44 protein-coding genes and 1 pseudogene (1 of these 45 running past the window's edge) are annotated in these 57,671 nt (G+C 66.8%); 22 read left to right on the forward strand and 23 right to left on the reverse strand.

Annotated elements, in window-relative coordinates:
- Positions 1-137: 137 nt before the first annotated feature.
- Positions 138-548 (reverse strand): GIY-YIG nuclease family protein, encoded by a 411-nt coding sequence (locus EU513_RS11275; protein WP_129626003.1) that lies wholly within the window; start codon positions 546-548, stop codon positions 138-140.
- A gap of 654 nt (positions 549-1,202) precedes the next feature.
- On the opposite strand from EU513_RS11275, the gene EU513_RS11280 reads away from it, so the two are divergent.
- Positions 1,203-4,661, forward strand: a complete 3,459-nt coding sequence (locus tag EU513_RS11280) for an ATP-binding cassette domain-containing protein (RefSeq protein WP_370447359.1) — start codon at positions 1,203-1,205, stop codon at positions 4,659-4,661.
- Between the two features lie 119 nt (positions 4,662-4,780).
- On the opposite strand, the gene EU513_RS11285 is transcribed toward EU513_RS11280, so the two are convergent.
- Both EU513_RS11285 and EU513_RS11290 read right to left on the reverse strand, forming a co-directional pair.
- Positions 4,781-6,121, reverse strand: a complete 1,341-nt coding sequence (locus EU513_RS11285; protein WP_129626005.1) for a hypothetical protein — start codon at positions 6,119-6,121, stop codon at positions 4,781-4,783.
- A 22-nt stretch (positions 6,122-6,143) separates the two neighbouring features.
- Positions 6,144-7,244, reverse strand: a complete 1,101-nt coding sequence (locus EU513_RS11290; RefSeq protein ID WP_205744759.1) for a peptidoglycan-binding domain-containing protein — start codon at positions 7,242-7,244, stop codon at positions 6,144-6,146.
- A 523-nt stretch (positions 7,245-7,767) separates the two neighbouring features.
- On the opposite strand from EU513_RS11290, the gene rpoB reads away from it, so the two are divergent.
- Positions 7,768-11,253, forward strand: a complete 3,486-nt coding sequence (gene rpoB / locus EU513_RS11295; RefSeq protein WP_129626007.1) for a DNA-directed RNA polymerase subunit beta — start codon at positions 7,768-7,770, stop codon at positions 11,251-11,253.
- A gap of 87 nt (positions 11,254-11,340) precedes the next feature.
- Positions 11,341-15,249, forward strand: a complete 3,909-nt coding sequence (locus EU513_RS11300) for a DNA-directed RNA polymerase subunit beta' (RefSeq protein ID WP_129626008.1) — start codon at positions 11,341-11,343, stop codon at positions 15,247-15,249.
- 127 nt (positions 15,250-15,376) lie between these two features.
- On the opposite strand, the gene EU513_RS11305 is transcribed toward EU513_RS11300, so the two are convergent.
- A complete protein-coding gene (locus tag EU513_RS11305) occupies positions 15,377-16,273 on the reverse strand; it encodes a hypothetical protein (RefSeq protein WP_129626009.1) in 897 nt (298 codons plus the stop codon).
- Positions 16,274-16,443: 170 nt separating this feature from the next.
- On the opposite strand from EU513_RS11305, the gene EU513_RS11310 reads away from it, so the two are divergent.
- On the forward strand, positions 16,444-17,025 hold the full coding sequence (locus EU513_RS11310; protein WP_129626010.1) for a hypothetical protein: 582 nt from the start codon (positions 16,444-16,446) through the stop codon (positions 17,023-17,025).
- A 164-nt stretch (positions 17,026-17,189) separates the two neighbouring features.
- Here the strand turns inward: EU513_RS11310 and EU513_RS11315 are convergent, their stop codons facing one another.
- A complete protein-coding gene (locus EU513_RS11315) occupies positions 17,190-18,125 on the reverse strand; it encodes a sulfite exporter TauE/SafE family protein (protein WP_239702350.1) in 936 nt (311 codons plus the stop codon).
- Positions 18,122-18,841 (reverse strand): adenylyl-sulfate kinase, encoded by a 720-nt coding sequence (gene cysC / locus EU513_RS16420; RefSeq protein WP_240796030.1) that lies wholly within the window; start codon positions 18,839-18,841, stop codon positions 18,122-18,124. Before cysC ends, EU513_RS11315 begins: the two co-directional genes overlap by 4 nt.
- A gap of 591 nt (positions 18,842-19,432) precedes the next feature.
- Between cysC and cysD the strand changes: the two genes are divergently transcribed.
- Together cysD and EU513_RS11330 are read left to right on the forward strand one after the other, a co-directional pair.
- Positions 19,433-20,371: a sulfate adenylyltransferase subunit CysD gene (gene cysD / locus EU513_RS11325; protein WP_129626012.1), complete on the forward strand. Its 939-nt coding sequence runs from the start codon at positions 19,433-19,435 to the stop codon at positions 20,369-20,371.
- Positions 20,371-21,609 carry a sulfate adenylyltransferase subunit 1 gene (locus EU513_RS11330; RefSeq protein WP_129626013.1) on the forward strand — a complete coding sequence of 413 codons (1,239 nt, stop codon included), beginning with the start codon at positions 20,371-20,373 and terminating at the stop codon, positions 21,607-21,609. The genes cysD and EU513_RS11330 overlap by 1 nt, the downstream gene beginning before the upstream one ends.
- A 753-nt stretch (positions 21,610-22,362) precedes the next feature.
- On the opposite strand, the gene EU513_RS11340 is transcribed toward EU513_RS11330, so the two are convergent.
- From EU513_RS11340 to EU513_RS11365, 6 genes are all read right to left on the reverse strand, one after another.
- Complete coding sequence (locus EU513_RS11340; RefSeq protein WP_129626014.1) at positions 22,363-23,172, reverse strand: M23 family metallopeptidase; 810 nt, start codon at positions 23,170-23,172, stop codon at positions 22,363-22,365.
- Positions 23,173-23,261: 89 nt separating this feature from the next.
- Positions 23,262-23,945: a response regulator transcription factor gene (locus EU513_RS11345; RefSeq protein ID WP_129626015.1), complete on the reverse strand. Its 684-nt coding sequence runs from the start codon at positions 23,943-23,945 to the stop codon at positions 23,262-23,264.
- Positions 23,946-23,954: 9 nt separating this feature from the next.
- Positions 23,955-26,363, reverse strand: a complete 2,409-nt coding sequence (locus EU513_RS11350) for an ATP-binding protein (protein WP_129626016.1) — start codon at positions 26,361-26,363, stop codon at positions 23,955-23,957.
- Between the two features lie 82 nt (positions 26,364-26,445).
- Entirely contained in the window at positions 26,446-26,715 is a 270-nt protein-coding gene (locus EU513_RS11355) for a hypothetical protein (RefSeq protein WP_129626017.1), read from the reverse strand.
- 284 nt (positions 26,716-26,999) lie between these two features.
- Entirely contained in the window at positions 27,000-27,965 is a 966-nt protein-coding gene (locus EU513_RS11360) for a glycosyltransferase family 2 protein (protein ID WP_129626019.1), read from the reverse strand.
- Positions 27,962-30,178, reverse strand: coding sequence for a hypothetical protein (locus EU513_RS11365; protein WP_129626021.1), 2,217 nt, complete (start codon positions 30,176-30,178; stop codon positions 27,962-27,964). The genes EU513_RS11360 and EU513_RS11365 overlap by 4 nt, the downstream gene beginning before the upstream one ends.
- A 119-nt stretch (positions 30,179-30,297) precedes the next feature.
- Here EU513_RS11365 and EU513_RS11370 point away from each other — a divergent pair, with 119 nt between their 5' ends.
- The gene (locus EU513_RS11370; protein WP_240796031.1) at positions 30,298-30,990 is read left to right on the forward strand and encodes a class I SAM-dependent methyltransferase; all 693 of its coding nucleotides are present in this window, start codon (positions 30,298-30,300) and stop codon (positions 30,988-30,990) included.
- Here the strand turns inward: EU513_RS11370 and EU513_RS11375 are convergent.
- Both EU513_RS11375 and EU513_RS11380 read right to left on the reverse strand, forming a co-directional pair.
- Complete coding sequence (locus EU513_RS11375; RefSeq protein WP_129626025.1) at positions 30,959-31,537, reverse strand: GtrA family protein; 579 nt, start codon at positions 31,535-31,537, stop codon at positions 30,959-30,961. The two genes, EU513_RS11370 and EU513_RS11375, sit on opposite strands and share 32 nt — an antisense overlap.
- Complete coding sequence (locus EU513_RS11380) at positions 31,534-33,765, reverse strand: hypothetical protein (protein WP_129626027.1); 2,232 nt, start codon at positions 33,763-33,765, stop codon at positions 31,534-31,536. Before EU513_RS11380 ends, EU513_RS11375 begins: the two co-directional genes overlap by 4 nt.
- Before the next feature lie 203 nt (positions 33,766-33,968).
- On the opposite strand from EU513_RS11380, the gene EU513_RS11385 reads away from it, so the two are divergent.
- Together EU513_RS11385 and EU513_RS11390 are read left to right on the forward strand one after the other, a co-directional pair.
- Positions 33,969-34,643, forward strand: a complete 675-nt coding sequence (locus tag EU513_RS11385; RefSeq protein ID WP_129626029.1) for a class I SAM-dependent methyltransferase — start codon at positions 33,969-33,971, stop codon at positions 34,641-34,643.
- Positions 34,644-34,669: 26 nt separating this feature from the next.
- Positions 34,670-35,404 (forward strand): glycosyltransferase family 2 protein, encoded by a 735-nt coding sequence (locus EU513_RS11390; RefSeq protein ID WP_240796032.1) that lies wholly within the window; start codon positions 34,670-34,672, stop codon positions 35,402-35,404.
- A 47-nt stretch (positions 35,405-35,451) separates the two neighbouring features.
- Here the strand turns inward: EU513_RS11390 and EU513_RS11395 are convergent, their stop codons facing one another.
- Complete coding sequence (locus EU513_RS11395) at positions 35,452-35,916, reverse strand: GtrA family protein (protein ID WP_239702335.1); 465 nt, start codon at positions 35,914-35,916, stop codon at positions 35,452-35,454.
- Positions 35,917-36,159: 243 nt separating this feature from the next.
- On the opposite strand from EU513_RS11395, the gene EU513_RS11400 reads away from it, so the two are divergent.
- The 6 genes from EU513_RS11400 to tuf all read left to right on the forward strand — a co-directional run bounded on the left by EU513_RS11400 (position 36,160) and on the right by tuf (position 43,642).
- Complete coding sequence (locus EU513_RS11400; RefSeq protein ID WP_129626031.1) at positions 36,160-37,551, forward strand: hypothetical protein; 1,392 nt, start codon at positions 36,160-36,162, stop codon at positions 37,549-37,551.
- 32 nt (positions 37,552-37,583) lie between these two features.
- Positions 37,584-38,912 (forward strand): hypothetical protein, encoded by a 1,329-nt coding sequence (locus EU513_RS11405; protein ID WP_129626033.1) that lies wholly within the window; start codon positions 37,584-37,586, stop codon positions 38,910-38,912.
- Positions 38,913-39,248: 336 nt separating this feature from the next.
- Positions 39,249-39,623, forward strand: a complete 375-nt coding sequence (gene rpsL, locus EU513_RS11410; protein ID WP_129626036.1) for a 30S ribosomal protein S12 — start codon at positions 39,249-39,251, stop codon at positions 39,621-39,623.
- Positions 39,623-40,093 (forward strand): 30S ribosomal protein S7, encoded by a 471-nt coding sequence (rpsG, locus tag EU513_RS11415; RefSeq protein ID WP_129626038.1) that lies wholly within the window; start codon positions 39,623-39,625, stop codon positions 40,091-40,093. The genes rpsL and rpsG overlap by 1 nt, the downstream gene beginning before the upstream one ends.
- Positions 40,094-40,225: 132 nt before the next feature.
- Positions 40,226-42,340: an elongation factor G gene (gene fusA, locus EU513_RS11420; RefSeq protein WP_129626040.1), complete on the forward strand. Its 2,115-nt coding sequence runs from the start codon at positions 40,226-40,228 to the stop codon at positions 42,338-42,340.
- A 105-nt stretch (positions 42,341-42,445) separates the two neighbouring features.
- Complete coding sequence (gene tuf / locus EU513_RS11425; protein WP_129626042.1) at positions 42,446-43,642, forward strand: elongation factor Tu; 1,197 nt, start codon at positions 42,446-42,448, stop codon at positions 43,640-43,642.
- A 99-nt stretch (positions 43,643-43,741) separates the two neighbouring features.
- On the opposite strand, the pseudogene EU513_RS11430 reads toward tuf, so the two are convergent.
- The 3 genes and pseudogenes from EU513_RS11430 to EU513_RS11440 all read right to left on the reverse strand — a co-directional run.
- Positions 43,742-43,897: pseudogene (locus tag EU513_RS11430) on the reverse strand (DUF485 domain-containing protein); the annotation flags it as partial.
- Between the two features lie 51 nt (positions 43,898-43,948).
- Positions 43,949-44,839: an endonuclease domain-containing protein gene (locus tag EU513_RS11435; RefSeq protein ID WP_129626044.1), complete on the reverse strand. Its 891-nt coding sequence runs from the start codon at positions 44,837-44,839 to the stop codon at positions 43,949-43,951.
- 142 nt (positions 44,840-44,981) lie between these two features.
- Positions 44,982-45,821: a hypothetical protein gene (locus EU513_RS11440; protein ID WP_129626046.1), complete on the reverse strand. Its 840-nt coding sequence runs from the start codon at positions 45,819-45,821 to the stop codon at positions 44,982-44,984.
- Positions 45,822-46,023: 202 nt separating this feature from the next.
- Between EU513_RS11440 and EU513_RS11445 the strand changes: the two genes are divergently transcribed.
- The 3 genes from EU513_RS11445 to ppsA all read left to right on the forward strand — a co-directional run bounded on the left by EU513_RS11445 (position 46,024) and on the right by ppsA (position 50,730).
- Positions 46,024-47,295: an aminotransferase class I/II-fold pyridoxal phosphate-dependent enzyme gene (locus EU513_RS11445; protein WP_305037034.1), complete on the forward strand. Its 1,272-nt coding sequence runs from the start codon at positions 46,024-46,026 to the stop codon at positions 47,293-47,295.
- A 190-nt stretch (positions 47,296-47,485) separates the two neighbouring features.
- A complete protein-coding gene (locus EU513_RS11450; protein ID WP_240796033.1) occupies positions 47,486-48,319 on the forward strand; it encodes a pyruvate, water dikinase regulatory protein in 834 nt (277 codons plus the stop codon).
- A gap of 35 nt (positions 48,320-48,354) precedes the next feature.
- Complete coding sequence (gene ppsA, locus EU513_RS11455) at positions 48,355-50,730, forward strand: phosphoenolpyruvate synthase (RefSeq protein WP_129626050.1); 2,376 nt, start codon at positions 48,355-48,357, stop codon at positions 50,728-50,730.
- 61 nt (positions 50,731-50,791) lie between these two features.
- Here the strand turns inward: ppsA and EU513_RS11460 are convergent, their stop codons facing one another.
- The 5 genes from EU513_RS11460 to EU513_RS11480 all read right to left on the reverse strand — a co-directional run bounded on the left by EU513_RS11460 (position 50,792) and on the right by EU513_RS11480 (position 55,095).
- The gene (locus tag EU513_RS11460; protein ID WP_129626052.1) at positions 50,792-51,511 is read right to left on the reverse strand and encodes an ABC transporter permease; all 720 of its coding nucleotides are present in this window, start codon (positions 51,509-51,511) and stop codon (positions 50,792-50,794) included.
- The gene (locus tag EU513_RS11465; RefSeq protein WP_129626054.1) at positions 51,508-52,422 is read right to left on the reverse strand and encodes an ABC transporter ATP-binding protein; all 915 of its coding nucleotides are present in this window, start codon (positions 52,420-52,422) and stop codon (positions 51,508-51,510) included. Before EU513_RS11465 ends, EU513_RS11460 begins: the two co-directional genes overlap by 4 nt.
- A complete protein-coding gene (locus EU513_RS11470) occupies positions 52,419-53,336 on the reverse strand; it encodes an ABC transporter permease subunit (protein ID WP_129626057.1) in 918 nt (305 codons plus the stop codon). Before EU513_RS11470 ends, EU513_RS11465 begins: the two co-directional genes overlap by 4 nt.
- Positions 53,333-54,262: an ABC transporter ATP-binding protein gene (locus tag EU513_RS11475; RefSeq protein WP_240796034.1), complete on the reverse strand. Its 930-nt coding sequence runs from the start codon at positions 54,260-54,262 to the stop codon at positions 53,333-53,335. The genes EU513_RS11470 and EU513_RS11475 overlap by 4 nt, the downstream gene beginning before the upstream one ends.
- Positions 54,263-54,339: 77 nt before the next feature.
- Positions 54,340-55,095, reverse strand: a complete 756-nt coding sequence (locus EU513_RS11480) for an NAD-dependent deacylase (RefSeq protein ID WP_129626061.1) — start codon at positions 55,093-55,095, stop codon at positions 54,340-54,342.
- A gap of 64 nt (positions 55,096-55,159) precedes the next feature.
- Between EU513_RS11480 and EU513_RS11485 the strand changes: the two genes are divergently transcribed.
- The 4 genes from EU513_RS11485 to rplD all read left to right on the forward strand — a co-directional run.
- Positions 55,160-55,693 carry a type IV toxin-antitoxin system AbiEi family antitoxin domain-containing protein gene (locus tag EU513_RS11485; RefSeq protein ID WP_129626063.1) on the forward strand — a complete coding sequence of 178 codons (534 nt, stop codon included), beginning with the start codon at positions 55,160-55,162 and terminating at the stop codon, positions 55,691-55,693.
- A 595-nt stretch (positions 55,694-56,288) separates the two neighbouring features.
- A complete protein-coding gene (rpsJ, locus tag EU513_RS11490) occupies positions 56,289-56,597 on the forward strand; it encodes a 30S ribosomal protein S10 (RefSeq protein WP_006946210.1) in 309 nt (102 codons plus the stop codon).
- 15 nt (positions 56,598-56,612) lie between these two features.
- On the forward strand, positions 56,613-57,281 hold the full coding sequence (rplC, locus tag EU513_RS11495; RefSeq protein WP_129626065.1) for a 50S ribosomal protein L3: 669 nt from the start codon (positions 56,613-56,615) through the stop codon (positions 57,279-57,281).
- On the forward strand, positions 57,278-57,671 hold the start of the coding sequence (rplD, locus tag EU513_RS11500) for a 50S ribosomal protein L4 (RefSeq protein ID WP_239702902.1). 617 nt of this gene lie beyond the right edge of the window; 394 of the gene's 1,011 nt are visible here — the first part of the coding sequence; its start codon is at positions 57,278-57,280; its stop codon lies beyond the right edge, outside the window. Before rplC ends, rplD begins: the two co-directional genes overlap by 4 nt.

Below are 57,671 nucleotides of genomic sequence, written 5' to 3' on the forward strand. Positions count from 1 at the left end.
ACGGTGGTCGAGTAGGTGCGGATCACGGTGGTCGAGTAGGTGCGGATCACGGTGATCGAGTAGGTGCGGATCACGGTGGTCGAGTAGGTGCGGAGCGTTAGCGGAGTGCCGCGATCGAGACCACTCCGCGGTGAGGGTCAACGTTCCCGCGGACGCCGCGGACGCCGTGGTCTCTTGAGCGGGTATGCCCACGGGTCGTCTGGCTCCGGCGGACGCTCGACGCGACCTTTCACCGGTCGGCCCGGATCGCCGTCCGGCCGCGGTCGACGATCGGTCCGACGCGCGAGCTGCGGCAGCACCTCGTACTCGCCCCTGATCAAGGCCTCGCGTTTTGCGCGTCCCCAGTTCTGCACCTGCTTCTCGAACTCGAACGCCGCCGCGATGCTGTCGAACTCGACGGCCCACACAAGCTGCACCGGACGGCGATGGCGAGTGTAGGCAGCACCGTTCGGGGAATGGTTGTGTTCCCAGATGCGCCGGTCCAGCTGCCACGTGCTTCCGCAGTAGTAGGAGCCGTCAGAGCACTCCACAATGTATGTGTACGGCATGGGGACAACTGTGCGGCTGGGGCTCCTGCGGGGCCAGCTTCGTTTACGCAGTTGTGGATGACGCGCTGGTGAGGGAGGCGCTGTGGACAGCCGTCGTGGGATGTGGTCTCGATCGCGGCACTCCGCTAACGCTCCGCACCTACTCGACCACCGTTGGGGATGTGGTCTCGATCGCGGCACTCCGCTAACGCTCCGCACCTACTCGACCACCGTTGGGTGTGTGGTCTCGATCGCGGCACTCCGCTAACGCTCCGCACCTACTCGACCACCGTTGGGTGTGTGGTCTCGATGGCGGCACTCCGCTAACGCTCCGCACCTACTCGACCACCGTTGGGGATGTGATCTCGATCGCGCGCGGTCGCTGGCGCTCCGCACCTACTCGACCACCGTTGGGTGTGTGATCTCGATCGCGCGCGGTCGCTAGCGCTCCGCACCTACTCGACCACCGTTGGGTGTGCGATTTCCGTCCCTTCGACACGACGCTCGTACCTCGCATCGGCTCAGACAAGGCGCGAGAGTCCGCTGACGCTCCGCACCTACTCGACGGGGCCGAAAATGATTCGCTCCTTGACAGTGGTCGGGCATAGCCTGAACCACGCCATGACGACAACCCTGACGCCGACGAAGATCCAAGAGTCTGCCGCTGCCGAGACGATGAAATCACCGGAGCGACAGGTGAATTGGCGTCGCCTGAAGCACCCGCTGACCGTGGTGGCAATCATTGCGCTCACGATCGCAGCGCTGGGAGCGACCGCCGGCACGGTCGTCGCTGGGCGATTGGCGCAAAGCCCGACCGCATCCCTGGTCTGGTGGCTTGCTGCATGCGTCATCGGCGGGGCGGTTCTCGACACCGCCGGACGCATCCTGTGGGCGACCGTCGTCGACCGCGCCGAGGGCAAACTGCGTGACGACCTGCTGGACGCAGCCCTCCACCAACCGCTGGAGGCACTGTCCGAGCAGGCGGTGGGCGAGGTGCTCGACCGCGTCGACGACGACACCCACGAGGTCGGCTCACTCGTCCGGATGCAGGTCTGGATGGTGCTGCGCGCGGTGCTCTCGCTCATCCCGATGTGGCTGGTGGCCGGTTTCACCTGGTGGCCGGCCTGGCTGCTGTTCCCGGTCTTCGCCGGGCTGACGCTGCTGGTGATGCGTCCGCTGATGGGCCAGATCGCCGAGCGCAAGGTGGTCGAGGAAGCCGCCTGGACCGACCACGCCGCCGCCCTCGAGGAGGGCATCGCCGGACGCGACGACCTGCGCACCAGCCTCGGCCAGTCGTTCGCGATCCGCCGGCTCGCGCAGCTGTCGTCCAGGGTCCACGAACTCTTCTACAACGTCATCCTGCTCGAACGTCGCATCACGCTGCGCGCCGTCCTGCTGTTGCACGGTTTGCTGGCGATCATCGCGGTCGCCGGTGTCTTGCTCGCCGACCGCGGATCTTTGTCGGTCGCGCAGATCGTGACGCTGTTCCTGATCACCAGCACCTTCGTGGGCGTCATCGGCAACGTCGCTCAGCAACTTCCCGACCTGCAGGCGGGCATGGGTGCCGTGATCCGTCTGCGTCAGATGCTCGCCGTCGCGCCCGAACCGACCGGCGGTCTGCACCTCGGCGACCAGACCCCCGACCTCGACTTCCGCGACCTGCACTTCTCCTACACCGAGGGCAAGTTCGCGCTCGAGGGCATCGACATCCACGTTCCCGCCGGCCAGACGCTCGCGCTCGTCGGACGCACCGGATCGGGCAAGTCGACGCTCGCGTCTCTGGTCTCCCGTGCCGTCGAACCCGAACGTGGCTCGGTGCTCATCGGGGGAATCGACGTGCTCGACCTCGACCTGCATGCATTGCGCCGCCAGGTCGGCGTCGTCACCCAACGCACCGAGATCATCGCCGGCACTCTGGCCGAGAACATCACGCTCTTCGCCGACAACCCGCGCACCCAGGTCGAGGCCGTCGTCGACGAACTCGGCCTCACCGACTGGGTCGCCGGTCTGGACGACGGACTCGACACGCTCCTCGGTCCGGGCGGCACGCTGCTCTCGGCCGGTGAGGAACAGCTGGTTGCGTTCGCACGACTGCTGATCCGCGACGTCCACGTCGTCGTGCTCGACGAGGCCACCGCTCGCATGGACCCGCTCACCGAGTCCCGGGTCGTCGCCGCGTCCGATCGCCTGTTGCACGGACGTACCGGAATCCTTGTCGCACACCGCCTTTCGACGATCGAGCGCGCCGACCTCGTGGCGGTCCTCGACCGTGGACGGGTCGCGCAGTTCGGCAGTCGCAGCGAGTTGGCGTCGTCCGAGGGACGCTTCCGCGACCTGCTCACGGCGGCCGACCTCGGGGACGGTGAGGCAGAGCCTGAGATCGTCGACGAAGTGACCACGGTGGGCGGTCAGCGCCGTCGCACCGACCCGCCGGTGCGTCCCGACACCGGCAACGGCCCGAGCCTGGCGAAGGGCATCTGGTCGGCACTATGGGTGCGTCCGCGCTGGGGCATGCTCTCGGTCGGACTCTTCCTGATCTTCTCCCTGACCGGCGCGGTCGGCGCGGTCACCGGATACACCTGGGGCCAGACGATCGAGCGGCTGCAGGACGGTTCGCTGTCCTGGCCGTGGTTGGTCGCAGTGGTCGCCAGCGTGATGATCGGGCCGATCATGCTCGCCGAGGCGATTTCGCGGTACCCGCGCTGGTGGGTCGAGGTGCTGCTGCGGGTGCGGATGGCCGTGCTCGTCGGCCAGACCGCGCAGCGCCGACTGCACAAGGACCCCGCCGGCGAGGTCGTGGCCCGTGCGATGGACGCCGACCGCTACGCGCGCTACGCCGACCGCTGGGTCGACTTCTGCAACGGCTTGGCGATCGCGCTGTTCACCGCGGTTGCCGCAAGTACCCCGTTGGCCGGACTCGTCCTCGCCGCCGTGATGCTCTCGGCCGCGCTCGCGTCGGCAGTGGGACGCCCGATCGCCGGACGCTCGGCGACCCAGGCGTCCGCCGCCCGAGCCCGTTTCGGCCGTGCGCTGGTATCGACGCTGGAGTCGGCGCGCACTGTCAAACTCGCCGGCCGCACCCCCGAACTGCACCGCCACCTGCGCAAGGTCGACGCCGGACGGGTGGATGCTGCCGTCCGCGAACACCGAGTGCAGTCCTTCCTGGACGGCGTCCCGATGGTGATGGTGCAGACCGGTGCCGTCGTCGCGTGGGCCGCAGTGCTCTGGGACGTCTGGGGTCTGGCGACGGCGCTGCTCGTGGTCAACGCGGTCAACGGTTTCGACTGGTTCGGACGCGTCGCCGGTGCCGTGGTCACCGAGGCGCCGGGCACGCGTTCATGGCAGACCGCCACCAGTCGGATGGCAGGCGGCCAGGACCTGATGCGCCTTCCCGACGGCGTCGACCTGCTTACAGGTGAGGCGCCGCAGGCTCCGGTTGCTCCGCGAACTGCGTTGCAGGAGCTGGGGGTTCACGGCCTCACCGCGATTCACGAGGACGGCACGGTCGGCGTCGAGGATGTGCAGCTCGACATCCGACGCGGCGAACTGGTGCTGCTGCTCGGCCAGGTCGGTTCGGGCAAGTCGAGTCTGCTGCGTGCGCTCGCCGGCCTGATCGACTACGACGGCTCGCTCACCTGGAACGGCGAGGAGATCGACGACGCCGAGGTGTTCATGCGTCCGGGGCAGGTGGCGTACGTCGCGCAGGTGCCGCGCGTCCTGTCGGGCACCTTCGCCGACAACGTCCAGCTCGGATTCACCCGGGCGTTCGATCAGCCGGTCGCCGACGCCCGTCTGACTCCTGACGTCGAGACCGCCGGTGGACCGACCGCATTGGTCGGGCACCGCGGAGTTCGCCTGTCCGGTGGGCAGGTTCAGCGCCTCGCACTGGCCCGGGCGCTCGCCGCGGACGCCGAACTGCTGCTGGCCGACGACGTCTCCAGCGCGCTCGACGCCACCACCGAGATCGAGTTGTGGAAGGCGCTGCGTGATCGTTCGGCGACCGTCGTAGGAGCCACTTCGAAGCGGGCCGCGTTGGCCCAGGCCGACCGCGTCGTGGTCCTGGTCGACGGGCGCGTCGCCGCCGACGGTCGGTGGCGCGACCTCGCGGACGACTGGGGCCACCTGGCCGGCTGACCACAACTGGCGATCCAGCTCGCTTCTTGACCTCCAGATCGCAACTGGTGCCGCCGGCGCTGCCAGTTGCGATTTGGGTGTCCAGTTGCGGTCCGGATGGCCAGTCGTCGTCGGGACCGCTAGCGCGAACCGACGTACCTCCACGAACGCTTCGCCATGGCGGCACCCGCAGCGGGGGAGGCCTCGAAGCGGCCGGAGATGTCGAACAGCACATGGGCCGCGGCGCCCGACCCGTTGTAGACACCCAGCCGGTTGTTCTGCGCGGTTGTCGGGTCGTACCCGAGGACGACGGCAGCACCGGAGGCACGGTTCTGCCCGGCCATGGTGTTGGTGGTCGAAGCGATCGGTCGCGGAATCCCCCCGCTCCAGAACAACGAGTGCCCCGAGGACGATCCGGCGATCATCGTCGCGTTGCCGACCATCGCCCAGGTGTTCGCGGTGCGCGCGTTCGCCGCTGACGGCACGGCGATCGAAAGCGTCGACCGCGCCTTCAACGCGCTGGTTCTGCGGGTGTCGAGGAATCGCCACGGCGTGATCGGACGGTAGGTGGCGGCGTTGAATCGTCCCGCGTCCCCGACCGAATCGATGACGATGTGGGTCGGGCCACCGGTGGCACGGACGGTGAACTCGAAGACGCCGGCCGCGACCTTGCGTACCGGCACGGCGACGAACGAGGCGATGTTCTCGCCCCGACGGAAGTTCAGCACGGATGTGGGCGGCGGCGTGGTCGTCCGGCCGTCCCAGGCCTGCAGGTAGCCGTTGCCGGTGGGCGAGGCTGCGGTCATCTGCACGAGGGCGGTGTTGATGTCGGCGTCCGAGAACGGCGTCTCGAAGCGAATCGCTCGTGTCCTGTCGCCGCCGAGCGGCCCGTCACCGTTGAAACGGGAGTCGTAGAACCGCGCCGGGTCGGTGATGTCGACCTGGGAGGTGACCACATCGGCCGGCAATGTGGCGCCGCTGGTGAACCAGCCGACGACGTCCAGGATCACGTTGCTCGACCCGGCACCCTCGGTGACGTCGAGCGTTCCGTCGGCTGCAACGGGCACGATCGTCGTGTTCGCCAGTTGATGGTTGCCGGCGGGGAAGTTCACCGTCGACACCGCAGGAGACCGACCGGTGTTCTTCTGCTGCGTCGTGACGTAACCGGCAGCCGAGGTGTTGGCGACGGTCGTCGTGACCATCACGGCCGACACCTGGTCGGGCGCCACGGTGGCGCCGGACGCGGTTCGAAGGCGGGAGACGACGTCGACGGTGCGCGATTCGTCGGTCCGCATCGGTCGCGCCTCACCGGCCGCCAACGTCGGGGAACGGGTGTCGAACACACGGGTCGGGGAGGGCAGGGGGACGTACTCACCCGGTGTGGCAGCCGCCAGAGCGGCAGGGGCGGCAACGCCACCCGACAGGGCGAGGGCAGCGGTGCAGGCGACGGCGGGGCAGAACCGAACGGGGCTGAGCTTCATGGCAATCCTGACGTGGTGTCGATCAGTTGATGACGACGCTGTTGCGGTCCGGCGGCTGCACACGGGGGTGCCCCACCCGGTATCCGGGGTTGGTGGATGCGTACAGCCGAAGACCGGCCTCGGTGATGCGTCGCGCGTAGGCGTTGGTGCCGGACAGGTAGGGGTCGACGACGACGAACTCGCCGTTCGATGCGGTGCCGAGCACAGCGATCCAGTGCGATGCGTCGCCGGAGAAGGTCGTTCTCCACCACGGCAGCTGCCTGATGTTCCCGCCGCATATCGTCGCGCGTCCGGCCCGGCCGAGGGAGATGGTGTCGGCGATCCCGCCTTGGCGCCCGGTGAGGCCGTAGGTGGCGAAGCCTCTGAGCAGTTCCCAGTATTCGGTGCCGATCGTGTTCCGGTCGGTGACCCCGTCCACGGCGTCCAGAGCGCAGGAGCGCCGGAAATCATCGATCGCGGCGCCGGCACCGGCAGTCGTGTAAGCCCAATTGCGCGGAAGTTTTCCACGGGACGCCAGAATCGCGACCGCGCTCGCGGGCCCGCAGTTGGTGCCTTTCACCGACGAGGAAAATTGACTCACCGGGTACAGCCCCCCGATTCTCGGGGCGCCGAAGAGTCTGGTCCAGATGACGGCATCAGGGTTGGACTGTGTGTGGCCGTACCCGGCCGAGACGCGGAAGTTGCCGAGATCGAGCATCGTCTGCGCGAACGCGAGCGACGATCCGGTCAGGTAGGGCGTCGCGTCCGCGCCGGTGGAGAAGACGTACCCGTGCTTGTGCAACAGCACCTTGAGGGCGCCGGCGTGCCACGAGGTGGTGTCGGCCGCGACCGTGCGTCGTGATGCGAGGAAACGGATGGTTGCTTCGTCGCCGAGGCCGGTGACAGGCAAGCCGTTCCGCCGCTGGAATGTGCGGACGAAGTCATAGAAGGTGCGTGTGTACGTGGTGTCCACCGCGGTGCGCCAACCCAGCCCGTTCAGCAGCAACTTGAACGCCCGGATGTTCCTGGGATCAGACGTGGAGGTGACAGCGGCGAACGTGGCGGCCGACGAAGCCTGCACCGAGGTGCCGAACAGGATGCCGGCGCCGGCGGAACCGAGTACGAAGCGACGAGAAACGGTCATGACAATCCCTTGGACGTGAGACCCCTTGGACGTGACGACGCACCTACCGCCTGCGCGGACCCCGCGGTGCTCCGGCCAACGCAAGGGTAGTCGAACGGTTGTCATGGTCGAGCCCGCTTCTGGCATCCGGATCGCAACTGGTGCCGCCGGCGCTGCCAGTTGCGAGCTCGAAGGCAGCCGCGGTCCGCACACCGCCAGAAGCGACCACCTGCGACACGCGCATCGAAAGCTCTTGACCCCGGCACCCACCCCGGTGCACCCTTTTCGCAGTTGATGTCGCCCGGGGTAGGGGGTCTTGTGCCCGCGGCTGGACATTTCCGCATCGCGTGTCTATAGTTGACCTTTGCGCTGCCCTCTTCAGCAACCCATTTTCGATCCGGCGACAACATTCGGCCGATCTCCGCTCCACGGCGGGACGATCTCCGATTTGCGAAGCCGCGGTTGTCCTGCCCACCGGTAGGGATGGATTCGCCGCTTGAGTGTGGCCACAAACCGCCCGTCCCGGCCTGTGGAAGGACCCTCCTTGGCTGCCTCGCGTACTGCGACCCAATCTCTGTCCTCGGCGAAGACGGCTTCGGGCCGTCTCTCGTTCGCGAAAATTCGCGAACCCCTGGAAATGCCCGACCTGCTCGCTCCTCAGACGGAGAGCTTCGACTGGCTGCTCGGCAACGAGCGCTGGCAGGAGCGTGTCGCCGAGGCGAAGGCTGCCGGGCGCGACGACCTGAACGAGCGCTCCGGCCTGGAGGAGATCTTCGAGGAGATCTCCCCGATCGAGGACTTCGCGGAGACCATGAGCCTCTCCTTCCGCGATCACCGCTTCGAAGAGGTCAAGTACTCCATCGAGGAGTGCAAAGAGCGCGACATGACCTACTCGGCGCCGTTGTTCGTCACGGCCGAGTTCATGAACCACAACACCGGTGAGATCAAGAGCCAGACCGTGTTCATGGGCGACTTCCCGCTCATGACCGACCGCGGCACCTTCGTCATCAACGGCACCGAGCGCGTCGTCGTCTCCCAGCTCGTCCGTAGCCCGGGTGTCTACTTCGAGCGTTCGATCGACAAGACGTCCGACAAGGACATCTACACCGCGAAGATCATCCCCAGCCGCGGCGCGTGGCTGGAGTTCGAGATCGACAAGCGCGACATGGTGGGCGTTCGCGTCGACCGCAAGCGCAAGCAGTCGGTCACCGTGCTGCTGAAGGCCCTGGGCCTTTCCGAGGCGCAGATCCTCGAGCACTTCGGCGAGTACGACTCGATCCGCCAGACCCTGGAGAAGGACAACACCACCACCCAGGACGAAGCGCTGATCGACATCTACCGCAAGCTGCGTCCGGGCGAACCGCCCACCAAGGAAGCCGCGCAGAACCTGCTGAACGGTCTGTACTTCAACGGCAAGCGCTACGACATGGCCAAGGTCGGTCGGTACAAGGTCAACAAGAAGCTGGGCCTGGAGGCTCCGCTGTCGGACTCGACCCTTGCCGTCGACGACATCGTCGCGACGATCAAGTACCTGGTCGCGCTGCACGCCGGCCAGACCACGCTGCCGGGTCGTCGTGACGGGCAGGACGTGTCGATCCGCGTCGAGACCGACGACATCGACCACTTCGGAAACCGTCGCCTGCGCAACGTGGGTGAGCTGATCCAGAACCAGGTCCGCACCGGTCTGTCCCGTATGGAACGTGTCGTTCGTGAGCGCATGACCACCCAGGACGTCGAAGCCATCACGCCGCAGACGCTGATCAACATCCGGCCGGTCGTCGCCTCCATCAAGGAGTTCTTCGGCACCAGCCAGCTGTCGCAGTTCATGGACCAGAACAACCCGCTCGCCGGCCTGACGCACAAGCGTCGTCTGTCGGCGCTCGGCCCGGGTGGTCTGTCCCGTGACCGCGCCGGCATGGAGGTCCGTGACGTCCACCCCTCGCACTACGGACGTATGTGCCCGATCGAGACGCCGGAAGGCCCGAACATCGGTCTGATCGGTTCGCTCGCGAGCTTCGGACGCATCAACCCGTTCGGTTTCGTCGAGACGCCCTACCGCAAGGTCGAGAACGGCCTGGTCAGCGACGAGGTGCACTACCTCTCTGCTGACGAGGAGGACGAGTTCGTCATCGCGCAGGCCAACGCGCCGCTGACCGACGACAACCACTTCGTCGAGGACCGCGTCCTGGTGCGCGCCAAGGGCGGAGAGGCCACCGACGTCCCGCGTGAAGACGTGGACTACATGGACGTCTCCCCGCGCCAGATGGTGTCGGCGTCCACCGCGCTGATCCCGTTCCTGGAGCATGACGACGCATCGCGCGCGCTGATGGGTGCCGCCATGCAGCGTCAGGCCGTGCCGCTGGTGCGCGCCGAGGCTCCGCTGGTCGGTACCGGCATGGAGTACCGCGCCGCCCTCGACTCGGGCGACGTCGTCCGCGCCGAGAAGGCCGGTGTGGTGCAGGAGGTCTCGGCCGACCTGGTCACCGTCGCCAACGACGACGCGACCTACACCACCTACCGCGTCGCCAAGTTCGACCGCTCGAACGCCGGCACCTGTTACAACCAGCGTGTGCTGGTCGACACCGGTGACCGCGTCGAGGTCGGCGGCGTGCTGGCCGACGGACCGTCGACCGACGGTGGCGAGATGGCCCTCGGAAAGAACCTGCTCGTGGCATTCATGCCATGGGAGGGCTACAACTTCGAGGACGCCATCATCCTGAGCCAGCGTCTGGTGCAGGACGACGTTCTCTCCTCGATCCACATCGAGGAGCACGAGATCGACGCCCGCGACACCAAGCTGGGTCCGGAGGAGATCACCCGCGACATCCCGAACGTGTCCGAGGAGGTGCTGGCCGACCTCGACGAGCGCGGAATCATCCGTATCGGTGCCGAGGTTCGCGACGGCGACCTGCTCGTCGGCAAGGTCACGCCCAAGGGTGAGACCGAGCTGACCCCGGAGGAGCGCCTGCTGCGCGCCATCTTCGGTGAGAAGGCGCGTGAGGTCCGCGACACCTCGATGAAGGTGCCGCACGGTGAGACCGGCACGGTCATCGGCGTCAAGGTGTTCGACCGCGAAGAAGGCGACGAACTTCCCCCGGGCGTCAACCAGTTGGTGCGTGTCTACGTGGCCAACAAGCGCAAGATCACCGACGGTGACAAGCTCGCCGGCCGCCACGGAAACAAGGGTGTCATCGCCCGCATCCTGCCGATCGAGGACATGCCGTTCCTCGAGGACGGGACGCCGGTCGACGTCATCCTGAACCCGCACGGTGTGCCGCGTCGTATGAACCTGGGTCAGATCCTGGAGTTGCACCTGGGCTGGGCAGCCAGCCGCGGGTGGAACATCGAGGGCGAGCCGGAGTGGGCCGCGCAGCTGCCGAAGGACGCCCACGAGGCGCCTGCCGGCTCGCGCGTCGCGACCCCCGTGTTCGACGGTGCGTCCGAGGCCGCCATCACCGGTCTGCTCGAGTCGACCAACAAGACCCGCGACGGTCAGCAGTTGGTCGAGAGCAGCGGTAAGGCGCGTCTGTTCGACGGTCGCTCGGGTGAGCCGTTCCCGGAGCCGATCTCGGTCGGGTACATGTACATCCTGAAGCTGCACCACCTGGTCGACGACAAGATCCACGCCCGTTCGACCGGTCCGTACTCGATGATCACCCAGCAGCCGCTCGGTGGTAAGGCGCAGTTCGGTGGTCAGCGATTCGGTGAGATGGAGGTGTGGGCCCTGGAGGCGTACGGCGCCGCCTACGCACTGCAGGAGCTGCTCACCATCAAGTCCGACGACGTCACCGGCCGCGTGAAGGTCTACGAGGCGATCGTCAAGGGCGAGAACATCCCCGAGCCGGGTATTCCGGAGTCGTTCAAGGTGCTCATCAAGGAGATGCAGTCCCTCTGCCTGAACGTCGAGGTGCTGTCCAGCGACGGCCAGACCATCGACCTTCGGGACGCGGACCAGGAAGTCTTCCGGGCCGCCGAGGAACTCGGCATCGACCTGTCCCGTCGCGAGCCGAGCTCGGTCGACGAAGTCTGATCCGGACGCGGGGGCGCACCACGCGCCCCCGCACTCCGCGATCACTGAGACAAAACTTCCAGAAAGAACGAAAGAAGGAAGCACCAAGTGCTGGACGTCAACTTCTTCGACGAGCTTCGCATCGGCCAGGCAACGGCCGAAGACATCCGCCAGTGGAGCCACGGCGAGGTCAAGAAGCCCGAGACCATCAACTACCGCACCCTCAAGCCCGAGAAGGACGGCCTCTTCTGCGAGAAGATCTTCGGCCCGACTCGCGACTGGGAGTGCTACTGCGGCAAGTACAAGCGGGTCCGCTTCAAGGGCATCATCTGTGAGCGCTGCGGCGTCGAGGTGACCCGTTCGGCCGTGCGTCGTGAGCGCATGGGCCACATCGAGCTCGCCGCCCCGGTGACGCACATCTGGTACTTCAAGGGTGTTCCGTCGCGTCTGGGCTACCTGCTCGACCTCGCCCCGAAGGACCTGGAGAAGGTCATCTACTTCGCGGCCTACATGATCACCTCCGTCGACACCGACCAGCGCCACAAGGACCTTCCGTCCTTGGAGGCTCAGATCGAGGTCGAGAAGAAGGAGATCGAGAACCGCCGCGACGGCGACATCAACACCCGCGCCACCAAGCTCGAGGGCGACCTCGCGGAGCTGGAGAAGGAAGGCGCGAAGGCTGACGTCCGTCGCAAGACCCGTGAGTCCGCCGAGCGTGAGATGACGCAGATCCGCAAGCGTGCGGACCAGCAGGTCGAGCGCCTCGACCAGGTCTGGGACCGTTTCAAGAACCTCAAGGTCCAGGACCTCGAGGGTGACGAGACGCTGTACCGCGAGATGCGTGACCGTTTCGGTCTGTACTTCGAGGGCGGCATGGGTGCGGCTGCACTGCAGAAGCGCCTGGAGTCCTTCGACCTCGAGGCCGAGGCCGAGTCGTTGCGCGAGACCATCGCCACCGGCAAGGGTCAGCGCAAGACCCGTGCGCTGAAGCGTCTGCGCGTCGTCACCGCTTTCCAGCAGACGACCAACAGCCCCGCGTCGATGGTGTTGGACGCCGTCCCGGTCATCCCGCCGGACCTGCGTCCGATGGTGCAGTTGGACGGTGGCCGTTTCGCGACCTCCGACCTCAACGACCTGTACCGCCGCGTGATCAACCGCAACAACCGACTCAAGCGTCTGCTCGACCTCGGTGCGCCGGAGATCATCGTCAACAACGAGAAGCGGATGCTTCAGGAGGCCGTCGACAGCCTCTTCGACAACGGCCGTCGTGGTCGCCCGGTCACGGGCCCCGGCAACCGTCCGCTGAAGTCGCTGTCCGACATGCTCAAGGGCAAGCAGGGTCGCTTCCGTCAGAACCTGCTCGGTAAGCGCGTCGACTACTCCGGCCGTTCGGTCATCGTGGTCGGTCCGCAGCTGAAGCTGCACCAGTGCGGTCTGCCCAAGCAGATGGCGCTGGAGCTGTTCAAGCCGTTCGTGATGAAGCGTCTGGTCGACCTCGACCTCGCGCAGAACATCAAGTCGGCCAAGCGCATGGTGGAGCGTCAGCGTCCGCAGGTGTGGGACGTCCTCGAAGAGGTCATCACCGAGCACCCGGTGCTGCTGAACCGCGCACCCACCCTGCACCGTCTGGGCATCCAGGCCTTCGAGCCGCAGCTGGTCGAGGGCAAGGCCGTCCAGATCCACCCGCTGGTCTGCACCGCGTTCAACGCCGACTTCGACGGTGACCAGATGGCCGTTCACGTGCCGCTGTCCGCCGAGGCGCAGGCCGAGGCACGCATCCTGATGCTGTCGAGCAACAACGTCCTGAAGCCGGCCGACGGCCGCCCGGTCACCATGCCGAGCCAGGACATGATCACCGGCATCTACTTCCTGACGTCCGAGGACGGCGAAGTCGCCGCCGAGGGTGGGGAAGCCGGTGAGCTGCGCACGTTCTCGACCGCTGCCGAGGCCCGCATGGCCTACGACCTGGGCGAGATCAAGCTCGGTTCGCTCGTCAGCATCCGCCTGTTCGACCAGGTGCCGCCGGAAGGTTTCGACCTGCCGGAGGGCTTCGAGGTCGACGAGCTGGGCCGCGCGTCCGGTTACAAGCTGGCCACGACCCTCGGCCGTGTGCTCTTCAACGAGACGCTTCCGGAGGACTACCCCTTCCTGAACCGTGCGATCGACAAGAAGGGCCTCGGTGCGGTCATCAACGACCTCGCCGAGCGTTACCCCAAGGGTCAGGTCGCCGCGTCGCTGGACGCACTCAAGGATGCCGGGTTCTACTTCGCGACCCGCTCGGGTTGCACCGTCGCCATCGGTGACGTGCAGACCCCGAGCAACAAGAAGGAGATCCTGGCCGGCTACGACGTGCGCGCGGCGAAGATCCAGGGTCAGTACGACCGTGGTCTGATCACCGACCAGGAGCGTCGTGACGAGCTGACCGACATCTGGCGCCAGGGTGCCGATGAGGTCGCGCAGGAGATGCAGGCCAACTTCGACCCGAAGAACCCGATCTACCGCATGGTGGCCTCGGGTGCGGGTGGTAACTGGTTCCAGATCCGTCAGATCGCCGGTGCGCGAGGCCTGATGGTGAGCCCGCGTGGTGACATCATCCCGCGTCCGATCAAGTCCAACTTCCGTGAGGGCTTGTCGGTGCTGGAGTTCTTCATCTCCACGCACGGTACGCGTAAGGGTCTGGCCGACACCGCGCTTCGTACGGCCGACTCGGGTTACCTGACCCGTCGTCTGGTCGACGTGTCGCAGGACGTCATCATCCGCGAGTCCGACTGTGGCACCGACCGCGGTCTGGTCATGCCGATCGCCCAGCGCAACGCGTCCGGCGAGCTCGTCGAGCACGACCACGTGGAGTCCTCGGTCTACGCCCGCAACCTCGCGGTCGACGTCGAGGTGGGCGGAGATGTCCTGGCGAAGGCCGGCTCCGACCTCGGAGACGTCAACCTCGACAAGTTGATCGCGGCCGGCATCGAAGAGGTCAAGGTCCGCTCGGTGCTCACCTGTGAGTCCCGTGTCGGCACCTGCGCCATGTGCTACGGACGTTCGCTGGCGACCGGCAAGCTGGTCGACATCGGTGAGGCTGTCGGCATCATCGCCGCCCAGTCCATCGGTGAGCCGGGTACGCAGCTGACGATGCGTACCTTCCACACCGGTGGTGCGGCTGCGGCCGACGACATCACGCAGGGTCTGCCCCGTGTGGTCGAGCTGTTCGAGGCGCGCACCCCCAAGGGTGTCGCCCCGATCGCCGAGGCCGCCGGACGCGTCGAGATCAAGGACGACGACAAGTCCCGCACGATCGTGCTCACCCCGGACGACGGTGGCGAGGAGCAGACCTACCCGGTCAGCAAGCGCGCCCAGTTGCTCATCGAGGACGGTCAGCACGTCGAGGTCGGCGCGCTGCTGGTCAAGGGTGCGATCGACCCCAAGCAGGTGCTGCGTATCCAGGGCGCGCGCGAGGTGCAGAAGCACCTCGTCGACGAGGTCCAGGGTGTGTACCGCCAGCAGGGTGTGTCGATCCACGACAAGCACATCGAGGTCATCGTGCGCCAGATGCTGCGTCGCGTGACGATCATCGAGGCCGGGGACACCGACCTGCTCCCGGGTGAGCTGGCCGAGCGTGGTCGCTTCGAGGACTCCTCGCGCAAGGCAGTCGCCGAAGGCGGACGTCCGGCGTCGGGTCGTCCCGAGCTCATGGGTATCACCAAGGCGTCGCTGGCCACCGAGTCGTGGCTGTCGGCGGCGTCCTTCCAGGAGACCACCCGCGTGCTCACCGAGGCCGCCATGCACGGTCGTCGCGACCCGCTGCTGGGCCTGAAGGAGAACGTCATCCTCGGTAAGCTCATCCCGGCCGGAACGGGCCTGCCCCGTTACCGCAACCTGTCGGTCGAGCCCACCGAAGAGGCCAAGGCTGCGCTGTACGCCCTGCCGGACTACCAGCCGTACGACTACCCGGTCTTCGGCCCGGGCAGTGGCGAGGCCATCCGCCTCGACGACGAAGCCCTGGGCTTCTCCGACAGCTGACCCACGGTGCTCGTAAGGCCCCGGTTCCGCGTGGACCGGGGCCTTTCGGCGTCCCTCGACGCTGAGGTCACTCCAAATGCACGAGGGCATTCCGTATACGGAGTGCCCTCGTGCACTTGGAGTGCCCTCACGCGATCCACTGCTGACCCGGACGCGGACGTACGCCCTTGTCGGCCAGGATCCGCAGCATCGGACCCTCCGCGTACGCGTCGTCCCAGCACCATCTGGCCAGGTCTGCCACTCGGCGGATCCGGTCCTCACGCTGCTTCTCGCGCCAGACGGCCGTGGACGGATCGTCGGTCAGGTCCGCGCCGTACTTCATCTTCCCGTCGCACTCGCCCAGCAGACCGTCCCAGCCGAAGTCACAGCGTCCGATGAACCCGCGGCCGTCGCGCACGATGACCTGGAGCTCGGGACGGGGGAGCCTGGCCTGGAACATCACCGCTCGGCTCATCGACTCCAGCGGGGACTCCGCCCGTTCGTCGGCGAGCTCGGCGACGAGCAGCGCGGTCTGCCTGCCTCGGACGCCGGTCGGGAGTTCGCTCACTGCCTGCCGCAGTTCGTCGAGGGCGAACATCTCCTTCCGCAGCGCTGCGTCCGCGGTGGCGAGCGCACTGCGCAGCGATGTGCACCGGGCCAGGTCGACGACGGTACGCAACGGGGCGGTCACGCGAATACCGTTGATCTGCACAGGGATCGGAAGTTCGTTGACCCGGTGAAAGCGCTGGACGTGCTGAGAGGTGCGGCCGCGCCCGGCGACGGTCAGGGCGACGCGGTTCGGCCACCTGCCGATGGTCGGCAGGCCGTGCAGTGCGGCTGCCGACCAGTGTGAGACGAGTCGATCGTCCGCCCATTTCGGGACGCTCGCGTGTACCAGCAGCGCGTGCCGCTCACCGGCGTCCAGCGCTTCCCACTCGGATGCCGGGTAGAACGCCCCGTGGCGCACTTGCGTCCATGCGTCCTGGTCGAGCGCCTCAGCGCGCAGCGTGCGGGGACCGGTGAACAGCAGACGTTCCGGTTTCATGGGATGGAGCGTGCTGCATCGTGAGCGAACGTGCAGACGGCCGTGTGGATAATCCGGACGATCTTCCCCAGGGCACTCCATATGCACGAGGGCACTCCGACTACGGAGTCACTTCGTGCACTTCGAGTGCCCTGGGCACGGACGGTGCTTGACTGGTTAGTCTCTCCTGCGTGAGCAACGCGCGGATCCTGGTCGTCTGCACCGGCAACATCTGCCGGTCGCCCTACATCGAGCGGGTGCTGGCGACCCATCTCGCCGGACGCGGGTACGACGTCGAGAGCGCGGGCACCCGGGCCCTGATCAACCACCCGATCGAGCCGCAGAGCCTGGCCCACCTGCAGGCACTCGGGATCGACGACGGCGGGTTTCGGTCGCGTCAGCTCACCCCGCAGATCGCGGCGGACGCCGACCTCATCCTGACCGCGACGCGTGACCACCGCGCGGACGTCGTGACGTTGCAGCCGAAGGCGCTGAAGTACACGTTCGCGTTGGCCGACTTCAGCCACATGGTCGACGGCATCGCCGCGGTGCCGCCGGCGGAACGGGGGTTCTTCGGTCCCGCGGACGACTCGTTCGTCGGCCGGTTGGTCGACCACGTCGGCAAGCGCCGCACCGACATCCACCCGATCTCGGAGCAGGAGTCGGTGATCGTCGACCCCTTCCGCCGCGACCCCGAGGTGTTCGCCCAGATGGCGGCTCACATCAACCGCGCGATGCCCCCGGTCATCCGCGCCCTCACCCTCGAAAGCTGACCGTCCGCGCCGGCCGAGGCCACACCCACCGCCGGTTGGGCCCTCGTCCCAAAGCTGCGCAGGGCCTCATCCCGCCGCTGGTTGAGCCCTGCGGATGAGGAACGAATCCGCAGGCGCCGAAACCACGGAGACGGCGACGAAGAGCCAACCACACGCCGCACGGCTCAGATCGTGTAGCTGTGCTCGGTCTCCAGCGCCGACCTCGCTCGCCGCTCATGCCGCTGCTTGAGCAGCGCCCACACGAGCGGACACAGAATGACGGCCGCGCACCCGAGGATCCCGACGACGACCGGCGGCACCTTCAGCATGGTGAGTCCAGTGAGGCTGAGGACGATGACGATCCCGCCGCGCAGCACGGACGGCGCGACCCGGCGGGCGAGCTTGGCGCCGAGGTAGGTGCCGGGCGTCCCACCGATGATCAACGGGATCAGCACGCTCCAGTCGATGCCCTGAGCGATGACGTGACTGATCGCCGCGGCCAGCACCAGCGGGACGGCCTGGACGAGGTCGGTGCCGACCAGCTTGCGGGCTGACAGCGTCGGGTAGAGCAGGACGAGCGCGACCATGATCAGCGAACCGCTGCCGACGCTGGTGATGCCGACGAGCAGTCCACCGAACGCGCCGACCGCGATCGTGGGTAGTGGACGGATGACGGTCTCGGCGCCGAGGCGGCGTCCGATGTGGCCGGTCATGTCGAGGTAGATGCGGGTGCCGTAACTGATCGCCGCGATGAGCAGCGTGATGCCGATGATCAGCTTGAGCCCGGACTGTTGTGCTTCGTCCTCGCCGAGGAGCCCGACGATCCAGCCGCCCATCAATGCCGTTGGTACTGAACCGATCACGAGGAACTTCACCAGGCGCAGGTCTGGCGATCCGGTGCGCCAGTGGACGCCGGCGCCGACGCTCTTGTTCACGGCGGCGGCGACGAGGTCGTTCGCGACGGCGGTGGTCGGAGGAACGCCGAGGAAGATCAGCGCGGGTGTCATCAGCGCGCCGCCGCCCATACCGGTGAGGCCGACGACGATGCCGACGAGGAAGGCCACGGTGAGCAGCTCGGGGAACTGACCACCCAACAGGTCTGTGAGCACCGGACCGGTCACCGATCCAGTTCGGTGATGATGCGCGCGACGGCGTCCGCCACGGCAACCTCACTCGTGTCGATCACCAGGTCGGCGTCCTCGGGTGCTTCGTACGGTGCGCTGATGCCGGTGAAGTCCGGTAGCTCGCCGGCACGAGCCTTGGCGTACAGGCCTTTTCGATCGCGGCGCTCGCATTCGGCCAGGGCAGTGGCGACGTGCACGAGCACCATTCGTGCGCCTGCGTGTTCGACCATCTGGCGCACCGCCTTACGGGTGGCGTCGTACGGCGCGATCGGGCACGCGACAACCGCTCCGCCGTGTGCTGCGATTTCGGCGCCGACCCAGCCGATGCGGCGGACGTTGGTGTCGCGGTCCTCGGGGGAGAAGCCGAGTCCGGCGGAGAGTTCGCGGCGCACCTGGTCGCCGTCGAGGAGTGTGACCGAGTTGCCGCGGATGATGAGTTCTTCGCGCAGTGCGCGGGCGATGGTCGACTTGCCCGAGCCGGAAAGTCCGGTGAGCAGGATGAATACGCCTGCAGCGGAGGAGGCTTCGTGGTCGCTGATGGTCGATGACGAGTCGGCGTCGAGCGCGCGTTCGACGAGTTCGCGCCGTTCGGGGTGAGCGTCGAGTTCGACCGGAACGGCGAGGACGCGCAGGTCTTCGCGTTCGCTCGCAGCGGCAAGCGCTGATCGGAGAGCGGCGAGCGCGCGGTGTCCCGGCTGGTGGCTGGGCGACATGGGCACGAGCAGGATTGCGTTCGGAGGTGCGAGTTCCGCGACGTTATCGGATGGCTGGTCGACCCAGAGCGCCCGATGCGTGTGGTCTCGATCGCGGGACTCCGCTGGCGCTCCGTCCCTACTCGACCACCGCGTGCGTGTGTCGTGGTCTCGATCGCGGGACTCCGCTAACGCTCCGTCCCTACTCGACCACCGTGTGGGGGTTTCCACGGTGGTCGAGTAGGTGCGAGCCGCTAGGCGAGAGCCGCGATCGAGACCACTCGTCGAGATCCCGTACAGCCACGCGAACGGCCGCGAGTCCTCGTCCGCGAACTCGAACTCGCCCTCGACGAACCGAGCAACCACCGCGCCCTCGAGATCGACGACCTCGTCGTCCTGAGCAAAGGAGGGCAACGACACCTCGGACACCGAGCAGAAGCCGTCCCGCACCAACATCAGCTCATCGAGTTCCGCAGCACTCAACCGAACAGCGGTCACGTGGGAAGTCCTTTCGCGGTCGGTCTGCGATGTGGACGGCGACTGCATCCACTGACGTTACCGATAACATAACGCGAAGTTTTGGAAGCAAAGTCCAGCACCGAGGAGTGAGACGTGACCGTCGATGCCGAGGCCGCCCGCGCCGCCACCGGTTCGCCAAACCGGCTGACCGAGCTCGATCTGCTCGAAGCGGAGTCGATCCACATCATCCGAGAGGTCGCCGCAGAGTTCGAGAAGCCGGTGTTGTTGTTCTCCGGTGGCAAGGACTCGATCGTCATGCTGCGCCTGGCGGAGAAGGCCTTCTACCCGGCGAAGATCCCGTTCCCGGTGATGCAGGTCGACACCGGTTACGACTTCCCCGAGGTGCTGGCCACCCGCGACCATTGGGTCGACCGCCTCGGCGTCCGGTTGATCGTCGCCTCGGTCGAGCAGGCGATCGCCGACGGCGTAGTGCACGACGACGGCAAGACCTCCCGCAACCGCCTGCAGATCGGCACGCTGCTCAACGCGATCGAGGAGAACGGCTTCACCGCGGCCTTCGGTGGCGGACGCCGCGACGAGGAGAAGGCCCGTGCGAAGGAACGCATCTACTCCCACCGTGACGACTTCGGCCAGTGGGACCCCAAGAACCAGCGTCCGGAACTCTGGTCGCTCTACAACGGACGCATCCACGCCGGCGAGCACATGCGCATCTTCCCGCTGTCCAACTGGACCGAACTCGACATCTGGCACTACATCGCCCGCGAGCAGATCGAGATCCCGTCGATCTACTTCAGCCATCAGCGCCGCGTGTTCGAGCGCGACGGGATGCTGCTGAGCGAGTCCGAGTTCAACCCGTGCCGTGACGGCGAGACGGCGGCCGAGCGCACCGTCCGCTTCCGCACCGTCGGCGACCTGACACTGACCGGGTGTGTCGAGAGCGCGGCGTCCACGCTGGACGAGGTGATCGAGGAGGTCGCGATCGCGCGCGTCACCGAGCGTGGCGCCACCCGGGGAGACGACCGCTTCTCCGAGGCTGCGATGGAAGACCGCAAGAAAGAGGGCTACTTCTGATGGATCTGCTGCGTTTCGCGACGGCCGGCTCGGTGGACGACGGCAAGTCGACGCTCATCGGACGCCTGCTGCTCGACTCCAAGGCGATCTTCGAGGATCAACTCGAAGCGGTCGAACACACTTCTCGCACAAAGGGATACGACTACACCGATCTCGCGCTCCTGACCGACGGACTGCGGTCGGAACGTGAGCAGGGCATCACGATCGACGTGGCCTACCGCTATTTCGCGACGCCGAAGCGCAAGTTCATCATCGCCGACACCCCGGGGCACGTGGAGTACACGCGCAACATGGTGACCGGTGCGTCGACGGCCGACCTCGGGCTCGTGCTGGTCGACGCCCGGCAGGGGCTGACCGAGCAGTCGCGCCGGCACGCGGTGCTGCTGTCGTTGTTGCGGGTGCCGCATGTCGTGTTGGCGGTCAACAAGATGGACCTCGTCGACTTCGACCAGGCCACCTTCGACCGCATCGACGAGGAGTTCACCGCCTTCGCGGCCAAGCTCGACGTGCCGGGCATCCGGGTGATTCCGGTGTCGGCGTTGCAGGGCGACAACGTCGTCGAGCGGTCGGAGAGCATGCCGTGGTACGAGGGTCCGGCGCTGCTGGAGTACCTCGAGTCCGTCGAGGTGCTGCACGAATCTCGGTCTGCGGCAAGGCTTCCCGTGCAGTACGTGATCCGTCCGAAGTCGGATGAGCACCACGACTACCGCGGTTATGCCGGCCGGGTCACCGGCGACACCTTCCGGGTGGGCGACGAGGTGGTGGTTCTGCCGAGCGGGCAGCGCAGCACCGTCGCGGCGATCGACCTGTTCGACAAGCCGCTGGCCGAGGCGCCTGACCGGCTGTCGGTCACGCTCCGGCTGGCCGACGACGTCGATGTCTCTCGCGGTGACGTGATCGCGCACGCCGAGCACGCACCGTCGGTGAACAAGGAAGTCACCGCCACCGTCTGCTGGATGACGCAGCAGCCGCTGCGGGTCGGTCAGAAGCTGGCGATCAAGCACACGACCCGCTCCGGCAGGGCCATCGTCCGAGGCCTTGCCCACCAGCTCGACGTCAACACGCTCGAGCCACTTGGCTCTCCGGAATCGTTGCAGCTCAACGAGATCGGAGAGGTCAGTCTGAAGCTGTCGCAGCAGTTCGTCACAGACAGCTACGCCGACAACCGCACGACGGGCTCGTTCATCCTTATCGACGAAGCGAGCGGTGCCACGGTCGGCGCCGGGCTGATCGGCTGACGTCGGTCACACGGCGAACCGCACCGCTCCCGGATCACCGAGTTGAGGCGCCACAAGAGCCGACCGGCCTGTGACCAGCAACAACAGGTCGGCGGGCGCGGCTCCCAGCCGTGTTCATCACATTAATGGCAGACAGATGGCGATCGATTTCACGAGGAAGCAGCCACCGACCGCAGGGTCGGTAAACCTCAGCAAGGTGACTCTGTCCAAGGCTGCGCCGACGGTGAGCCTGGCCAAGAAGGGGAGAGTCAGAGCGCGATGCGGGTCAACCTGAACTGGTCACGGGGTGCCGCTGCGCCGAAGAAGGAGTTCCTCGCGAAGTTGACCGCGCCGAGCGGCGGTCGACCTCGACCTCGGCTGCCCGTATGAGCCGTCCAATCGTGAGAAGGGTGTCATTCAGGCGCTCGGCAACAGCTTCGGTGCGTTGCAGGCCCCGCCGTTCATCCAGCTCGACGGCGACGACCGGTCGGGCGCCGTCGCGGCGGCGAGAACATGCACATTAACCTCGCGCAGCCGGACGCTGAACTGCCGTCACTACCTCACATAAGGGCGATCTGGCGGTAACGTTCGCGCACGCCTTCGCGGCCGGCGACGATGCGCACCATAGGTACAGATGCGCAGGTGAGGTACAGGTGCCTGCGCTGCATCCGGGTGCGCACGTCATAACGTGCGCACCCGGACATAACGTGCTCCCTCGTACGTAACCTGCGCAGCCACCTGGCCGCGTCCCTCCCAACGTCGACCAGCGCCGACTTACCGCGCGTTCCAGGACGTCAGCAACGCCCCCTGCGGATAAGACGTGCCGCGCTCCTGGGTGGGCAGCACGTACTGGCTGTACCAACTCGTGCAGTTGACGACACCGAGGTGCAGGTGGGCGCCGGTCACGCCGCCGGTGGCTCCGGAGTAGCCGATCACCTGTCCGCGAATCACGCGCGCACCGACACCGACGCTGAGGGTTGACAGGTGGGCGACCTGGATGCAGTTGTTGGTGCCGGGGCGCTTGACCATCACGACGTTCCCGCCGCCCCCGGGATTCCATCCGGAGAAGGCGACGATTCCGGTCTCGGCCGCGCGCAATGGGGTCCCCGAGGGCAGCGCGACGTCCATCGAATGTTGGTTGTAGACATTCGCGTGGCTGTACGAACCGCCCGGGGTCTGGGTGACCACGTAGCCGCGGCCCTCGGTCCAGGGCAGGTTGGGCGCACAGCGTCCGACGACGGGGGCGTTGCTGCCGGTGCTGATGTCGATGTCGGGCACCCACACGCCGCCGTCCCCGCTGGTCTGGTACCAGATGTCGGAGGTGCCGCCCGTGACGGACGAGGAGTAGTAACCGCTGACCGCCTGGCCGCGGTCGTAGCAGGCGAGCGTGAGCACCTTGCCCTTGCTGAACGAGCGATTACGGGCGAAGTTGAGCGACGGGCCGGTCTGGCCCTGGGTGCTGGCGGCCATCACGGTCGCGGTGCGCGGGGCGGCGCTCGCGGTGTCTGCCGTGACGAACGCCCCGGTGGCCGTGGCGGCGAGTCCGGTGGCGATGGCGGTGGTGCGCAGAATGGACGATTTCATGAAGGTGAGACCTTTCATTCGAACCCGGATCGCGATCGACGATCGCCCGATCAGGTTGTCGCTCGCATGTCGGCGGACGCGTCCCCAGTTCAGGGGATATTCCACGGTTCGCCCCACTCGCGCGCGTCCCAGTAACCGTCCTCGAGTGCGGCCCGCAGCGTCTGCTGCCGGTTCACCGGACCGTCGCCGAGCACCGCGCGGTACTTCTCGTGGATGTGTTTGGTGTGGCAGCGCACGGTGTCGACGCTGACGCACAACCGTGTGGCGATCTCGGACGCGGACAGCCCGTACGCCAGGCCGCGCAGCACGGTCGCCTCGGTAGGGGTGAGGCGCGCACGCAACGGCGGCAGGTCGGCGAGCGCGGCGGCCAGCTGACGGGAAGGGCGCAGTTCGCCGTCGCGGATGCTCGCCAACGTGCGCACGAGCGCGTCCAGCCCGTCGTGTTTGAGGCAGAGCGCGGTGATCCCGGCGGTGACCGCGCTCTGGATCAGGTACGGGCGCTCCTCGGAGGTGTAGAGCACGATCGGCGCGTTCCACTGCACCAGCCGGCCGATGTCGTCCACGCTGCTGCGGCAGTCGCGGCCGAGCCAGAAGTCCAACACGACGACGTCGGGTTGCGGGGGTGGCCCGTCGTCTAGTTCGTCGACGGAGGCGGCGACAGTAACGATGCGAACTACCGCGGGGTGGCTGAGTGGCAGCACCTGCAGGGAGCGGTGGAGGTTCTCATCGTTGTCGATGACCACGACGGACAGCGGACGCGCGAGGGCCGACATGCGTTCTTCCTACCCGACCGTGGTGGACGCGGCCATCCCGTGATCGGGCGAGGGGCCGAGGACGAGCGTGGTTGCGAACGCATCCCGGGTCAGGCGGGCAGGAGTCGACCCGGTCAGCGTGGCGAGTGCACGCAGCCGTTGCTCGGCGTCGGGCGCCAACAGCGAGACGGTGCAGGGTTCACCGGCGCCGCCGAGACGAAGCTCCAACCGGTCGGTGGCGGCTGCGTCGTCCAACAGTCGGTCGAGCACTCGCAGCAGCACGGCGCAGCGGTCGGGGCAGGGGTCGACGGCCGGGTGGATGGTGATCTCGGCGCCGAGCTCGCGGGCGGTCGCGATGCGGTCGCGCAGGGCGGCGTCGAGCACGCCGGGAAGGTTGAGTTCGTCGCGCACCTGAGCCGCGAGCCGGCCCGCGGTGATCCGGTCGGCAGCCTGGAGTCCGTCGGTCGAGATGCGGTGCAGGAACGGTCGGACCGTGCGCTTGGTGAACGACAACAGGTCGCTCACCCGCTCCTCGGACCACACCGCGGTTGCGACGGACAGGCGCTCGCGCACGGCGGCCTCGTCCCGGTCGGCCTTGGTCTGCACCTGGCGCAGTCCGCGGCCGATGGCGTAGGTGAGCCACGGGCACAGGCCCGTCATCAAGGCGCCGGCCGCGGACATCCAGGTGATCTCCGGGTGGGTGCCGACGACTGCCAATGCGGGCGCGAGACCGCACACGGTCAGGAACAGTACGCGCCGCGCCGACCCGAAGAATGCGATCACGCACAACGGGACGCCGGCCATGCCCAGGCCCCAGGACGCGTACGTGTGCAGCGACTGCGGGCCGGCGATCGCGAGCGATGCGGACGCGGACGCCGCGGACGCCGCTGCGACCGCGGCCATGTTCACCCGAGTGAGACGCCCGGACGCCACGGCGCGGGTCAGCCACCACGTCATCAGCCAGACAGCCGCGACGACCACCGACTGCGCCGCCAACTGCGGACCAGGCGTGTGCCGCCACGCGATGAAGGTATGCGCGATCAGCGCGGGCCACGCCGCCCAAACCGCCTCTGGTTGGGCCGGTGATGCCGCTGGTCGAGCCCGCGATCCCGTTGGCCGGTCCGGCGATTCCGCTGGGTGAGCCGGCGATCCCGCTGGGTGAGCCGGCGATCCCGCTGGTTGAGCCGGTGGGATGAGCTTGCGATTCCCACCGTGCCGAAACCAAGGTGCCGTCAACGTCAACGTCACGACGACGTCCGCACCATCGCGCCGCAGCGAAGCGCTACCACCAATTGAATTCAGCTCGCGCTCAACGCAATTGCGCCAACCCCATCCCGGCCGCAGCGAGCCCGGCGACGCAGTCCGATTGCGCACTCGAATCTCGACGTCGTCGCCGCGCAACGCGAGGTCCACCTGCGCCGGTCCGTCGCCATGCCTGGCTGCATTGCGCAGCGCTTCACCCAGCGCGCGCCGCAATGCATCAGCAACGTGTGTCGGCACCGGACGACGAGCACGGGGTGACGGCGTGACACTCACACCCGACGGCACGCACGAGTCGACGAGCGACAACAAATCGACCGCGACATCACCACGCGCCCGAACGGGCAGATCGAACGCGCCGAGCGTTCGCTGGACGACATCGCACTCCACGCCTCCGGAGTCGGCGATACGGATCAGCGTGAACAGCACCTGGTCGTGCAGCACCCGACGCGCGGATTCACCGGCCCGCTTCTCGTCGTCCCGCAATCGTTGGGCCAGTTCGAGTTCGAACTCCCGCGAGCGCACCCGATCGAGCCGGACGATCCTGTGCACCAGCAGGTGGTGGCAGATGGCGATGGCCATGATGCACCCCAGGCTCAGCACGCCGTGGTCGACGAGCATGGCGGTGTCGGCGGCGTACGGCGAGCTCAGGTACGCCGCGACGAAGCACCCGAACCAGGTCGTCAGCACCACCAGAGCCGGGACGATGCGAAGTTGCGAGGCGATCAGGGCGAACGCGAGTCCGACGAGTTGCGATGCGTTGGCGAAACCCGCGAGCGGCGTCAAGCACAGGCCGAGCAACAGTCCGGCCATCCCGAACACGCGGGTCGCACGACGCGCCATCACGAGCAACGAACCGAGCAGCACGATGCCCAACGCAACAGTTACGGACGACGGTCGCCCGGACGCTGCGGCCAGCGACAGACAGATCACAGCGCAGGCGATGAGCAGCGATCGCGTCGTGGCCTCGTAGATGGACACCCGTGGATACGACGACAGTTGCGTCGGCCAGATCCAGAACCGTCCGAGCTCGAGCTGCAGGTGCGAGCGGACGAAGTGGACGGGATTCTCAGCGTCGGCGGCCCGAACAGTCACCTGCGCTCGACCGGCGACGAAACCTGGATGAGTGATCGGCCCCTGGGTCACGGTCCATTGCCGCGCACGAACGTTCTGGCGCACAACCAGCAGTCGGTATGGACTTGGCAAAGTTCGAGGCGGTGGGGGGAGGTTCCATGTGCATCTCGGAAGGTCCCTAGGTCCCCTACCCTCTCCCGATTGGATTCTGCACCAGCGCGCGCGTCAGGCGCTCGACCGTTTTCACTTCGTACAGCCGCCAGTTGGTGGATTGATCCACTGCAACCAGTTCGACGAGGTACTTCAGTTGCGAGTCGACATATTTTGCGAGGACTGGTGTAAAGCAACGGATCTCTGGCTCAGTGACGTGGACGATGGCGCCGAGGTCCAGAAACAGATGGCGATGCTGATGAAAATCCTGGATCTTGGCGACGGTGGATTGGTGCTGGAGCCCCAAGGTCCGAGATGTGTGGCGGTGACCCGGTTCGGTGGTCGAGGCGCACCAGTGCCGCCAGCACGGCAGCTTGCGCGGTGGCCTGCACGAGCACCAGGAACTGGTTGAAGTAGGCGCTGATGAGGTTAACGCCGCCGAGCAGCAGGATGACCGAACCGACGCCGGAGCGGGTGCCGGATCGGTGTTCGTCGCCGTCCGGGCCCAGCCTGCGCACAGCGCGCCAGGCGAGGACGATCAATCGATTAAAAGAGCGGCCCTATCCACTAGATCCTCAGGGGTGTAGAGCGTCAGTGCGCGCGGTCGCCCGCCGAGTCGTACGCGACGTAGAACGTGGGACGCGCCTGCTGGCCGCTGAACACCCGTCCTACGTACTCGCCGAGGATGCCCAGACACAACAGCTGGACGGCGGAGAACCCGACGGTCACGGCCATCATCGAGGTCCATCCCGACACGGTGTGCCCACTGATCCAGCTACCGAGCACATATGCCAGTAGCACCGTTGCGAACAGGAAACCGAGCAGGCTGAACCAGGTCGCGAACCGCAGCGGCGCGACGCTGAATCCGGTGATCGAGTCGGCGGTCAGACGCAGCATCTTGGCGAGCGGGTACTTCGACTCGCCCGCCGCGCGTGCCTCGCGGCGATAGCCGACCTCGGCCGACGGGAAGCCCAGCGAGGGGATCGTCAGGCGGAGCACGCGGTTGTGCTCCGGCAGCGACAGTGCCGCCTCAACCGTGGCGCGCGACATCAGTCGGAAATCGCCCGCATCCAAAGGGGCGTCCAGCCCGGACAGCCGACGGATGAGCCGGTAGAACAGCCCGGCCGTCTGCCGCTTGAACACGGTGTCGGTGCTGCGGTCGGTGCGCACGCCGTAGACGACGTCGGCACCTTCGGCGCGCGCGGTGTCGAGCATCTCGGCAATGACCTCGGGCGGATCCTGCAGGTCGGCGTCGATCGTCACCATCCAGTGCCCGGTGGCCAGGCCCAGTCCGGCGGAGATCGCCGCCTGGTGGCCGGAGTTGGCCCGCAGGCAGATCAGTCGCAACTGGGGCCACTCTCGACGCAGCTTCTGCACCAGCAGCGCGGTGTTGTCCTTCGAGCCGTCGTCGACCGCGACGACCTCGTAGGTGACGCCCATGCCGTCGAGCACCGGACGCAGCCGGTCGGCGAACAGCGGGAGTACGTCCTCCTCGTTGTACATGGGGACGACGACGGACAGTTCGGGCGCCGACGGATCGTCGTGCGGGACTGTCATGTGCGGGGCGAGTTCAGCTTCCATACCTGTGCCTGGTCGTTGTTGAATTGAGGTGTCGCGTACGGCGCGAGGGTCTGAGCGAACGGGCGCGACTTGTCGATGTAGATCCAGCGAACACCCTTGTCCCACAGGGCTTTGGCAGCGTCGGCTGTCGGTCGGGCGATGAATCCGTCGTTCAGGCGCAGGAGTGCCTGATCGCCGAACGGCGCAGTGATGGATTCACGACCCTTGGGGTACTTGGCGGCGATGGTCGGGGAGTAGCCCCATCCTTCCACCAACATCCGGCGTCCGCTGATGGCGGACACCATGAAGTAGCGGCTGTCGCAGACCTTGCCGCGCAGTTGGCGACAGTGCCGGTTGGTCATCACCATCGCGTCGGGGTCGGCGTGCTTGCCGAGGTAGCGAGCGGCTTGGAACTGACCGGCGCCGATGGCTCCGTACGTTTCCTGCCGCACCGGACCCGGCTCCGGCAGGTCGGAGGTGCGGTTGTGGACGGCGGACGCGACCCCCGTGACAAGCACGGCCATTGCGATCGTCGCCGCCACGGCTGTGTGCCGGGCTCGGACGACGGCAGCCATGAGCGGCACGACCGCGAGGAGCAGCCCACCGATCGCGAGCACCGTCAACATCTGCACGCCGGACAACTTGTCGGCGGGCACGACCTGCTTCGGCAGCCACCACGCGAGCAGCCCGAAACCGGCCGCGAGCGAGAGCAGCCTGAGCAGTCGGGCGTCCCGCTTCTCCCACAGGGCCACCAGGCCGATGGCGGACGCGGTCGCGGCCAGCGGGATGGCCGACAGGCGGAAGTAGAACTGGCTGCTGCCGGGCTGCACGAACACCATCGGAGCGGCAGCACCGGCGATGGTCGCGCCGAGCAGCGTCCACAGGACGGGGTCGCGACGTCCGGATTCCTTCGAATCACGGTGCAGGGCAACGAAACCGAAGGCGGCGCAGGACAGTCCGGTGAACAGCATCGTCACTGCGCCGATGAGCAGTACCCGAATGTCGGTACTGCGGGTCGACGACGAGGGCCAGCTCGACTTCAATGCCGCCGCCGGGTCGAGCACCAGACCGTTGGACGACCCGTGGAACACCACGATCATGCTGATGAGCAGTGCCGCGACGACCACGGCGAGGTCGATGGCGACCACCTTCGCCATCTCCCGACGCCACAGCAGCATCGCCACGAGCGTGAGCGCACAACCGGCGATGATCAACGGAGTGGTCGAACCCTTCGTGCCGGCCGCGACGAACGCGAACACGCCCAGCAGGACGAGCGGCAGACGGATGTCCTCGCCGCGCCAGCGCATCGCCATGACCGCCACCATCGCCAACAGTGCCGGTACGGAGATGGCGAGCGTAGGCGACTCAGGGTTGAGCGGAGGGGACGCGAAACCGAACCAGACCGATGCCGCGCCTCCCATCATCGTCAGCGCGACCCCGAGGGCTGCGACCAGCGCCTTTCCGGTGAGGCGCAGGCACAGGCTCGCGACGCTGAGCACGACCAGGAACGGTGCCACGATCGGCGCGAAACGCAGCAGCACCTCGTCTGCGGACGCGGTGGAGGTCTGCGCGACATGTGCGATCCAGGCGTGGGTGAACCAGTGGTAGTAGAGCCCCTCGTTGTCCAGCAGTGGCCAGTTCACCGGGCCGCGCAGCTGCAATTGTTTGCTCATCGCCAGTTGGAAGTACTGGTCGACGTGCGGTACCCGGTATCCGGACCAGGAGAGCAGGTTCTGCCGGAAGTAGCCGATCACGCCCGGGACGGCGGAGGCCGTCGAGACTGCGATGACCGCACCCAACCAGGCGGGCACCGGCTCGCGCCGGGCCGAACGGACACGTGCGCGAGTGCGCGGCACGGCGAGGATCGCTGCGGCTACCAACAGTGGGAGCAGCACACTCAGCAGGCGACTGCCGAGCAGACCCGCGATGCACTGGATGACGACCGACAATGCGAAGCCGCAGGCGAATCCGAACGCGAGGTCTTCGAACAGCCAACCGCGCTGTGGCCGTACCAGCCGCCAGATGAGCACGCCGGGGAACAATTGGAAGATCCCGACTGCGAGCGACGCCGTGACGACGCTGAGCAGGGACATGCCCGACGACACCGCGTAGGCGCAGAACAGCAGGTAGGCGAGGGCCAGGAAGGGGCCCCCGTTACCGGTCGCTGCACGAAATCGGGAAAACGACGGCGCGGGGTGCGCGACGGTCACGAGACAGGTGTCCTTCCGGCTGAGGCGGTCGCCAAACGGTAGTGCTTCGGGGTGGCGACGCCGCAACTCGCCACGCGGACATGCTGCACGTTTGGCGGCGGGCGGGCACTATTGGCGGCGTGGAAGCAACTGAGATCCGGAAACTGGCCGCCCTCGAGGACAAGCACTGGTGGTACGCCGAGCGGCGCTCGTTGCTCGCCCGTCAGATCAAGGGCATGAAGCCCGGCAAGGTGCTGGATGTCGGCGCCGCGGGTGGTGGCAACACCCGGGTCCTTCGTGCGAACGGTTGGGAGGCCGTCGCCCTGGAATACACCGCTGAAGGAGCGGAGGTCGCCGGCGAACGCGGACTGCAGGTGCTGCGCGGAGACGCGACCTGCCTGCCCTTCGAGGACGCGTCGCTCGACATGGTCGTTGCGTTCGACGTGCTCGAACACATCCCGGACGACGGTCGCGCCGCGTCCGAGGTGTTCCGTGTTCTGCGTCCCGGCGGCACATTCCTGGTCGCCGTGCCGGCCGACCCGAAGCTGTGGTCGGCACACGACGTCGCGGTCAGCCACGTCCGCCGCTACACGCGTCCGGAACTGGTGAACCTGCTCGACGGTGCCGGCTTCGAGATCGAGTCCGTCGGTTCGTGGAACGTGCTGCTGCGTCCGATCGCCGCCTGGCGCCGTAAAAAATCGAGTGGCAGCGACCTCGATGACCTGAATCCCGTTGTGAATCAAGGGCTTCGGATGATCGTGGCTAGTGAGCGCTACCTGCCGGTCGACAAGTTGCCGGGCGTCAGCCTGGTGCTTCGAGCTCGGCGTCCGTGACCTTCGACCCGGTGGCCGCTTCCGACTCGGCCTGAGGGGCGCCGCCGGTGGTCACTGGGGTTGGGTCACCCGAGGATCCCGGACGACGGAACGAGAACCGTCCGTGTCCGAACCAGCTCCAGAATGCGTTGAACGCCACGATGGCGACCTGCGCGGCCAGCGGACGCCAGTGCAGCAACTCGACGGTCGCGGTCAGCAGCACGACGTTGATCGCCAACCCCGTCAGGTAGACGCTCTCGAAACGCAGCGCGTCACGCAGCAGGTTGCCGCGCACCCGGAAGACCAACCGTCGGTACAGCACGAAGGCCACGATCACCGAGACCACGTGCATGCACAGCAACGTCAGCAGGTAGTGCTTCGGACCGAAGAGCCGGTCGAAGCCGGCGAACAGCGCTACGCCGAGCACTGTGTTGATCAGGCCGACCACCAGGAACGCCGTCTTCGGGTCGCGCACGACGCGAAGCAACGGCCCCCGCTGTGAGGACAGCCGACCGATCAGTGGTGAACGCCGGCGTCCGCTCTTTCTCCTGTCGAAGTTGGTTGTCATCGCGGCGGACTGAGCTTCCATGCAGCAGCAGTGGGCGTACGGATCCCGAGGGTTGCGTACGGGGCTAGATCGTCGGCGTGCGGCCTCGTCGTCTCGACATAGACCCACCGCACGCCGAGGTCCCACAACCTGCGCTGTGCGTCCGCCGTGGGCGCCGCGATGAAGGTGTCGTTGAGTTCGAGGATCTCCGGCTTCCAGTAGTCGACGGTGATCGAGTCCCGGCCGTTCGGAGCAATCTGCGTGGCTCGCGGCGTGGCGGTCCATCCTTCGACGAGCATCTGCCGCTCGCTGAAAGCGCTGACCAGCCACCGGCGGCTGTCGCACCCCCCGCGCGGCTCACGCACCGTCGTGCAGTGACGGTTGGTCATCACCAGGTCGGTCGGCTCGGAGTGCTCCCGGATGTATCGCGCGGCACGCAGCATGCCGACCGTCGTCGCGTTCTGCGACGTCAAAGTGGCGGGCCGCTCGTCCGGCACCGGCACCGACGTGCGATAGGTGTCGATCCACGAACCGGCGCCCGCGAACAGGCCGATCAGCGCGACCGTCGTCAGCGCGCCACGCCACCACTGCCGCCGCACCACCAACGCGCCGATCACAGCGGCCACGAGGACGACGACTGCGGCGATGGTGGTGATCTGCCAGAACTGGTCGTACTTGCGCGGCACGATGCGTCCGGTCCACACCAGGATGCCCTTGAAGAACACGAACGCTGCGACCGCGCTCAAGGCTCCGAGCAACAGTGCGCGGCGGCGTCCGAGCGCCAGCCACAGGTGACGCGCACCGATGGCAGAACCCGTGGCAGCCAACGGAATTGCGGTCAGTGTGAAGTAGCTCTGGCTGCGTCCGGGGTGGGAGAACAGACCGAGAGCGGCGGCTCCGGCGATGGCGGCTCCGATGAGCACCCAGGAGACCGGGTCCAGCCGGCTCTCGCGGCGGAACGGCAACGAGAAGGCGAGCGCAGCCCGGGTCAGGCCCGCGATGATGACGGCGGCGGAGACGAACAGCACCTGCTCGCGCGACGCCACACCACCGATGACGGACGACAGGCTGGTCTGCTTCGCAGAGTTGGTGACACCGAGCTTCAGACCGGCCACCGACCCGTGGAAGACGACGACCATCGTCACGATGAGCGAGACCCCGATGACCACGGCGTCGCGAACCACCGGCCAGAACATCGGCCGGTTCCAGATCAGCATTGCGGCTGCGGCGAGGCCGAGGCCGGCGATCACCACAGGGGAGGTCGACCCCTTCGTCCCGGTCGCGATCACGGTCAGCCAGGGAATCAACCAGAAGGCACCCCGCAGTGCTTCGCCGCGCCATCTGGTGGCAAGCACCAGCACCATCGCGACCAGGGTCGGGATGCCGAGGCCGAGGGTGGGCGACAGGGGGGTGATCGGCAGTTGCAGGCCGAGCAGGCCCCACGGTTGACCGCTGCCGACCAGCATCGAGAACGCGGCCGACAGCGCGCCGACCCCCGGGCTGCCGCTGAGGCGCAGGCCCAGGACGGCGATGCTCGCCACTGCGACGATCGGCATGATCGCGGGCAGGAAGCGCATCAGGACGTGATCCAGGGGGACGCCGGACGTTGCCGTCACGTGCGCCATCCAGGCGTGCGCGAACCACTGATAGCCGAGGTCCTCACCGGCCACCGTCGGCCAGCTCACCGGACCACGGGTCAGGATCTGCGCGGCCAACGCCTGGTGGAGGTAGGTGTCGATGTACGGCGTCCACGGCTTGTCCGACCACAGCAGGTTCTGCTTGAAGTACCACTCGGTCTGCGGGTAGGCCGCGAGCGTCATCAACCCGAGGGCCGGTCCCAGCCACCACGGCAGCGGCGACCAGCGCGCTTCCAGCACCCGGCGACGCAGCACGGGGACAGCGGCGAAAACCGCCACGAACAGCAGCGGGACGACGTACGCCGGGATGCGCGAGTGCATCAGCCCGGCGATGGTCTGAGCAGGCACGGCGATCGCGAAGCCCATCGCGAAGCCCATCGCGAGGTCCTCGAGCAGCCAGCCGTTGCGCGGGCGAATCGCACGCCAGACCATCGCACCCGGCAGCACCTGGAACACACCCGTCGCGGCCACCGCCTTCACCAGGCTGCCGATCGGCAACTGGTCCATCACCGCCCAGGTCACCCAACCCAGCAGCGCGAGCAACAAGGTCGCGTACGTGATCAGGGAGCCGAGGCCGGATCCGGTGCGGATTGCCTGCGTTCGGGCAGTCACGTGAAGGTGCCTCCGGCAAGGGGGTGCGATGGGCTGGTGCGGGCAGCGTGGGCCCGCGGAGAACGCGGCCATCGTACGGTCTGTCGGCGCTACATCCCCGCAGGTGCTTGTTGTCGGCGCTGCATTCCCGCAGGTGCTTGTTAGAGTCGCATCGCATTTCGCGCAGGCCGGCGCGGAAGCACACACCGACAAGGACCTCTGCTGTGACCAACGCGCAGGACGCCTCGACGCCCGAAGGCGTCTACGAGAAGGGTTACTTCGAGACCCGCCTGGCTCAGGACGCCAACCGCGAGAAGGTGTGGGTGCACCTCGCCAAGCACTTCGCCACCTGGGTGCAGCCCGACCACGACGTGCTCGAACTCGGAGCCGGCTGGTGCGACTTCTCCAACAAGATCAAGGCCCGCCGCGTGGTCGCCATGGACATCGACGCCGTCGTCGAGCGTGCTGCTGCTGCGCACGTCGAGACCGCCGTCGGCGACTGCACCGACCTGAGCCGCTTCGAGGACAACTCCTTCGACGTCGTGTTCGCCTCCAACCTCGTCGAACACCTTGAGCGTGACCAGTCCAACCGCTTGCTGGACGAGGCCCGCCGCGTGCTGCGTCCCGGTGGTCGACTGATGCTCATGCAGCCGAACTTCCGGCTCAACCCGGGCCGGTACTTTGACGACTACACCCACGTCGCGATCTTCACCGACCAGTCACTGTCGGACTACCTCGTCTCTCGCGGCTACGCCATCGAGGAGATGCACGCCAAGTTCATGCCGCTGACCATGAAGTCGTCCGGCGCGAACCTCACCTTCCTGGTGCCGTGGTACCTGCGGTCACCGATCAAGCCGCTCGCCGGGCAGATGCTCGTCGTGGCCAATCCCGACGACTGACAACCGAATTCGACAAGGACTTTCGCGTGTTCAACGGCCAGACGCTCTCCGTCGTCCTTCCGACCTACAACGAGAAGGACAGCATCGCGGAGTGCATCCGCAGGTTCGAGGCGATTCCCGAGGTGGACGAGGTCATCGTCGTCAACAACAACGCCGCCGAGGGCACCTCCGAGGAGGTCGCCGGCACCGGTGCTCGCGAGGTCATCGAGACCACGCAGGGCTACGGCGCCGCGATCCAGCGCGGACTGCGCGAGGCCGACACCGACCTCGTCGCCGTGTGTGAACCGGACGGCACGTTCGACCCGGACGACATCCGCAAGCTGCTCGCGTTCGTCCCCGAATGCGACCTCGTCGTCGGTTCGCGCACCGTCCAGAGCTTCATCTGGGACGGCTCGAACATGGGCTGGTTTCTGCGCTGGGGAAACTGGGCCGTGGCCAAGGGCATCGAGGTCGGCTACAACTCCGCCTATCTCTCGGACGTCGGATGCACCTTCCGTGTCATGACGCGCAAGCACAAGGAGTACATCCTCGAGCGCGTGACTCTGGACGGCTCGGCGTTCGGTCTGGAGATGCTGCTCATCGGTGTGATGAGTGGACACAAGTACGTGCAGGTGCCGGTCAACTACCTGCCGCGGGTGGGGGAGTCCTCGGTGACCGGCGACTTCAAGAAGACCCTCGACCTCGGGTTCGAGATGATGGGGCTCGCGGCGAAGATGCGGTTGAAGCGCAACAAGATTCGCGCCGGGCAGGTCGATCGCTGACCGCACCGGGTCTCGCGCGCGTTGCTTGCTTCGTCGGTCGACGGCGGTCAGCGATTGTTGAACACGTGCTTGCGGTAGGCCCAGAAACGGAAGCCGGACGCGAGCACCAGGCCGACGCCGTTGGCGGCGATGTTGTCGGCGATCGGTGAGGTGAACCCCAGCAGGTAGTGGGAGACCCAGAGGCAGCCGAGGGCGATGCCCATGCCGATCAGCGCGACGCCGCAGAACCAGGCGAACTCGTGGTGCTTCTCCTCCCGGCGAGTCTGACGGAAAGTCCAGTAACGGTTGCCCGTCCAGGCGACGACCGTCGCGGCGAACGACGACAACACCTTGGCCAGCAGCACGTATTCGTGCATCACGCCCTCGCCGCCCGGTCCGGCGAAGCGCAGTACGTTGAAGCCGCCGACGTCGACGATGAGCCCGAGCAGGCCGATGGCCCCGAACCTCATCAGCTGCGGTGCGAGCGCCACCAAGCGAGCCCAGAGCGAGCGCTGGGCGGGGGTCTGGTTCACGGTCGCGAGCTTCCTTCGGGGGCGGATAGGCGCGGCAACCCTAGCAACCGGCCTCGTCCGGATCGGCGGGTCGACTCCCCGGAGCGGCGGTGGCGGGTCCTCGAATGAAACGGGCTGCCCGAACCGTGATCTGCCGATTGTGCTGAAACGTGGCACACCGGCCCGCCTTTGCCACTAGCGTCCGCCATGCTCAGCGGTTCGTCACGGTCAGGGATGACGACCGCTCAAGGGAAAGCGAACCCCATGCGTACCAAGAAACTCGCCACCGTCGTCGTCTCGATCATCGCTGCCACGTCCTTCCTCGCCGCCACCCCGGACGCCGGGGCGACCGCGTCCGACCCCACCGGCAAGTACCACCCGGTGACGCCCTCGCGCATCGCCGACAGTCGCACCGGCTGGGCGCTACCGATGGGCGGGGTGCGGCGGGACACGTCCGCTTCGCTGGCGGTGGCCGGCCGCGGCGGGGTCCCGGGTTCCGGGGTGCAGGCGGTCGTCGTCAACATCACCGCGATCGACCCGACGTCCGGCGGTTGGGTGACCGCGTACGCGGGCGGCGCGACGAAGCCGTGGACCTCCGTTCTCACCTACCCGAAGGGCTGGACCGGCGCGACGACGGCCACGGTCCCGGTCGGTGCGGACGGGACGATTCGACTCGCCGCCGGAGGCGCATCGGTGCAGTTGGCCGTCGACGTGCTCGGCTGGTTCGCCGCTTCGTCCTCGACCGTCGCCGCGGGATCGCTCTACACCGTCAACGAGCCCGAGCGTTGGTTCGACAGCCGCTACGAGGTCGGTGGCTCCCGTCTCGCGCCGGGTGAGGGTATCGGAATCCCGTTGTCGCTCAACGAATCCGGCGGCCGTCGCCTGACCGCCATGCAGTTCAACATGACCGCCACCGGCGGATACGACAGGGGCTGGTTCACCGCGTGGAGCGGTGCGGGCGAGCCGCCGTCGACCTCGTCGGTGAACTTCGTCGAGGCGGAGACCTCGGCCAATCTGGTCACCGTCCCCGTCCGCCGTATCGGTGCCGACTCCGCCAGGCCCGGCTACGGCCAATACGCGGTGCACTTCGAGAACACCTCGAACTCCAGCGCGCACCTGATCCTGGACGCGGTCGGCAGCTTCGTCACCGACCCGGGGAACGTCGGCACCGTGCGGGTGCCGGTCGGGCCGACCCGCATCGGCGACACCCGCACCGGGTTGCGCTTCCCGCAGGCGAAGGTCGGCGCGCAGCAGACCGTCAGTGCCGCGGTTCCGAGCACGGTCGACTCCGACCGAACGCATTCCTTCGAGGGCGTCCTCACCGCCGCGAACCCCACCCGGGCGACCTTCCTCACCCTCTTCGGCGCCGGCGAGGCCAGGCCGACGACCAGCACGCTGAACACGAAGGCGGCACACAACCGCTCGAACTCCTTCGTCTCCATCCCCGGTTGCCTGACCCCGTCCGGCGCGACGACGTGCACGCCAGGGCTGTCGGTCTTCAATCAGAGCGGTTCGGTCGACCTCGTCCTCGACATCACCGGACGCTTCGAGTTGACCGACGAGGCCATCGCGCAGGTCAAGACCCAGTCACCGGCTCGCAGCGGTGCAGCGCCATCGCTCGCTCCGGTCGCCGGCAAACCCCACACCCTCAACTGAGCAATCAACCCAACCCTCGAGAAGAGATCAACATGAAGCTCTCCACAGTCGTCTCCGTCTGCACCGCGGCCGTGCTCACCGGCACCGTCTTGGCGGCCGCGCCGGCACAGGCTGCCGGCGCCGAGAACGCCGGTACCTACTACAACGCCACCCCCGGTCGCATCGCTGATTCGCGGTATGGCACCGGCGGCATGCCGAAGGCGCGGCTGGTGACCGGATCATCGGTCTCGATCCCCGTCCTGGGTCGCTCGGGCGTGCCCGCCACCGGGGTGTCGGCCGTCGTCGTCAACCTGACCGCGATCAAGACCTCCACCTCCGGCTGGGTGACGGCGTACGCGTCGCGCACCGCCAAGCCGAATACCTCGAGCCTGAACTTCGGTGCGAACTGGACCGGAGCGACGACGTCCACCGTCGACGTCGGCGCCGACGGACGGATCAAGCTGGACGTCACCGGATCGCTCGACCTGGCTGTCGACATCATCGGCTATTACGGCAGCGCGTCCGGAACCGGTGCCGTCGGTGCGTCTTTCGTCCCGATGGACGGCACGAGGATGGTCGACACCCGCGAGACGGTCGCACTGCGTCCGGGACAGTCGGTGCGGGTGTCCTTGGGCGATTGGGACACGACCGACGGGATGGTGCCGCGCGCCGTCCGTACGAACGTCACCGCCTTGTCGTCCTCGGCGCCCGGTTGGCTGGCGACCTGGAGCGGCGTGGGGGCGGCTCCCGCGACCTCCACTGTCAACGTCGTCAAGGGAGAGGTCTCGCCCAACTCGACGGTCGTCGCGCTGAGCAAGGGCAGCGCCGGAGAATACGGGTTCACCGTCAAGAACACCTCGAACACCACGATGCATGCACTCGTCGACATCGAGGGTCTGTACGTCACGTCGACCGACGGGCCCTTCTCGGTGCGCATCCCCACCGGACCCTCGCGGATCATCGACACCCGGTACGGCGTCGGCGCACCCAAAGCGAAGGTGGCCGCCGGACGAACCATCCGTCAGGCCGCACCGCAGCTGGACTGGATCTTCCCGCTCGGCTTCGAGGGCACCATCACCGGTGCCGCGCCGCTCGGTACAACCTGGCTCACCGCGTGGGGCGGTGACCCGTACCGTCCGACGACGTCCAGCCTCAACCTGGTCAAGGGCGTCAACCGGGCCAACGGGATGACGCTTTCCTACGGCATGCAGACCGAGGACTCCGACCCGGGCTTCGCGATCTACAACGCCACCGCGGCCACCGACGTCATCGTCGACCGCACCGCGTACTTCGGCCTCGCCATCGACCTGCCCGCGTTCGCGGCCAAGCAGAAGGCGGCCGAGCAGGTCGTCGCTCGAGCGGCAGCCCGCCCGACGCGCTGATCGTTCTGCCGCGAAGTGGCTGCCCCGGAGCTGCGGGGCAGCCACTTCTGCATGATTTGGACGCATTCGGTGTGCCCGGTAGTCTTGACGCTCGTGCGTGGGCTCTGCCCTGCCTTCGGTATCGGCCCCAGGTCGCGCCGGGTTCATCAGGCCCACCACACGCTCTCGCCGGGCAGTCGCCTGCTCGCATCATTGCAGTGCGAAAGTGCGGGGGAGAGCGCCGCTTCGACACTCCCGACCTCGGGTTGTGGCGGGCGGTCAATCCAAGGAGTTCGGCCGGCGTCCGTCATGGGCGCGATCGAGCAGACAAGACTACGAATCAGTACGGAGAACAGGTTGCCTACTATCAACCAGCTCGTCCGTAAGGGTCGGCAGGACAAGACCACCAAGGTCACCACGCCGGCACTTAAGGGCAGCCCCCAGCGACGCGGTGTTTGCACCCGCGTCTACACCACCACCCCGAAGAAGCCGAACTCGGCGCTGCGCAAGGTCGCTCGTGTGAAGCTGACCTCCGGCATCGAGGTCACCGCTTACATCCCGGGTGTGGGCCACAACCTGCAGGAGCACTCGATCGTGCTCGTGCGCGGCGGCCGTGTGAAGGACCTTCCCGGTGTCCGCTACAAGATCATCCGCGGCGCCCTCGACACGCAGGGCGTGAAGGGCCGCAACCAGGCTCGTTCCCGTTACGGCGCGAAGAAGGAGAAGAAGTAATGCCTCGTAAGGGCCCTGCTCCGAAGCGCCCCCTCGTCGTCGACCCGGTCTACGGTTCGCCGGTCGTCACCCAGCTGGTCAACAAGATCCTGCTGGACGGCAAGAAGTCCATCGCCGAGCGCATCGTCTACGGCGCGCTCGAGGGCTGCCGTGAGAAGACCGGCACCGACCCGGTCGTCACGCTGAAGCGTGCGCTCGACAACATCAAGCCGAGCCTCGAGGTGAAGTCCCGCCGCGTCGGTGGTGCCACCTACCAGGTTCCGGTCGAGGTCAAGCCGGGCCGCGCCACCACGCTGTCCATGCGTTGGTTGGTCGGCTACAGCCGTCAGCGTCGCGAGAAGACGATGACCGAGCGCCTCATGAACGAGATCCTGGACGCGTCCAACGGTCTCGGTGCCGCCGTCAAGCGTCGTGAAGACACGCACAAGATGGCCGAGTCGAACCGCGCGTTCGCTCACTACCGCTGGTAATCCCCGTCGGTGCGTGGGGCAGCTAGCCGTCTCACGCACCAGGGGTGCACCTGATGCACCACCCGCCGGGTCCGCCCGGCACCCCAGAACTCATCTCCTAACTCGGGATACCGAGAGAACGAGGCAGACACCGTGGCACAGGACGTGCTGACCGACCTGAAGAAGGTCCGCAACATCGGCATCATGGCGCACATCGACGCCGGTAAGACCACGACGACCGAGCGGATCCTGTTCTACACCGGCGTCAACCACAAGATCGGTGAGACCCACGACGGTGCGTCGACCACCGACTGGATGGAGCAGGAGAAGGAGCGTGGCATCACGATCACCTCCGCTGCTGTGACCTCTTTCTGGGAGGGCACCCAGATCAACATCATCGACACCCCGGGCCACGTCGACTTCACCGTCGAGGTGGAGCGTTCGCTGCGCGTCCTGGACGGCGCCGTTGCCGTGTTCGACGGCAAGGAGGGCGTCGAGCCCCAGTCCGAGACCGTCTGGCGCCAGGCCGACAAGTACGACGTCCCGCGCGTCTGCTTCGTCAACAAGATGGACAAGATGGGTGCCGACTTCTACTTCACCGTGCAGACGGTCATCGACCGCCTCGGCGCGGAGCCGCTCGTGCTCCAGCTGCCGATCGGTTCGGAGTCCGACTTCATCGGTGTCGTCGACCTGCTCTACATGCGTGCACTCGTGTGGCCGGGCGACGCCAAGGGTGACGTCACCATGGGCGCGAAGTACGAGGTCCAGGAGATCCCGGCCGACATGCAGGCGAAGGCGGAGGAGTACCGCAACCGCATCGTCGAGCGCGTCGCCGAGGCTGACGACGACCTGATGGAGAAGTACCTCGGTGGCGAGGAACTCACCATCGACGAGCTCAAGGCCGGCATCCGTAAGCTGACCGTCAACTCCGAGGTCTACCCGATCCTGTGTGGCTCGGCCTTCAAGAACCGCGGTGTGCAGCCGATGCTGGACGCCGTCGTCGACTACCTGCCGTCGCCGCTCGACGTGCCGCCGATGATCGGCCACAAGCCGGGCGACGAGGAGACCGAGATCACCCGCGAGCCGTCCAAGGACGCTCCGTTCTCGGCCCTGGCGTTCAAGGTCGCCGCGCACCCGTTCTTCGGTTCGCTCACCTTCATCCGTGTGTACTCCGGACGCATCGCCGCCGGCTCCGCCGTGGTCAACACGACCAAGGGCAAGAAGGAGCGCGTCGGCAAGCTGTTCCAGATGCACGCCAACAAGGAGAACCCGGTCGACGAGGCCGTGGCGGGTCACATCTACGCCGCCATCGGTCTGAAGGACACCACCACCGGTGACACGCTGTCCGACCCGAGCGAGCAGATCGTTCTGGAGTCGATGACGTTCCCGGAGCCGGTCATCCACGTGGCCATCGAGCCCAAGACCAAGGGTGACCAGGAGAAGCTCGGCACCGCCATCCAGCGCCTCGCGCAGGAGGACCCGACCTTCTCCGTCCACCTCGACGAGGAGACCGGCCAGACCGTCATCGGCGGTATGGGCGAGCTCCACCTCGACATCCTGGTCGACCGCATGAAGCGGGAGTTCAAGGTCGAGGCCAACGTCGGTGCGCCGCAGGTCGCCTACCGCGAGACCATCCGCCGGTCGGTCGAGAAGTTCGACTACACGCACAAGAAGCAGACCGGTGGTTCGGGTCAGTTCGCGAAGGTGCAGATCTCGATCGCGCCGCTCGACACCGCCGAGGGTGAGCTGTACGAGTTCGACAACGCCGTCACCGGTGGCCGCGTCCCGCGCGAGTACATCCCGTCGGTCGACCACGGTATCCAGGACGCGATGCAGCTCGGCATCCTCGCCGGCTACCCGGTCGTGGGTGTCAAGGCCACCCTGGTCGACGGTGCCTACCACGACGTCGACTCCTCGGAGATGGCGTTCAAGATCGCCGGTTCGATGGCATTCAAGGAAGCCGCCCGCAAGGCGGACCCCTGCTTGCTCGAGCCGATGATGGCCGTCGAAGTGCGTACGCCCGAGGACTACATGGGCGACGTCATCGGCGACCTCAACAGCCGCCGTGGCCAGATCCAGGCCATGGAGGACGTCAGTGGTGCGAAGGTCGTTCGCGCCGTCGTGCCGCTGTCCGAGATGTTCGGGTATGTGGGTGACCTGCGAAGCAAGACCCAGGGTCGCGCCAACTACACGATGCAGTTCGACTCCTACGCCGAGGTTCCCCGGAACGTCGCGGAAGAGATCATCAAGAAGGTCCGGGGCGAGTGATAAGGGATTTGTCCCTTCATCGGTTGACCCGCTAGTTTCCACCAGAATCAAGTAATCACCGACGCCGCCCCGGCGTCAGCAATCAAGTCCTTAGGAGGACCCGCAGTGGCTAAGGCCAAGTTCGAGCGGACCAAGCCGCACGTCAACATCGGCACCATCGGTCACATCGACCACGGTAAGACGACGCTGACGGCTGCCATCTCGAAGGTGCTGCACGACAAGTACCCGGACGTCAACCCGGCGTTCGCGTTCGACGAGATCGACAAGGCTCCCGAAGAGAAGCAGCGCGGTATCACGATCTCCATCGCGCACATCGAGTACCAGACCGAAAAGCGTCACTACGCGCACGTCGACTGCCCGGGTCACGCTGACTACGTCAAGAACATGATCACCGGTGCGGCCCAGATGGACGGCGCGATCCTCGTGGTCGCCGCCACCGACGGCCCGATGCCGCAGACCAAGGAGCACGTCCTGCTGGCTCGCCAGGTCGGCGTTCCCTACATCGTTGTCGCCCTGAACAAGGCCGACATGGTGGACGACGAGGAAATCCTCGAGCTCGTCGAGATGGAGGTCCGCGAACTGCTGTCCTCCTACGAGTTCCCGGGCGACGACCTGCCGGTCGTCAAGGTCTCGGCTCTGAAGGCGCTCGAGGGCGACGAGGAGTGGGGCAAGACCGTTCTGGAGCTCATGGACGCCGTCGACGAGGCGATCCCGGAGCCGGAGCGCGACACCGACAAGCCGTTCCTGATGCCCGTCGAGGACGTCTTCACGATCACTGGTCGTGGAACCGTCGTCACCGGTCGTATCGAGCGCGGTGTGCTGAACGTCAACGAGGAGGTCGAGATCGTCGGCCTTCGTGAGGGTGCTGCGGTCAAGACCACGGTCACCTCGATCGAGATGTTCAACAAGATGCTGGACAGCGGCCAGGCCGGCGACAACGCCGCCCTCCTGCTGCGCGGTATCAAGCGCGAGGACGTCGAGCGCGGTCAGGTCATCGCCAAGCCGGGCACGACCACCCCGCACACCAACTTCGAGGCGTCGGTCTACATCCTGTCCAAGGACGAGGGTGGCCGCCACACGCCGTTCTACGACAACTACCGTCCCCAGTTCTACTTCCGTACCACGGACGTGACCGGTGTCGTGAAGTTGCCGGAAGGCACCGAAATGGTGATGCCGGGCGACAACACCGAAATGTCGGTCGAGCTCATCGCTCCGATCGCCATGGACGAGGGTCTTCGCTTCGCGATCCGTGAGGGTGGCCGCACCGTCGGTGCAGGCCGCGTCACCAAGATCACCAAGTGATCCTCGCCCGCAAGGGCACAGCTTGAACCGAAGCCCCTCAGCCGTTCGCGGCTGAGGGGCTTCGTCATGCCCGCGCACGAAGGCGCGACAGTCGCTCGTTACCTTCGTGCCCATGAATCCGGGCGCGTAGATCGACAGCAGGACGAACAGGAAGTACCACGCCAGGAAGAAGGCCGTGACGGGGAAGACGAATGCACGGAACTTCTTGCGAAGTTCGGCGAACTCGGGGGACTGCTGGACCGCGATACGCCGCAGTACGCGTCCGTACCCGGGCGTAAGGCGCGACCATCGTTCGTCGGTGCGGGCTCAGCTCGCGAAGTGCCGACGCCAACCGACGTGGTCCACGGACGTCGGGTGACCGCGCCGGTTCAGCGCATCGGCCACGCGACTCACGGCGTCCGCCGGCTGGCGATGGATGTCGCGACTGGTGAGGACGATGAAGATCCATCCGTCGGCCTCGAGTTCCTCGCGTCGCCGGATGTCGCTGCGCCACTGGCCCTCACGCTCGATGTGATGGCGTCCGTCGTACTCGATCGCGATCTTGAACTCCGGGTACGCCAGGTCGATGCGCCGACGGACGTGGCCCGTGTCGTCCCGGATCGGGTGGTTGACGAGCGGCTCGGGAAGTCCGGCACTCACGAGCAGCAGCCGCGTCCTGCTTTCGTACGGCGACTCGACCCCGGCACGGACGAGGCCCGCCACTTCCCGCGCGGACGACGCACCCGTGCGATGGTCGAAGCTGGTTTCGGCGAGTTGCTCGATCGTCATCGCCCCGGCCTGCACGAGCGAGTCACCCAGGACGAGCAGGTCGACGAACGGCAGCTCGGTGGACAGGTCGGCGAATGTCTGTGCTCCGGTGGTGACGTCGATCCCGCCTCGCTCGGTCAGCGTCGGTGGCTTGCGATACCAGTGCAGTTGCACGTCGTCCCGTTTCGAACTTCGTCGTTCGACGGAACCGAGATGAACAACACTGCTTCGCGGCACGACGGCGCCGAGCAGAACGGCTGCGGTCTGCCGACAGGCGAACTCCGCAGCCGGCAGTTTGCGGAGCAACGCGGCCACGATCTGTGTCTCGGACGGTGCTGCGTCGGCGCGGCAGTACAGACCACGCGACAACGCCCGGTACCGGCGGCCGCGCAGTTGCCGCCCCTCGATCCCGGCGGCCAATGCTTCCTTGCGGGTGAACACCTGGTGCATGCGGCAGACCTTGGCACGGACATGACGGTCGCTTCGGAGTTCTCCACACCGTCCACCACCAAAGCGCGACGGTCGTGCGTTACGCCGTAGTACGTGTCCGTACTCAGGCGTAAAGCGCGACCGTCGCGACTTGGATTGCCGATCAGCTACCGACGTAGCACTTGGTCGGCTTGAAGTTGTCGACGGCCATCAGGAACTTCACCTCATAATCGTTCCAACCGTCCGTGCGCAACTGCTTGGTCGGCGAGGTGGCTGCCTGGACAACGCCCTGGTCGTCGGAGCAGATGGCGGTCATCGAGGTGTTGCCGCCCTTGCCGTCGGTCTTGTACCGGCCCGAGACGATGGCGGTCTTGGTCGCCGGGTCCTGGGCGACCTTCATGTTCGGGTCCACCTCGGTGACGGTCGCGTAGCTGTTCTCGGCGTTCCTGGTGATCTTCAAACGCACCTTCTTGGCCGACGCCGGCAACTCGCCGCTCGCGCGGGTCACCTTGATGACGTTGGTGCCCTTGTTGACCGAGATGCTGTCCTTCACGGTGCCGACCTCGTTGCCGGACGCGTCCAGCAGTACGTACTCGATGTCGACCAGGCCGCGGCCCGAGGAGTCGACGTGCAGCACGGAGTAGAAGTCGCCGCGGTCGCCGCCGGCGGTGCGGTAGCCACCCAGCTTGACGATCTCGGCCTTGGTCAGCGGACCGGACGGGATGGCGCTCACGCTGGCGTCCAGTGCGGACTTGTCGTTCTTGTCCTCACGCTGGGACGTCGGCTTCTCCTCGCCGCCCTGCTCGGAGCCACCCTGCGAGGTCTCCGACGCCGACTCCGACGTCGTGCTCGAAGAGTCGGACGAGTTCTGCGACTCGGAGGTCGAGGACGTCGAGGACGCCGTGCTGGTGGCGGTCGGTGCGTCTTTGCTGTTGCACGCGGTCAGGCCGAGTGCGGTGCTCAGTGCGATTGCGGACAGTGCGACGCGCTTTGTGGTGCGCATGACGAATCCCCCTCAAGGATCAGCTGTATTGGTGTGAACCGTGGTTGCGACGGCGGCACCCGGCAGCGGGTTCCAAGACGGTCGCGCCGACCGGGACATCGGCACCGTCGTTCGCCGTCTCACCGCGCGATCCCGTGCACGGACGGTCCGGCGAGGCTGGAAGAATGGGCGACCGTCTGGTTACTTCAATCCGGGAGCTGCTGTGGCCCTTGTCGACCTGTCCGCCGAAGAACTCGCCGCCTTCATGACGGCGCAGAAGTCCGCGTACGACGAACTGAAGTCGCGCGGTCTTAAGCTGGACCTCACCCGGGGCAAACCGTCCGCCCAGCAGCTCGATCTGTCGAACGAACTGCTGAAGCTGCCGACCGGCTACGTGGCCGCCGATGGCACCGACACCCGTAACTACGGCGGATTGCACGGGCTCACAGAGCTCCGCGAGATCTTCGCCGAACTGCTCGGTGTGAACGTGGATCAGCTTGTGGCGCAGGGTAATTCCAGCCTCACGCTGATGCAGCAGGTGCTGGTCGACTGCTTGTTGCACGGCGCCGTCGACAGCGAGCGCCCGTGGAGCGGCGAGGACAAGATCAAGTTCATCTGCCCGGTGCCCGGCTACGACCGCCACTTCTCGTTGCTGAACTCCTTCGGCATCGAGATGGTCACCGTCCCGATGAACGCCGACGGCCCGGACGCCGACAAGATCGCCGCGCTGGTCAAGGACGACGCGTCCATCAAGGGCATGTGGGTCGTGCCGACGTACGCCAACCCGACCGGCGACACCGTCAGCCAGGAGGTCGCCGCGAAGCTGCTGGCGATGCCGACCGCCGCCCCTGACTTCAAGATCTTCTGGGACAACGCCTACGCGCTGCACCACCTCACGGACGTCGAGACCAAGTCGGTCGACGTGTTGTCGCTCGCCGCGTCGTCCGGCAACCCGAACCGTCCGATCCTGTTCGCCTCGACCAGCAAGATCACTTTTGCCGGCGCGGGCGTCGCGTTCCTGGCCGCGTCCACCGAGAACATCGGCTGGTTCCTCAAGCACGTGGGTATGAGTTCGATCGGCCCCGACAAGGTGAACCACCTTCGGCACGCGGAGTTCTTCAAGGACGCCGACGGGGTTCGCGCGCACATGCGCAAGCACGCCGAGATCATCGCGCCGAAGTTCGAGGCGGTCGAGCGCATCCTCACCGAACGCCTCGCCGAGCACGACATCGCCGAGTGGACCAAGCCGATCGGGGGCTACTTCGTCAGCCTCGACGTGCTGCCCGGCACCGCGTCCCGCGTGGTGCAGCTGGCCAAAGAAGCGGGCATCGCCCTGACCCCCGCCGGCTCCAGCTTCCCGCTCGGCACCGACCCCGACGACGAGAACATCCGCCTGGCCCCGACCATGCCCCCGTTGGAAGAGGTCGAGGTCGCGATGGACGGCGTGGCCACCTGCGTCCTGCTCGCGGCGGGGGAGTACCTCTCCAAGAACTGAGCTACCCCCAGCACGCTGGACGAGCATGGGCGAGCGCCGCGTTCGGGACCCGGTGACGGTCGCCTACTCAGGCGATACGAAACCGCCCGAAACCGACACCACCACGAAAGCAGCGCGTCCGAAATGTCGGGACATTCTGACGATCCGACCCGGTAGGAAATACCACAAAGGGTGTGGGACAGTGTGTCTTGTGAGTGACCAAGGCCACGTGGAGCCGACGCCGGCGTTCTTCCTCGCCGGTGGTACCGGAATCTCCGCCGAGACCCTCGGCAACATGATTCTTCGGCAGTTCCCCAACGTCACGTTCGTGCGGCAGAAGATCCCGTTCATCACCTCCGTCGAAGCGGCCGGCGAGGTCGTGCAGATGCTGGACGCGGCCAAGACCGACACCGTCACTCCATTGGTGTTCTCCACTGTCGCCGACGAGCAGATCCGCTCCGAACTCATGCGCACCCAGTGCGCGTTCATCGACCTGTTCGGCTCACAGCTGGACGAGGTCGAGAAGGTGCTGCACGCCGAGGCCGCGCACAAGGGTGGCTCGGCACATGCCGTCCGCGACCAGGCCCGGTACGACTCGCGCATGAAAGCGGTCGAGTACGCCATCGAGCACGACGACGGCGCCAGCTTCCGGGCGATCGAGAAGGCCGAGGTCATCCTGTTGGCACCGTCGCGGTGCGGCAAGACGCCCACCACGATGTACCTAGCCCTCCAGCACAGCGTCTTCGTGGCGAACTACCCGCTGGTCGACGAAGACCTCGAGTCAGCCAAGCTGCCGCGTCCGATCGCGCCGTACGCCGACAAGTGCTTCGGGCTGATCTCGACGGCGGCTCGCCTGTCCGCGGTGCGCAACGAGCGACGTCCGGGCAGCAAGTACGCCTCCCAGGCCCAGTGCCTGTTCGAACTGCGTCGTGCGGAAGCGATGTTCCGCGCGCACAAGATCCCGTTCATCAACTCCTCGACGATGTCGATCGAGGAGATGGCGGCCGTGATCATGCAGACCCTCAAACTCAATCGCGTTCACTGACGACCGTTTACACGGCCCTTCCGGAAGGACCTGCAATGAGCAGCAACATCGAGTGGTACGAGAACCTCGGCATGCACGATGTCGAGTTGGTCGGCGGCAAGAACGCCTCCCTCGGTGAGATGGTGCAGCACCTGTCCAAGGCGGGCGTGCGCGTCCCGAGCGGTTTCGCCACGACGGCGGACGCCTACCGCCGCTTCCTGATCGAGTCGGGTCTGGCCGAGCGCATCGACGGGATGCTGAAGACGCTCGACGTCGACGACGTTCGTGAACTCGCCCGCGTCGGCAACGAGATCCGCACCGCGGTCGAGCAGCAGCCGTTCCCGACCGACCTCGAGGCCGAGATCCGTGAGGCCTACGAGAAGCTCGCCGGCGAGCACGGGGACGAGGTCAGCTGGGCGGTGCGTTCGAGCGCGACGGCCGAGGACCTTCCGGACGCGTCCTTCGCCGGGCAGCAGGAAACCTTCCTCAACATCCACGGCATCGACAACATCCTGCACGCGATCAAGCTGGTCTTCGCCTCGCTCTACAACGACCGCGCGATCGCCTACCGAGTCCACAACAACTTCGAGCACTCGGTCGTCGCGTTGTCGGCCGGCATCCAGAAGATGGTGCGCTCCGACATCGGTTCGTCCGGTGTCATGTTCACGATCGACACCGAGTCCGGCTTCAAGGACACCGTGTTCATCACGTCGTCCTACGGTCTGGGCGAGGCCGTCGTCCAGGGCGCCGTGAACCCCGACGAGTTCTACGTCTACAAGCCGGCGCTTGCGGCCGGCAAGCCCGCGATCCTCAAGCGCGGCGTCGGCGGCAAGGCGATCAAGATGGTCTACACCGACGACAAGTCGGTCGGCCGCACGATCGAGACCGTCGATGTCGACCCGGCCGACCAGGCTCGCTTCAGCATCACCGACGCGGACGTCGAGGAGCTCGCCCGTCACGCGGTGAAGATCGAGGAGCACTACGGCCGCCCGATGGACATCGAGTGGGTCAAGGACGGACTCGACGGCCTGATCTACGTCGTCCAGGCCCGTCCCGAGACGGTGAAGTCGCGCGAATCCGGTTCGCAACTGGAACGATTCACAATGAAGTCGCGCGGCGACGTGCTGATCGAGGGCCGCGCGATCGGTCAGAAGATCGGTGCCGGCGCCGTCCGCAGCCTGAAGTCGATCGACGACATGGCGCAGTTCCAGGCCGGCGAGGTGCTGGTCGCCGACATGACCGACCCCGACTGGGAGCCGATCATGAAGAAGGCGAGCGCGATCGTCACCAACCGTGGTGGACGCACCTGTCACGCCGCGATCATCGCGCGTGAGCTCGGCATCCCGGCGGTCGTCGGCACCGGCGACGCGACCCGCAACCTTCCGGACGGCGCCGAGGTCACGGTGTCGTGCGCCGAGGGTGACACCGGTTTCGTCTACGAGGGCATGGTCGACTTCGAGGTCACCACGACTGCTCTGGACGAGATGCCGGAGCTGCCGGTCAAGGTCATGATGAACGTCGGCACGCCCGACCAAGCGTTCGAGTTCTCCCGACTGCCGAACAAGGGCATCGGCCTGGCGCGGTTGGAGTTCATCATCAACCGTCAGATCGGCATCCACCCCAAGGCGCTGCTCGAACTCGACCAACAGGACCCTGAGCTGAAGGCGGCCATCGAGGAGCAGATCGCGGCGTACGACAGCCCGCGCGAGTTCTTCGTCAAGCGTGTGGCCGAGGGTGTGTCGATGCTGGCGGCGGCGTTCGCGCCTGAGCCGGTCATCGTCCGGATGTCCGACTTCAAGTCGAACGAGTACGCCAACCTGCTCGGTGGTGAGGCGTACGAGCCGCACGAGGAGAACCCGATGATCGGTTACCGCGGTGCGTCGCGGTACCTGTCGAAGGACTTCGCCGATTGCTTCGCGATGGAGTGCGAGGCGCTGCGGTTCGTCCGCGAGGACATGGGCCTGACGAACGTGAAGATCATGATTCCGTTCGTGCGTACCATCGCCGAGGCGAAGGGCGTCATCGAGCTGCTGGGCCAGCATGGTCTGAGGCGCGGCGAGAACGACCTGCAGGTCGTGATGATGTGCGAGGTGCCCTCGAACGCGGTCATCGCCGACCAGTTCCTGGAGCACTTCGACGGGTTCTCGATCGGCTCGAACGACATGACCCAGCTGACTCTCGGCCTCGACCGTGACTCCTCGCTGGTGGCGGGTTCGTTCGACGAGCGCGACGACGCGGTCAAGGCGATGCTGTCGATGGCGATCAAGGCCTGCCGTGAGCAGGGCAAGTACGTCGGCATCTGCGGCCAGGGTCCGTCCGACCACCCCGACCTCGCCGAGTGGCTGCTCGACCAGGGCATCGAGTCGATGTCGCTGAACCCCGACACCGTCGTCGAAACCTGGTTGCGTCTGGCCAAGCACGTCAAGGCCTGATCACCGACGCCGGAGCCGGCGTGGTCGGGTGCTCGTGGTCAAGTCCGGCGTATCGAGCACCTCAGACGTCGGAGATCGTGGTGTGTGACAGCTTGCGGCCGGCGATGAGCACACCGCCGATCAAGCACAACACGGCGGCGATCAGCCCGAACCACACCGGCGGGTGCACCTTCTGGCCCACCTCGGCGACGGAGTGCAGGACGCTGGTGCCCCAGGCGCGAGCCGAGAGCCAGGCCGCCGGCGAGATCAGCGAGGTCAGGCTCGCTTCCCAGACCAGCCAGTACACCAGGCATCCGACGACGCTGCGGTTCAGCAAGGTCGCGAGCGTGGTGAAGATCCCGGCATACGCGACGGACGCGGTCACGCCGCCGAGCAGCGCGCCGAGCCAGAGGTCGTCCTGCACGCCGACCATGATCAGCGCGGCGATCATCATCGGTACCGCCGCGAACACCAGTGTGCACAGCAACACCACGAACGCCTTCGTCGCGATGATCGACAGCCGCGACACCGGTTTGGTCAGCAGGTAGATGATCGAACCGTCATCGAACTCGGAGTTGATCAACGTCGTGGTCGCCATGAGCGCGACGACGGGCACGACGATGCCGATGCCGAACGTCCGCACGAGCACCAGGGGAGCATCGCCGGGAGACAGGGTGTCACCGTCGGCGACCCGGATCAGTGTGGCGAGCAGCAACAACAACGCCGGGATGAGGAACAGCAGGATGGCGCGGGCCCGCCCGAACAACGAGCGGACGGCCAGGCGCAGGATCGGAATGTTCATCGGCCCACCAGGTAACTGAAGACGCTTTCCAGCGATTCGTCGGTCGGGATCAGTTCGAAGAGTCGGACGTCGGCATCACGGGCGAGTTTCGCGACCACCGTCGCGAAGCGTCCGAAGTCGTCGGCTTCGACCTCGAGGTACTTCTCGCCATTGACCCGGACGCCGCGCACGGTGTCTTCGCGCATCAGCAAGGTCGCAAGTAATCGGTTGTCGCTGCTACGGATTCGGTACTGGTTCGGACGATCGGTCATCAACCGTCGGATGGCCGCGAAGTCTCCGGACGCCGCGTGCCGTCCGGAGACCACTACCTCCACCTGGCGCGCCAATTGCTCGACCTCCTCCAGGATGTGCGAGGAGAAGACGATCGTGCGCCCTTGCGCCGCATACGAATTCAGCAGACTCATCATCGAGCGCCGCTGGATCGGATCCATGCCGTTGAACGGTTCGTCGAGCAGCAGCACCGCGGGATCGTGGACCAGCGCCGCGGCCACCTTGATGCGTTGGCGCATGCCCTTGCTGTAGGTCGAGATCTTGCGATCGGCCGCGTCGGCCAGAGCGACCAACCCCACCGCGTGCTTGGTCGCGGCCTCTGCTTGGGGGAGTCGGTGCAGGTCGGCGTTCAGCCGCACGAACTGCTCGCCGGTGAGGAAGTCGTACATCGGTTCCTGCACCGGCACGAGTCCGATGTGGCGATACATGCCGACGTCGCCGCGCACCGGACGTCCGTCGAGTGTCACGCTGCCGGCCGACGGAGCAAGGAGTCCGGCCATCATCGACAGCAACGTCGACTTGCCGGCACCGTTCGGGCCGAGCAGTCCGGTGATGCCGGGACGGATGTCCATGGAGACGTCGTTGACCGCGACGACGTTGCCGTACCACCGCGAAACCGATTGCAGCACAAGGTCGCTCACAGCGATGCCGCCTTTCGCATCCGCTGGATCAACAGCAAGGTCGGTGCGACCACCCACACCACACAGACCGCAGCGGCCGCAGGCACTCCCACTCCGGTCGGCCTCGGGATGGTCGGGTTGGGCGTCGGTTGGTCGAAGAGCCCGGCGACGAGTTCGGCGACCGCGGTGAAGGGATTGAATGACGCCGGGATCTGCCCGCGTGCGGGATGCTCGCTCTGGTAGGTGATGCTCAGCGCGCTGGTGACGATGCCCGAGGTCACCATCAGCACGATGATCACCGCGGCGACGGCGAGCCCGGAGCGCGTCGTCAGCGTGCACACCAACCCGGCGATCGCGGCCAGGATCAGCGCGAGCAAGAGCGCCCCGAACAATGCGGAGAGGTAGTTGCGGGTGTGCACCCCGCGGTCGAGTTCGGAGGTCATCGCGACGCCGTACCAGATGGTCATCGGCACGGCCACGACCAGGAAGATCGCGGTGGCCAGTGCGGCCAATCGCGTCAGCACGAACATCGTCCGCGACACCGGACGCGCGAAGTACAGCACGATCGTCCGATACCGCAGGTCGCGCGCGAACAGCACCGGCGCCTGCGTCGCCACGAACACCGTGATCAACAGCTGCGTCCAATACGGGAAGCCGAAGTAGTTGGACAGGGGCGCGAACAGCTCGGCCTGGTCGGTCAGCGACATCCGTCCGAGCTGGACGACGATGCCCGCCAGCACGACCGCCGGGATGAGCATGAGGCCGGCGATCAGCCAAGGCATCACCTTGGACTTGCCGGAGCGACCGACGCCGAAAGCATGCCCGAGCGAGACCGTGAACAGTTCGCGCAGGATCGCACCCGTGCCCAGGCGGCGTCCCTGGAATCCGCGATATCCGAGGTCGTGAATGACGCCCTGGCGACTCGGCGTGCTCATGCGTCAGCCCCTTGTTGGAAGACCTCTTCGAGGGTGTGGTGGATCTCCTGCACCCGCACGAGTCCGAGCCCGAGGTCGACGGCGACATCGCGGACGACGTCCAGTGCCTGCGGACGATCGATGCGCACCTGCACCTGTTCGCCGGCCGGCCAGGCCTGCAGGCCGTGGTCGACGAGCGCCTGCCCGAACCGGCGGTCACTGGCAGCCGGACCCAGCACCTCGACCAACACCGTGCCGGTCGTGTGCGTGAGCTCGGACGTGGCGGACGCGCGCAGCAGGCAGCCGGCGTCGATCACCACGATGTGGTCGGCGGTGCGCTCGAGCTCACCGAGCAGGTGACTGGTCACCGCGACCGAGATGCCGAAGTCGCTGCCCACCCGTGCGATGAGGTCGAGCATGTCGTCGCGGGCGCGCGGGTCGAGTCCGTTGGTCGGCTCGTCGAGGAAGACCAGGCTCGGGTCGTGCACGATCGCCTGCGCGAGCTTGGCCCGCTGCTTCATGCCGGTGGAGTAGCCGCCCATCGCGCGGTGGCGTTCCTCGTCCAGCCCCACGTGGCGCAACACCTCGGACGTGCGTTCGCGGGCGGCCGTACGGGGCAGCCCGGACATCAACGCCATGTGCATCACGAAGTCGGCCGCGCTGACATCGCCTGGTAGACAGTCGTGTTCGGGCATGTAACCGACGCGCGACCGGATCTCTGCACCCTGCGTGGCGGGGTCGAGTCCGAGGACGCGTGCGGATCCGCTGGTCGCCGGAAGCAGCCCGAGCAGCACCTTGATGAGGGTCGATTTACCGGCACCGTTCACGCCGACGACTCCGGTCACGCCGGCGGGGATCCGCAGACTCAGGTCGTCGAGGGCGCGCACGCCGGGGTACTGCTTGGTCAGTCGGTCCGTCTCGATGACGAACCCCTGCGCGGATTGCACCGTCGGCACCCCCTTATCAGCCGGAACGATTCGTCCGCAGCGTATGCCCATTCATCGACAGCGTCCGGAAGGCGCGCTCAGGTCGCCCGGATCGCTTGCACCAGCGCGGGCAGGGCGCTCGCTGCCGGTGCCCGCCAGACGTGGGTCACCTCGTCGCTGTGCTCGGTCGGATTCGGGTTGATCTCGATCACCGGCACGCCCCGAGCCCCGGCGAACCTCGGGAGCAGCGACGCCGGCGCGACGATGCCGGAGGTGCCGACGGTGAGCACCAGATCGGCACTTTGTACTTCCTCGACCGCCCGGTCGAACGCGTCCGGCGGGAGCATCTCGCCGAACCACACGACGCCCGGACGCACCAGCCCGCCGCACGCCGGACAACTCGGGGGAGCGAGCCGTTCGACCGGCTCGTGCGGCACGTCCACGCGATCGGTGTACGGACGCTCGCAGTCGCTGCACCGGAACGCCGACAGGTTGCCGTGCAGGTGGACGACGTCGCTGCTGCCGCCGCGTTCGTGCAGGTCGTCCACGTTCTGTGTCACCACCAGGACGTCGGCCCCCTTCTCCCAGTCGGCCAGCGCCCGGTGTCCTGCGTTCGGATCCACCTGATGGTGCCGCTCGAACCGCCACAGGTACCAGGCCCACACCATCTCCGGGTCCTCGTCCCAGGCCTCGATGCTCGCCAACTGCATCGGGTCGTAGCGGTTCCACAGCCCGTCCTCGGGGTCGCGAAACGTCGCAAGCCCGCTCTCGGCCGAGATCCCCGCACCGGTGAGCACCACCACCCGCCGCGCGTCCCGGGTCACCTCGAGTACTTCGTCCGGCACGTTCGTCATGCGTTCACGTTAGTTGTCCACAGGGCCCTCAGCGGGATCCGCGGATCGGGCGCACCATGTGCCGATGGACGTCGTGTCGTGGGAAGAGGTGGAGTCGCGTGGACTCGGCGCCCGGGACGTGCGCCGACTCGTCGCGACCGGTGAATGGACACGTCTGCGGCGAGGGTGGTTTGCCACCCGCGCCGCTGCGGACGACGAGGACGCTCAGGTGGTCGAGCAGATCGACCGCCGCCACGAATCTCCCGGTGAGACTTTGACCGCTCTGCAACTGCGACTCGCCGGCGTCGCCTATGAGCCGCAGTTCGACGTGCCTGACTCGGGACAGTGGACGCCCGCCGGACGTGGGTATCGCGCCGACGTCCGCGTGATCGGTCACAACGTTCTCATCGAGTTCGACGGCAAGGTGACGTACGAGAACGGCGACTCGGTGTTCCAGGAGAAGAAGCGCGAAGACCACCTGCGCTCGCTCGGCTGGATCGTCGTCCGCGTTGTGTGGTCCGATCTGAAGATCCCTGGGCGCGTTGCGACCCTCGTCCGCGAGGCGGTGGCGCAGGTTACGTACAAAGGCCCGGGTTACGTCCGGATGCGCACGTTATAACGTGCGCATCCGGATGCAGCATGGGCACCTGTACGTAACCTGCGCATCTGTACCTACGGTGCGCATCGTTGCCGGCCGCGAACGCGAGAAAGCAGCGGAAGCCCCAAACTCGCCTCCTTCAAGGCCTGCTTGAGAGCCGGACGCCACGAGAAGCCCGGCGCCGGAAGGCGATACGGAACCCGTCTGCGAAGGCGAACACCCGAGAGCCGGACGGGGACACGAAGCTGCCCGAAAAACCGACGGCAACGCCCCGCACAACGAAGGTGCCCAGCACCACAACGCCCCGATTTGGCGCGTACGCCACTGCATGGCACACTGGACAAGTTGCTTGCTGCGTGATGTCGCATCTGTTCGACCGGTTCAACCCGGACGAAGTGCGGAATCTTCGTTGGCGCTGAGGCGAAGTTCGGCCCAGTGACAACGGCACAAGCCCCGGTCCCTACGGACCGGCCCACCCCGCCACTCGGTGAAAACGTGTGCGCTGTGCTGCGAAGCAGGTGCGACACACCCGACCGCGGGGGTCGGGGCCGGAGCCCGAAAAGGCCGGCCAATTGACAGATGTAATAGAAGTACGGCGAGAGAGAGACGCGACAAGATGGCGGGACAGAAGATCCGCATCCGGCTGAAGTCGTATGACCACGAAGTCATCGACAGCTCGGCGCGCAAGATTGTCGACACGGTTACTCGTGCCGGCGCAACGGTGGTCGGCCCTGTGCCGCTCCCGACGGAGAAGAACGTCTTCTGCGTCATCCGTTCGCCGCACAAGTACAAGGACAGCCGCGAGCACTTCGAGATGCGTACGCACAAGCGGCTCATCGACATTGTTGACCCGACGCCCAAGGCAGTCGACTCGCTCATGCGTCTCGACCTCCCGGCTGACGTCAACATCGAGATCAAGCTCTGAAAGGGGGAGTGACTCATGACTCACACCACTGAGCGCTCCGTCAAGGGCGTTCTCGGCGAGAAGCTCGGCATGACCCAGGTGTGGGACGAGAACAACCTTCTCGTTCCCGTCACCGTGATCCAGGCCGGCCCCTGCGTCGTCACGCAGGTGCGCGGCGAAGAGACCGACGGCTACCACGCGGTCCAGATCGCCTTCGGTGCGATCGACCCGCGCAAGGTCACCAAGCCGTTGACCGGTCACTTCGAGAAGGCCGGCGTGACGCCGCGTCGCCACGTCGTCGAGATCCGCACCGCTGACGCTGCCGAGTACACGCTCGGCCAGGAGATCACGGTCGACACCTTCGAGACCGGCCAGGAGATCGACGTCGTCGGTCGCACCAAGGGCAAGGGTTTCGCCGGTGTCATGAAGCGTCACGGCTTCCACGGCGTGAGCTCCTCGCACGGTGCGCACAAGAACCACCGCAAGCCCGGCTCGATCGGTGGCTGCGCCACCCCGGGCCGTGTCTTCAAGGGCATGCGTATGGCCGGCCGTATGGGCGGCGTGCGACAGACCACCCAGAACCTCACGATCCACGCCGTGGACGCCGACAAGGGCCTGCTGCTCGTCAAGGGTGCCGTTCCCGGTCCCCGCGGCGGCGTCGTCCTGGTGCGCACGGCTGCTAAGTCGATTCAGAAGGACGCCTGATTTCGATGACTTCCGTTGACATCCTGAACCCGTCGGGTTCGAAGTCGGGCTCCGTCGAGCTGCCGGCCGAGATCTTCGACGTGACCACGAACGTCCCGCTGATCCACCAGGTTGTTGTGGCTCAGCTGGCCGCTGCCCGTCAGGGCACTCACTCCACCAAGACGCGCGCCGAGGTGCGCGGCGGTGGACGCAAGCCGTACCGCCAGAAGGGCACCGGCCGCGCCCGCCAGGGTTCGACCCGTGCGCCGCAGTTCGCCGGTGGTGGCATCGTCCACGGCCCGCAGCCGCGTGACTACAGCCAGCGCACCCCGAAGAAGATGAAGGCCGCCGCCCTGCGCGGAGCCCTCTCGGACCGGGCGCGTCACGGCCGCATCCACGTGCTGACCGCGA

The sequence above is a fragment of the Yimella sp. RIT 621 genome, from assembly GCF_004146205.1.
Taxonomy (GTDB): domain Bacteria; phylum Actinomycetota; class Actinomycetes; order Actinomycetales; family Dermatophilaceae; genus Yimella; species Yimella lutea.

Bases quoted from the DNA above. Each gene is read 5' to 3' on its own strand.
- EU513_RS11275 (WP_129626003.1), bottom strand. From the start codon at position 548: ATGCCGTACACATACATTGTGGAGTGCTCTGACGGCTCCTACTACTGC.
- EU513_RS11280 (WP_370447359.1), top strand. From the start codon at position 1,203: ATGAAATCACCGGAGCGACAGGTGAATTGGCGTCGCCTGAAGCACCCG.
- EU513_RS11285 (WP_129626005.1), bottom strand. From the start codon at position 6,121: ATGAAGCTCAGCCCCGTTCGGTTCTGCCCCGCCGTCGCCTGCACCGCT.
- EU513_RS11290 (WP_205744759.1), bottom strand. From the start codon at position 7,244: ATGACCGTTTCTCGTCGCTTCGTACTCGGTTCCGCCGGCGCCGGCATC.
- EU513_RS11305 (WP_129626009.1), bottom strand. From the start codon at position 16,273: ATGAAACCGGAACGTCTGCTGTTCACCGGTCCCCGCACGCTGCGCGCT.
- cysC (WP_240796030.1), bottom strand. From the start codon at position 18,841: ATGTCGCCCAGCCACCAGCCGGGACACCGCGCGCTCGCCGCTCTCCGA.
- EU513_RS11330 (WP_129626013.1), top strand. From the start codon at position 20,371: ATGGATCTGCTGCGTTTCGCGACGGCCGGCTCGGTGGACGACGGCAAG.
- EU513_RS11340 (WP_129626014.1), bottom strand. From the start codon at position 23,172: ATGAAATCGTCCATTCTGCGCACCACCGCCATCGCCACCGGACTCGCC.
- EU513_RS11345 (WP_129626015.1), bottom strand. From the start codon at position 23,945: ATGTCGGCCCTCGCGCGTCCGCTGTCCGTCGTGGTCATCGACAACGAT.
- EU513_RS11360 (WP_129626019.1), bottom strand. From the start codon at position 27,965: ATGACAGTCCCGCACGACGATCCGTCGGCGCCCGAACTGTCCGTCGTC.
- EU513_RS11375 (WP_129626025.1), bottom strand. From the start codon at position 31,537: ATGACAACCAACTTCGACAGGAGAAAGAGCGGACGCCGGCGTTCACCA.
- EU513_RS11400 (WP_129626031.1), top strand. From the start codon at position 36,160: ATGCGTACCAAGAAACTCGCCACCGTCGTCGTCTCGATCATCGCTGCC.
- EU513_RS11405 (WP_129626033.1), top strand. From the start codon at position 37,584: ATGAAGCTCTCCACAGTCGTCTCCGTCTGCACCGCGGCCGTGCTCACC.
- rpsG (WP_129626038.1), top strand. From the start codon at position 39,623: ATGCCTCGTAAGGGCCCTGCTCCGAAGCGCCCCCTCGTCGTCGACCCG.
- EU513_RS11435 (WP_129626044.1), bottom strand. From the start codon at position 44,839: ATGCACCAGGTGTTCACCCGCAAGGAAGCATTGGCCGCCGGGATCGAG.
- EU513_RS11440 (WP_129626046.1), bottom strand. From the start codon at position 45,821: ATGCGCACCACAAAGCGCGTCGCACTGTCCGCAATCGCACTGAGCACC.
- ppsA (WP_129626050.1), top strand. From the start codon at position 48,355: ATGAGCAGCAACATCGAGTGGTACGAGAACCTCGGCATGCACGATGTC.
- EU513_RS11460 (WP_129626052.1), bottom strand. From the start codon at position 51,511: ATGAACATTCCGATCCTGCGCCTGGCCGTCCGCTCGTTGTTCGGGCGG.
- EU513_RS11470 (WP_129626057.1), bottom strand. From the start codon at position 53,336: ATGAGCACGCCGAGTCGCCAGGGCGTCATTCACGACCTCGGATATCGC.
- EU513_RS11480 (WP_129626061.1), bottom strand. From the start codon at position 55,095: ATGACGAACGTGCCGGACGAAGTACTCGAGGTGACCCGGGACGCGCGG.
- EU513_RS11485 (WP_129626063.1), top strand. From the start codon at position 55,160: ATGGACGTCGTGTCGTGGGAAGAGGTGGAGTCGCGTGGACTCGGCGCC.
- rpsJ (WP_006946210.1), top strand. From the start codon at position 56,289: ATGGCGGGACAGAAGATCCGCATCCGGCTGAAGTCGTATGACCACGAA.
- rplC (WP_129626065.1), top strand. From the start codon at position 56,613: ATGACTCACACCACTGAGCGCTCCGTCAAGGGCGTTCTCGGCGAGAAG.